Source organism: Halogranum gelatinilyticum (assembly GCF_900103715.1).
Taxonomy (GTDB): domain Archaea; phylum Halobacteriota; class Halobacteria; order Halobacteriales; family Haloferacaceae; genus Halogranum; species Halogranum gelatinilyticum.
In genome coordinates this window covers 1-57,671 of record NZ_FNHL01000005.1, presented here as the reverse complement: position 1 = coordinate 57,671, position 57,671 = coordinate 1, and the positions used below count along the sequence as shown (strand labels likewise).

Annotated in this window: 48 protein-coding genes and 1 pseudogene (1 of these 49 running past the window's edge); 12 read left to right on the top strand and 37 right to left on the bottom strand. The window is 56.1% G+C overall.

The window, feature by feature from the left end:
- The 3 genes from BLR57_RS15900 to BLR57_RS15890 form a co-directional block, all read right to left on the bottom strand.
- On the bottom strand, positions 1-1,515 hold the 5' portion of the coding sequence (locus BLR57_RS15900; RefSeq protein WP_089699188.1) for a DUF1156 domain-containing protein. Its footprint begins 1,113 nt before the window's first position; 1,515 of the gene's 2,628 nt are visible here — the first part of the coding sequence; it begins with the start codon at positions 1,513-1,515; its stop codon lies beyond the left edge, outside the window.
- Positions 1,516-1,554: 39 nt separating this feature from the next.
- A complete protein-coding gene (locus tag BLR57_RS15895; protein WP_170830671.1) occupies positions 1,555-4,788 on the bottom strand; it encodes a DUF499 domain-containing protein in 3,234 nt (1,077 codons plus the stop codon).
- A gap of 201 nt (positions 4,789-4,989) precedes the next feature.
- On the bottom strand, positions 4,990-7,644 hold the full coding sequence (locus BLR57_RS15890; RefSeq protein ID WP_089699186.1) for a DUF1156 domain-containing protein: 2,655 nt from the start codon (positions 7,642-7,644) through the stop codon (positions 4,990-4,992).
- 418 nt (positions 7,645-8,062) lie between these two features.
- On the opposite strand from BLR57_RS15890, the gene BLR57_RS15885 reads away from it, so the two are divergent.
- Positions 8,063-8,980, top strand: coding sequence for a hypothetical protein (locus BLR57_RS15885; protein ID WP_089699184.1), 918 nt, complete (start codon positions 8,063-8,065; stop codon positions 8,978-8,980).
- A gap of 15 nt (positions 8,981-8,995) precedes the next feature.
- Here BLR57_RS15885 and BLR57_RS15880 read toward each other — a convergent pair whose 3' ends face one another.
- The 4 genes from BLR57_RS15880 to BLR57_RS19500 are packed head-to-tail and all read right to left on the bottom strand — an operon-like array spanning position 8,996 to position 17,442.
- Positions 8,996-11,857, bottom strand: coding sequence for a UvrD-helicase domain-containing protein (locus BLR57_RS15880; protein WP_089699182.1), 2,862 nt, complete (start codon positions 11,855-11,857; stop codon positions 8,996-8,998).
- On the bottom strand, positions 11,854-14,442 hold the full coding sequence (locus BLR57_RS15875; protein WP_170830670.1) for a PD-(D/E)XK nuclease family protein: 2,589 nt from the start codon (positions 14,440-14,442) through the stop codon (positions 11,854-11,856). Before BLR57_RS15875 ends, BLR57_RS15880 begins: the two co-directional genes overlap by 4 nt.
- A gap of 51 nt (positions 14,443-14,493) precedes the next feature.
- A complete protein-coding gene (locus BLR57_RS19770) occupies positions 14,494-16,326 on the bottom strand; it encodes an AI-2E family transporter (protein WP_244510059.1) in 1,833 nt (610 codons plus the stop codon).
- A 9-nt stretch (positions 16,327-16,335) separates the two neighbouring features.
- Positions 16,336-17,442, bottom strand: a complete 1,107-nt coding sequence (locus tag BLR57_RS19500) for a hypothetical protein (protein ID WP_170830669.1) — start codon at positions 17,440-17,442, stop codon at positions 16,336-16,338.
- A gap of 230 nt (positions 17,443-17,672) precedes the next feature.
- Between BLR57_RS19500 and BLR57_RS15860 the strand changes: the two genes are divergently transcribed.
- The 3 genes from BLR57_RS15860 to BLR57_RS15850 all read left to right on the top strand — a co-directional run bounded on the left by BLR57_RS15860 (position 17,673) and on the right by BLR57_RS15850 (position 20,790).
- Positions 17,673-18,980 carry a tyrosine-type recombinase/integrase gene (locus BLR57_RS15860; RefSeq protein ID WP_089699178.1) on the top strand — a complete coding sequence of 436 codons (1,308 nt, stop codon included), beginning with the start codon at positions 17,673-17,675 and terminating at the stop codon, positions 18,978-18,980.
- Positions 18,981-19,423: 443 nt separating this feature from the next.
- Positions 19,424-20,335, top strand: coding sequence for a ParA family protein (locus BLR57_RS15855; protein ID WP_089699176.1), 912 nt, complete (start codon positions 19,424-19,426; stop codon positions 20,333-20,335).
- 14 nt (positions 20,336-20,349) lie between these two features.
- Positions 20,350-20,790, top strand: coding sequence for a DUF8160 family protein (locus BLR57_RS15850; protein WP_170830682.1), 441 nt, complete (start codon positions 20,350-20,352; stop codon positions 20,788-20,790).
- Positions 20,791-20,855: 65 nt separating this feature from the next.
- On the opposite strand, the gene BLR57_RS15845 is transcribed toward BLR57_RS15850, so the two are convergent.
- From BLR57_RS15845 to BLR57_RS15815, 7 genes are all read right to left on the bottom strand, one after another.
- Positions 20,856-26,828: a sacsin N-terminal ATP-binding-like domain-containing protein gene (locus BLR57_RS15845; protein ID WP_089699173.1), complete on the bottom strand. Its 5,973-nt coding sequence runs from the start codon at positions 26,826-26,828 to the stop codon at positions 20,856-20,858.
- A gap of 114 nt (positions 26,829-26,942) precedes the next feature.
- On the bottom strand, positions 26,943-28,181 hold the full coding sequence (locus tag BLR57_RS15840) for an orc1/cdc6 family replication initiation protein (RefSeq protein WP_089699170.1): 1,239 nt from the start codon (positions 28,179-28,181) through the stop codon (positions 26,943-26,945).
- Positions 28,182-29,074: 893 nt separating this feature from the next.
- Positions 29,075-29,398 (bottom strand): DUF6788 family protein, encoded by a 324-nt coding sequence (locus tag BLR57_RS15835; protein WP_089699168.1) that lies wholly within the window; start codon positions 29,396-29,398, stop codon positions 29,075-29,077.
- A gap of 64 nt (positions 29,399-29,462) precedes the next feature.
- Positions 29,463-30,008 (bottom strand): hypothetical protein, encoded by a 546-nt coding sequence (locus BLR57_RS19990; protein ID WP_089699166.1) that lies wholly within the window; start codon positions 30,006-30,008, stop codon positions 29,463-29,465.
- 136 nt (positions 30,009-30,144) lie between these two features.
- Positions 30,145-31,071, bottom strand: coding sequence for a M78 family metallopeptidase domain-containing protein (locus BLR57_RS15825; protein ID WP_089699164.1), 927 nt, complete (start codon positions 31,069-31,071; stop codon positions 30,145-30,147).
- A gap of 86 nt (positions 31,072-31,157) precedes the next feature.
- Positions 31,158-31,505: a DUF8013 domain-containing protein gene (locus BLR57_RS15820; protein ID WP_089699161.1), complete on the bottom strand. Its 348-nt coding sequence runs from the start codon at positions 31,503-31,505 to the stop codon at positions 31,158-31,160.
- 72 nt (positions 31,506-31,577) lie between these two features.
- Positions 31,578-32,579 (bottom strand): DUF6610 family protein, encoded by a 1,002-nt coding sequence (locus tag BLR57_RS15815; RefSeq protein WP_089699447.1) that lies wholly within the window; start codon positions 32,577-32,579, stop codon positions 31,578-31,580.
- Between the two features lie 442 nt (positions 32,580-33,021).
- Here BLR57_RS15815 and BLR57_RS15810 point away from each other — a divergent pair, with 442 nt between their 5' ends.
- A complete protein-coding gene (locus BLR57_RS15810; RefSeq protein ID WP_089699159.1) occupies positions 33,022-33,666 on the top strand; it encodes a helix-turn-helix domain-containing protein in 645 nt (214 codons plus the stop codon).
- A gap of 78 nt (positions 33,667-33,744) precedes the next feature.
- Complete coding sequence (locus tag BLR57_RS15805) at positions 33,745-35,205, top strand: response regulator (RefSeq protein ID WP_089699156.1); 1,461 nt, start codon at positions 33,745-33,747, stop codon at positions 35,203-35,205.
- A 39-nt stretch (positions 35,206-35,244) separates the two neighbouring features.
- On the opposite strand, the pseudogene BLR57_RS15800 reads toward BLR57_RS15805, so the two are convergent.
- A pseudogene (locus BLR57_RS15800) lies at positions 35,245-36,101 on the bottom strand (IS5 family transposase).
- 228 nt (positions 36,102-36,329) lie between these two features.
- Here BLR57_RS15800 and BLR57_RS15795 point away from each other — a divergent pair.
- On the top strand, positions 36,330-36,734 hold the full coding sequence (locus tag BLR57_RS15795; protein ID WP_342026232.1) for a HalOD1 output domain-containing protein: 405 nt from the start codon (positions 36,330-36,332) through the stop codon (positions 36,732-36,734).
- A gap of 307 nt (positions 36,735-37,041) precedes the next feature.
- Here the strand turns inward: BLR57_RS15795 and BLR57_RS15790 are convergent, their stop codons facing one another.
- The 12 genes from BLR57_RS15790 to BLR57_RS15735 all read right to left on the bottom strand — a co-directional run bounded on the left by BLR57_RS15790 (position 37,042) and on the right by BLR57_RS15735 (position 43,424).
- Positions 37,042-37,596 carry a hypothetical protein gene (locus BLR57_RS15790; RefSeq protein WP_244510057.1) on the bottom strand — a complete coding sequence of 185 codons (555 nt, stop codon included), beginning with the start codon at positions 37,594-37,596 and terminating at the stop codon, positions 37,042-37,044.
- Positions 37,565-38,830: an RNA-guided endonuclease InsQ/TnpB family protein gene (locus BLR57_RS15785; RefSeq protein WP_089699152.1), complete on the bottom strand. Its 1,266-nt coding sequence runs from the start codon at positions 38,828-38,830 to the stop codon at positions 37,565-37,567. Before BLR57_RS15785 ends, BLR57_RS15790 begins: the two co-directional genes overlap by 32 nt.
- A gap of 289 nt (positions 38,831-39,119) precedes the next feature.
- Positions 39,120-39,281: a hypothetical protein gene (locus BLR57_RS19495; protein WP_170830667.1), complete on the bottom strand. Its 162-nt coding sequence runs from the start codon at positions 39,279-39,281 to the stop codon at positions 39,120-39,122.
- The gene (locus BLR57_RS15775) at positions 39,278-39,964 is read right to left on the bottom strand and encodes a DUF6166 domain-containing protein (RefSeq protein ID WP_089699150.1); all 687 of its coding nucleotides are present in this window, start codon (positions 39,962-39,964) and stop codon (positions 39,278-39,280) included. The genes BLR57_RS19495 and BLR57_RS15775 overlap by 4 nt, the downstream gene beginning before the upstream one ends.
- A gap of 71 nt (positions 39,965-40,035) precedes the next feature.
- Positions 40,036-40,254: a DUF8129 domain-containing protein gene (locus BLR57_RS19760; RefSeq protein ID WP_089699148.1), complete on the bottom strand. Its 219-nt coding sequence runs from the start codon at positions 40,252-40,254 to the stop codon at positions 40,036-40,038.
- A 49-nt stretch (positions 40,255-40,303) separates the two neighbouring features.
- On the bottom strand, positions 40,304-40,582 hold the full coding sequence (locus tag BLR57_RS15765; RefSeq protein WP_089699146.1) for a DUF7389 domain-containing protein: 279 nt from the start codon (positions 40,580-40,582) through the stop codon (positions 40,304-40,306).
- A 17-nt stretch (positions 40,583-40,599) separates the two neighbouring features.
- The gene (locus BLR57_RS15760) at positions 40,600-41,004 is read right to left on the bottom strand and encodes a DUF6166 domain-containing protein (RefSeq protein ID WP_089699144.1); all 405 of its coding nucleotides are present in this window, start codon (positions 41,002-41,004) and stop codon (positions 40,600-40,602) included.
- A gap of 77 nt (positions 41,005-41,081) precedes the next feature.
- Entirely contained in the window at positions 41,082-41,477 is a 396-nt protein-coding gene (locus BLR57_RS15755) for a DUF7567 family protein (RefSeq protein ID WP_089699142.1), read from the bottom strand.
- 75 nt (positions 41,478-41,552) lie between these two features.
- On the bottom strand, positions 41,553-41,918 hold the full coding sequence (locus BLR57_RS15750; RefSeq protein WP_089699139.1) for a DUF7568 family protein: 366 nt from the start codon (positions 41,916-41,918) through the stop codon (positions 41,553-41,555).
- A 3-nt stretch (positions 41,919-41,921) separates the two neighbouring features.
- A complete protein-coding gene (locus tag BLR57_RS15745; protein ID WP_089699137.1) occupies positions 41,922-42,413 on the bottom strand; it encodes a DUF7995 family protein in 492 nt (163 codons plus the stop codon).
- 105 nt (positions 42,414-42,518) lie between these two features.
- A complete protein-coding gene (locus BLR57_RS15740; protein ID WP_089699135.1) occupies positions 42,519-42,959 on the bottom strand; it encodes a DUF8025 family protein in 441 nt (146 codons plus the stop codon).
- An 84-nt stretch (positions 42,960-43,043) separates the two neighbouring features.
- On the bottom strand, positions 43,044-43,424 hold the full coding sequence (locus BLR57_RS15735; protein ID WP_089699133.1) for a hypothetical protein: 381 nt from the start codon (positions 43,422-43,424) through the stop codon (positions 43,044-43,046).
- Between the two features lie 269 nt (positions 43,425-43,693).
- On the opposite strand from BLR57_RS15735, the gene BLR57_RS15730 reads away from it, so the two are divergent.
- On the top strand, positions 43,694-45,322 hold the full coding sequence (locus BLR57_RS15730; RefSeq protein WP_139173376.1) for an LA2681 family HEPN domain-containing protein: 1,629 nt from the start codon (positions 43,694-43,696) through the stop codon (positions 45,320-45,322).
- A 150-nt stretch (positions 45,323-45,472) separates the two neighbouring features.
- On the opposite strand, the gene BLR57_RS19755 is transcribed toward BLR57_RS15730, so the two are convergent.
- The 5 genes from BLR57_RS19755 to BLR57_RS15705 form a co-directional block, all read right to left on the bottom strand.
- Complete coding sequence (locus BLR57_RS19755) at positions 45,473-45,661, bottom strand: DUF8012 family protein (protein ID WP_089699129.1); 189 nt, start codon at positions 45,659-45,661, stop codon at positions 45,473-45,475.
- A gap of 141 nt (positions 45,662-45,802) precedes the next feature.
- Complete coding sequence (locus BLR57_RS19750) at positions 45,803-46,687, bottom strand: biosurfactant protein 1 (RefSeq protein WP_244510077.1); 885 nt, start codon at positions 46,685-46,687, stop codon at positions 45,803-45,805.
- Positions 46,688-46,781: 94 nt separating this feature from the next.
- Entirely contained in the window at positions 46,782-47,708 is a 927-nt protein-coding gene (locus tag BLR57_RS15715) for a transcription initiation factor IIB (RefSeq protein WP_089699125.1), read from the bottom strand.
- Positions 47,709-47,862: 154 nt separating this feature from the next.
- Positions 47,863-49,281: an argonaute/piwi family protein gene (locus tag BLR57_RS15710; RefSeq protein WP_089699122.1), complete on the bottom strand. Its 1,419-nt coding sequence runs from the start codon at positions 49,279-49,281 to the stop codon at positions 47,863-47,865.
- Positions 49,278-50,666, bottom strand: coding sequence for a hypothetical protein (locus BLR57_RS15705; RefSeq protein WP_089699120.1), 1,389 nt, complete (start codon positions 50,664-50,666; stop codon positions 49,278-49,280). The genes BLR57_RS15710 and BLR57_RS15705 overlap by 4 nt, the downstream gene beginning before the upstream one ends.
- 165 nt (positions 50,667-50,831) lie before the next feature.
- On the opposite strand from BLR57_RS15705, the gene BLR57_RS15700 reads away from it, so the two are divergent.
- Complete coding sequence (locus BLR57_RS15700; protein WP_089699118.1) at positions 50,832-51,701, top strand: hypothetical protein; 870 nt, start codon at positions 50,832-50,834, stop codon at positions 51,699-51,701.
- Between the two features lie 12 nt (positions 51,702-51,713).
- Positions 51,714-52,490 (top strand): hypothetical protein, encoded by a 777-nt coding sequence (locus tag BLR57_RS15695; RefSeq protein WP_089699115.1) that lies wholly within the window; start codon positions 51,714-51,716, stop codon positions 52,488-52,490.
- Positions 52,491-52,644: 154 nt separating this feature from the next.
- Here the strand turns inward: BLR57_RS15695 and BLR57_RS15690 are convergent, their stop codons facing one another.
- On the bottom strand, positions 52,645-53,541 hold the full coding sequence (locus BLR57_RS15690; RefSeq protein ID WP_089699113.1) for a DNA-binding protein: 897 nt from the start codon (positions 53,539-53,541) through the stop codon (positions 52,645-52,647).
- Between the two features lie 636 nt (positions 53,542-54,177).
- Here BLR57_RS15690 and BLR57_RS15680 point away from each other — a divergent pair.
- Both BLR57_RS15680 and BLR57_RS15675 read left to right on the top strand, forming a co-directional pair.
- Positions 54,178-55,101, top strand: a complete 924-nt coding sequence (locus BLR57_RS15680; RefSeq protein ID WP_089699111.1) for an ArsR family transcriptional regulator — start codon at positions 54,178-54,180, stop codon at positions 55,099-55,101.
- Positions 55,098-55,910, top strand: coding sequence for a DUF6036 family nucleotidyltransferase (locus BLR57_RS15675; RefSeq protein ID WP_089699109.1), 813 nt, complete (start codon positions 55,098-55,100; stop codon positions 55,908-55,910). Before BLR57_RS15680 ends, BLR57_RS15675 begins: the two co-directional genes overlap by 4 nt.
- Before the next feature lie 72 nt (positions 55,911-55,982).
- On the opposite strand, the gene BLR57_RS15670 is transcribed toward BLR57_RS15675, so the two are convergent.
- The 4 genes from BLR57_RS15670 to BLR57_RS19645 all read right to left on the bottom strand — a co-directional run.
- Positions 55,983-56,312 carry a DUF7558 family protein gene (locus tag BLR57_RS15670; RefSeq protein WP_089699107.1) on the bottom strand — a complete coding sequence of 110 codons (330 nt, stop codon included), beginning with the start codon at positions 56,310-56,312 and terminating at the stop codon, positions 55,983-55,985.
- Positions 56,312-56,602, bottom strand: a complete 291-nt coding sequence (locus BLR57_RS15665; RefSeq protein WP_089699105.1) for a DUF8069 family protein — start codon at positions 56,600-56,602, stop codon at positions 56,312-56,314. Before BLR57_RS15665 ends, BLR57_RS15670 begins: the two co-directional genes overlap by 1 nt.
- Positions 56,603-56,676: 74 nt before the next feature.
- Entirely contained in the window at positions 56,677-57,222 is a 546-nt protein-coding gene (locus tag BLR57_RS15660) for a hypothetical protein (protein ID WP_089699103.1), read from the bottom strand.
- Positions 57,223-57,289: 67 nt separating this feature from the next.
- Positions 57,290-57,671 (bottom strand): toxin-antitoxin system TumE family protein (locus tag BLR57_RS19645; protein WP_244510056.1); only part of this gene is annotated, 382 nt, incomplete at its 5' end.

Below are 57,671 nucleotides of genomic sequence, written 5' to 3'. Positions count from 1 at the left end.
GAGCTCCCCGTCTTCCAGATACCGTTCCGTTGGGTAGTGAGCGAACTCGACGGCGTCGACAATCTTCTCCCATGTGTTCTGGAATGTCCCACGTCCAGCCCTCGTACCCCAGACGTTGTTTTCAGCGTATTCGACAAGTGGCGTGTACGAATTCTGTCTGAAGATGCCCTCGATCTTTGTTCCAGATATACTGTAGAGAGCGAAGTTGTTCTGGAACATGAGTGAATCACTGAACGCAAGGAGCAGATACTCCTTGATCTGCTGATTTTCGATTGTATCTATTGCTGAGAGAAGGGTGGAGAGGCAGTAGAGTTGACGTGGGTTGAACATATCCTGCCACGTTTTGTAGCCGTGGCTGAACACGTCGTTGCCGTTGATCCGAGAAGCAGCTGTAATGGCTCCTTCAGGGATATCACCATCAGGTGCATACTCACCTAGCGTCTCAGAAGCCTCCCACTGGTCCTTCGCGTGGGTGAACTGGGCCAAGTCCTCGTCAGTGGCCGCTTTGTAGCCCTTGACGGTCGACCGTTCTTTCCCTTCGTCGTCGCAGCTCGTACAGTAGTATTCGATAGCGTAGAGGTCTTCAGAGTAAGACTGACCGTCAGCGATAGCATCAACGATGGAGTATTTGAGTCCACAGGAGGGACAGCCGTAGTTACCCCCACGTGACACCGGCCCGTTTGCTGGGATATACTCATGCCCACACTCCGTACAGGTCGACTCAGACCGGTAATCATCGGTCAAAAAGACCGACTCGCATTCGGGGCAGTAGACGTTGTACTTGTCGTCGTTTTCGTATCGTCCGTTCGCAACTCGATAGTCTTTGAACAGAGGGATCGTCTCACCACAAGACGTGCAGTCTAACTTCCGTACCCAGAGCGCGTACATGATATCAGCGACATGGGCGTCGTCGTGAGGGCACGCTGTTTGATAGTGCGATTTGAGCTCCTCTGCTACTTCATCCCGCACATCCTCGAAGGCCTGTTGAAGCTCATCAGGGTCTATCTCGTGGGCCTCCATTTCCTTCTTCGTTATGAACCACGCGACAGGGTTCAGGTCGACGCCAGTGACGTCTGCACCGAACCGAATCGCTTCCATGAGGCTTGTTCCGCCACCCATGAACGGGTCGAGGACGGTCTTGTCGCTCACGCCGACGTCCTTCGGATACAGACTCCAGAGAGCGTCGGGATTTTGTAGACTGACGGCATCGACGAGCTGCGAGAGATCAGCTTCGGTAGAGGATTTCTCAGTACCCTCCGCGAAATCAGAGAGATTCATCTCCTCTTTTCCGGGCTCTCGGACGTCGACTGAAGACGGGTCGTCGACTAATGTGTAGAGCGAAATCGCTCTGAAGACGCTCCCAAGCTGTCTAGCCCACCATTTGTGCATCGTGGAAAGAGGGCGGTAGTAGAGTTTAGCCCGCCCTTCGCGGTCAGCAAGGTCATTCACTTGCTCGATGGGGAAGCCACGCTCGATGGGGAGCTCTTCCCGCGAATCCACGTCTGGGTCAGGCATGGTGGGTGGTGGCTTCGTCTTGATATTTGAACGTGTGCGTCATTCGAACTGGATGGTGATGTCGATGCCAGTAGCGGCCTCCGGGATGTTCTCAAGGATGTCGGCGACGACCTCGTGGGACTGACCGAGTTCGAGCTGAAGGTCTGCGTGTGCCAGCTGGAATTCCGCGATGCCTTGCAGTCCACCTGGTGCAGCACCGTCGCCGTTCGTGTTGAACGAGAGGGAACCGTAGGAGACAGACCCGGACTCGTGGGAGTCATTCCATTCCTTCCGCATCTCTGCCGGACTATCGCCCTGATACTCGAAGGTCCAGCCTTCCTCCGGTGGGATGCGGAACCCAGCACCCGGGAACCAGTCTGCAGGGTCTTCTGAGCCGGTGGCACCAACAACGTAGTGAGGGTCACTCTTCCCGAGGTTGGCGAGCAGGAAGTGCTTGACTGCAGCCTCGGACTCGCTCGGTGCGCAGTTGGTCTGGATCGACTGAACCTTGAACGTCTCCTCCTCGTCGAGGCCACGGATATGGTCCAAGATTTGTTCGCCGACGTCGTCGGCAACCATCGGTGCGACGACGACAGACGTTGGCTCACGGTCACCGAGGGTACTGACGTAGTCGCCACCGGTCTTGATCTTGTAGCCATCCGAGAGGAGCGAGCTAACAGCGCTCCGGAACGCGGAATCGGTATCGTCCTTCGGGAGATAGACCTCTGGGTCGTTACGGATTGCCGTCAGAACCTGGCTGGTGTTGGCTTCCCCCGCAGCCTCAATCGCTTCCTCGATCCGAGATCGAACCTCGTTCGGTCCAATCGTCTCGGCGTCTGAGACATCGCGGAGTGTGGCGTCGGAGCGGACTTTGTCGAGGATTTCACTGCCACTGACGAGGACGTAGTGATCTGCGTTCGCGAGTCGTCCAGCCGCCATCTTAACGGCGTCCTCGGGGCTCTGGTCGTAGATCCACACGTCCGTTCGCTGTCGAAGCTCGAGTTCGAACGTGCCGAGATCGACTTCCTTCGTACCCGCACCGAACTGACTGCGGAGTTCGGATTCGACCTCGTCAGTAGACCACTTCTCGACGTCGCTCTCAAGAACGAGCACCGTATCCTGTGTGAGGCCGCGGAGTTCGTCTTTGAAACCGCTCCCATCGTGTGCGAGAACAGGCTTACCCTCTAATCCGTTCTCGACCGCCTGAACGATGTCCGTGACGCTTCCCGGAATCGGGTACGTCGGACTCATCAGGAACTGCTCGTAGATGTCGTCGATGGTCGTCTCGGATCGGGTTTTGAGGCGGTCTTGAACGATATCCCAGACGTGACGCTGCAGGTCGAACGGGTCTGCTTTGACTGCACCAGCGATGTTGCTGGCGTTCAGGACTGGCTCGGTTGCGACCCGATTCTCTAGCGAAATTTCGGCGGCGTAGTCGAACTCGTTGAGGAGGTCGTCGCCGTCGATGAGTTCACCATACGCGCTCTCCAGTCGCTTGAGGAGTTCGCCCTCGTACTCTTCGTGAAGATCTTCGATGTCGTCTCGAATCTCTTCGGAGAGGTTCTCGTCTGCTTTCCGGAGGTCTGCACCGATGACCTCCTTCGCCTTCCCGAGGAACTTCTCTTGTTGGGACGTCGGCGAGATGGATTTGCCGTTCTTCGGCTGAACGAAGGCAAGCGTGTTGCGCCACTGACGGCCAGCTGGCTGGTTCTTGATAATCTCTGCAACGCTCTCCTCATCCCACGGGCCGTTCTTCACGACCACCTTGATATTCTGGCTGTCTGGGACGCTCTCGAGCGTTCCATCGGTGTTGAATCCGACTGCATAGGCCCCCGAGCCGAACAGTTTCTCGACGGTGTCGCCGATGAGATCCATCGCCTCGTCGTCCTCGACATCACGTGCCGCGTTCTTGACGAGCGAGCGCGGGTTTTCGTCCTCGCGGATGACGTAGCGGTCGTCGGAGCGCCAGAGGTGGTAGACCTCTCCCTGCAGCCGTTCGAGATCGACGATGATGTCGTTGATGCGGTCGCCAGCGTGGTACGTGCCGATGACGATGTCCGAGGTCGTTGCTCCCTCAGCGAGTCCGGGGGTCAGCGAGTAGATGAGAACCGTGCTGAGGATGGGTCGTCCATACGGGATGTCGGCGTCAGCGAGTCGGTCGGTGATGTCGTCGAAACAGCAATTCGCTCGTGAGTGCTCGACGTTGATGCGCGTGAGTTCGTCGTTGTAGTCCACCGCATCGACTTCGCCGTGGGTGATGAGGTCGGTCTCCTGGAACCGGTCGACGAGAACGCGGGCGAAGAGATAGAGCATCCCGCGAGTCGCGCCGGATTCGGTTTCAGCGAAGAACCGCGTCTTCATCGAGTCGATGAGCACGGGGTGGAACGGGTACGTCTCGTACATCTCGTCGCGAAGCCCGCTCGGGAGGTCGACGTAGTCCGTATCCGCGTACGCCTCGATATACTGGTCAACGAGCGCCCGCATACCCGAGCGGTCGTCGATGGAGTCGACGAGACGGTGGCGGAGGACCTCCTTGATGTCGACCTGGTTGGACATGTTGACCTGCACGCGGTCGTTCTCGCGGGCGAGGATGTCGTGAACGCCCGAGCCCTCACGAAGCACAGAGACGAACGCGAACAACTCCGTGTTCGGACGGGACGTCGTCTCGAAGAGCGCCTGGAGGAAGCCACGGTTCGCCTCCTTGCGTCGTCCAGTGAGCGAGCCGAACCAGTCCTCGAGTTCGTCCATGAAGAACGCGACGGTGCGGTCGCCAACGGCGTCCTGAATGACGTCGATCGTCGGGTAGCCACCGTCCTCGTCGTACTCCTCTTCGTTCGGTTCGTAGTCCAGGCGCTCGAAGAGCGGTTCCCAGAGGTACTCGTACTGCTGCTTCTGGAGGGAGACGACGACAGGGAGTGCGTCTTCAGGGAGCACATCGTCGAGTCCTTCGATGCGGTCACTGGCCCAGTCACCGACGATGTCCGGCGACTTGAAGCAGTGATACATCGCCACCATCTGGTGGGACTTCCCGGTCCCGTACGGACCGTACATTTCGTGGAGACGGATGTTGTCCTCGCCCTGGAGGGTATCCCGGAGGCGCTTCATCGAATCCTCCAGTCCGCCCGTCAGCAGCGTGCGGTCGAAGAACCGCCGTGCGTCGGATTCGAGCGTCTCCGCGTCGCTTTCGACGTCGTACAGGCGAATCTGGCCCTTGATGAGGCCATCGCCCTCGGTGAGTTCCGGACTGAGTGTCAGAACATCATCGATGGATTTGCGAGTTCCTTCCGCGCTCATGTATGATTGACACGATGGGTGACTCTCTTATCAAAGTGCGTATTCAAAATCGGATTTGCCGGGACTAATACATTCAATCAAGTATTTGTCGTCCCTATTGAGTTATTAAAGACATAGTAATGTTATTATTCCTGGAGAGGGTGGCCTATCAGCTTTGTCTGGAAGTTTGAGGACACAAAAAAGGAACTCTTAGTTAGTCAGCTACTCGTCAGAGATTTCCGCGAGAGTGGTATCGACGCCTAACATCTTCAGGTATGTTTCATCACCTGTAACTGCGGCAAGATCCTCACAAAGCTCCTGAAGCTTGTCCATATCCCACTTGCTGAGGAATTCTTCACGGGATCGGTCATGCTCATACCGATAGCGGAGGAAGTGAGCTTTATCGAGGTTCGTGAGGTCGCCGTTACCTTCTTCTACACGACTCTGAACGTAGGCCTGGCGTTTCTCATCGTTCCAATCAGAAAGTACGAAATCACCGCTTTCCATTCGGAACAGCCTCATTTCCTTCATCCTCTCTTCGGATGCATCGGAGCGCTTGAGATGCTTGTTTAAGTCGCTATACGAGGGCTTCCTCTCTTCCAGGAGATCGAGATATACATCTTGCTCACCCCGTTCGCCCTCCTGAATGATTCCGTAAATTTCCTGAACAACCTCTTTTGCGCTCATGATTTCGCCAGCTCGACGAACCTCACCATGATGCTTCGAGTATTCCTGATAACATTTCCCCATCTCAATGACACCAATATCACCACTAGTGAGTTCTCGGGTTTCTTCAAGCGTCTCGCGTGCTACTTGTGCGGTCTTTACAATTCGCCGGCGAAGCTGATTCCACGAGATCGGAGTGCGACTATCAGTCGGTCTTGCGACAATTACGATGTCAAATGAGACAGCTTCCCCCCCGATAAACTTGTGTAGGTCAGAGTTGATCGGATAAGTTGCCGTTACCTCGAAATCGTTTTCACAGAGCGATTTTAGAAGCTCTCCCCAGGACTCACCATCACTGTGGTGGTAGGTGAATGCGAGGGTCCCGTCTTTTTTCAGTGTCCGATTTATGACTGCGAGGGCCTGTCCCATCTCATGTTCGAAGTCTTCAGCAGTCTTCCCCAAGAACGGGTTTGTTACGATGGATTCTACACGCGGTGTTTTATCGCGATCAAATCCTGCGTATTCGCCTTCGAGTAATATCTTCTGCCAGACGTAGAAATAATCTGCCACCTCGGAGTAGATGATATTATCGTAGTATGGTGGGTCAGTAATTACTGCGTCATACTCATTTTCAGAAGTTATAGATCTCATGTCGTCTTGGTAGACTTCTGAATTGAGGCCAATAGGTTGAGCAAATTGCTCTGTTTCAACGGTGTCACCGTTATCTACATATCGATCAGTAGGACTATTGGCATACTCTATCCCCTTCTTCACGAGTTCGAACGTCTTCTGGAAGCTTCCCATCCCATACTTCGTGCCCCAAAGGTTCGCCTCACAGGGTTGCTGGGGCGGATCAAATGAATTCGTTTTGAACAGATGCTGAATTTTGTTTGTACTCGCCTGGTATCCAGTAAATGAATTATTGAAATTGAGAGATTCACTAAAAGCCAGTAACAGGTATTCACGGATGTTTTGGTTATCCACATTTTCAATCGATTTTAGAAGGGTAGATAGCGACAGAAGTTGCCGTTCATTGAACATATCAGTCCATTTCCCATATCCGTGGTCAAAGACAGGATTCCGTTCAGAAGTCATATGGCCCGGTGGAATATCTTCATCAGGCACATATTTGTGCAAGTCAGTTCGCGTATTCCACTTTTGTTTTGCTTCCTCGAAAAGTTGCAGATCAGCTGCTTCTACGGATTTATAGCCTTTGTAGGAACTCTTCTTTTCGCCTGAGTTGTCACAAGATGGGCAATAATACTCTACAGCGTAGAGTTTTAAGTTGGGCTTTCCAAGTTCAGCGATTGCGTCCGTAACAGATTCTTTCTGTCCACATTCAGGGCAGTTATAGTATCCTCCTCGAGAGACACTTCCATCCTTCGGGACAAATGTGTGTTTACACTGGTCACACACACTATCATCCTGCCAGTCATCGACTAGCGTAAGTTCATCACAACCAGGACAGAGAACGTTGTATTTTCCTTTGTTTTCATAGCGGCCAGCAGCAACTCGGTAATCCTTAAACAGTGGAATAGTGTGACCACAGGAGACGCAATCAAGTTCTTTCACCCAAAAGTTGTACATTACATCCGCGTCATGGTCCCCATTGGGACACGGGGTTCTGTAGTATTTTAGGATTTCTTCCGAAACATCAGATTTTATCCGATTGAATTCCTCCACCAGTTGACTTACGCTTGTTTGACCAGCTTCAAGCTCCTTCTTCGTAACAAACCATGCGACTGGATTTAGGTCAACACCAACCGAGTCAACTCCAAACCTCGAAGCCTCGACGAGTGATGTGCCCCCACCCATAAATGGGTCGAGAATTTTCTTGTCCTTGATACGAACGTCCTTTGGATAGAAGTCCCAGAGAGTCTCCGGATCTTCCATTGAAACCTTGCTAATTGCCTCTACCAGCCCGTCCTCACTCACACCATTCTGTCCTAGAGTCTGATTATCTCCAGGTTCATAGACCTCAACATCATCCGTAGTCGTATTATCATCTAATAGTGAGTACAGAGTAATGGCCCGAAATAGACTACCCGGTCTTCGTGCCCACCACTTGTGCATTGTATATACTGGGCGATAGTGCTGCCGGGCCCGCCCTTCATTCGCAGCAATCTCGTTTACCCGCTCAATCGGAAAACCACGCTCGATAGGGAGTTCCGAACGCCCCTCTGATTCCTCAGAATGTTCCTGCTTAGACATTAGTCGACCTTACCGAGTCTTTCCGCAGGAGCCATATAAAAATACGCAACCACTGGTAGAACGCTTCACGCAGAGAGGTTCCGCTCGTGAGTCGGTACCCCGACCAAGTTGCTCCGTCAGTCTTGGAGCGTGGCGACAGTTCGTCCCGCCTCCTCAGCCTCTTTGCTGCGCGACATCCCGCACATCGCCAGCGCCTCGTCGACCGCCTCATCGAGGCTCATGGGTCAAGCTAATCATAACCCTTCTGTCGTATAACCACTTGCATGGATCCCGCAAAGTCACAAACCCACGATTCACCGAAACGGGATCAAGGAACGGACTTCCCCCGTTGACTAATGCACTGCATCGACACGAGACTCAGTTCGAGATACTCCAGAGATGGCAGAAGTTGTAAGATACTGGTGCTGAGATGAAGAGTATGAATCTCCCTCTGGATCCGACCCAAAACGACGCCTCTCCCCAAGAACTCATCAGGAGCCTTCCCTCACAAGCGGCTCGTCGACGCGTCCTGCAGGCAGCAGACATCTCGATGGACGTGGATAATCGAGGCTTCGCCGACGCTCTGAACGAACTCTCACAGATCCAGCTGCGACGAGCCGCATCACAGCTCCAATTCGCGGGAGCCCGCACGGTCTACTACTATCTCGTAGACGGATTACACCAGGTGTCGCCAGAGGGCGCGACGGGGCGAGTCGGTGACGTCGGGTCGCCCGGCGTCTACGGGTCAGAGGTCCAGACAGTCACGAGCGAGCACGATCGAATCTTCGTCGTCTGCAACGTCCCCGATACGGGATCACAGGCACAGCTGACGCTCACGAAGGAGGATCGACCGACGACCGTCGCGACGTTCAAACCGAGAACGCAACTCCTCGCCATCCGTGCCCCAGACGGGGGAACCGCAGATGCGACCGTCCAGGCGTTCAAGAGTTACTTCGAGCTGGATGGCGCAACACGAGTCTCGTTCTTGGATAACGGATTCAGAGGCCGGTTCGAAGACGCCTGCGTCGATGGCTATTCGACCCTCCGACTCCGGAATACGAACGCCTACGATAACACCCGAGAAATCGAGGTTCGCTCAAAAGAACCCGAGTCGGGGAGTATCTCGGACGTCCGCGTCGACTCAATCGTCGAGGACTTGCTTCGACGCGGAGACACAGAGCTTGATGCAGCCACCGGCCTCGTATCTCTCCCGACCGACGTTCGTTCGATAGAAACAGGCGAACCACTACATCCTCGAGTGACGATTGGATTCGCTGATGGGTCCGTCACCTTCGAACAATTTGTCCCCGAACAGATTTTGATCGCGTTCGACGACGCCGTTCGAGAGGCTATTTAGAGAGTACAGCGAGATCTATTCGGCAGCGCTGGTTTCCAAACCTTGTTCTTCAGCTATTAACTCGACGAGGTCCGCTCTCGTGAGTGGATCAATGTCAACGCGATCCCCTTGGGCAGTATAGAAGATACCTGCAGTCACGTCTCGGTCAGGGAACCACTCATCCAACACGTGATAATACACGCTGAGTTGCTTCCGATACTCATCCTCGGCGTGTCGCCCAAGGTCGGTCTTGAAGTCGATGATCTCGACGGCATCAGGACGAATGTGAACGAGGTCGACGATTCCTGAGATGGTGACCTGATCGCCGTCGACAGTGAGCGGGAGATACGCGTCCTCCTCAACTCGCAACTCTCCATCGAGAGAGTCCAGGAACGACTTGATGTGACGCTCGTCGTCGTTCGACGGTTCGACTTCTCCTTCCAGCACGTACCGCTCAGCGAACTCGTGGGTCTGCGTTCCGAACGCTGTCCCCCTCCCGTCGTCGACGTCCTCGAACACATCGTCGCGCATGAGCGTGTGTGGCGAGTGTCCGACCGGACCGTCCGGCGTCGGCACAGCAATCTGCAAGTGCGCCTGCGTCGTCTCGGTGATGTCGGCTTCCTGAACGTCGGGTTCCAGTTCCTCAAGGTCGACCGGGAGTTCTTCGATGAACGTGTTCGGGCTCTCGCCTGCAGCGAACACGAGGTGGCTCTCAGCCCGCGTCATCGCGACGTAGAGCAAGCGTCGCTCTTCATCGTACCCACGCGGCAGGCACTTCCGAAGGACGTCGCTCCGCCAGTTGTCGTGAATGTGCGGATACCCGTGGTCGTCCGCGTAGACCTTCCGCTGACGGAGTCCGATCGGATCGTCGAACGTGATCGCGTTACTGTTCCCGCCCGACGGTGGGAAGCGATGGGAGTTCATGTTCGCGAGCACGACGATGGGGTGTTCGAGTCCCTTTGCCGCGTGGATAGTCTGGACCGTCACCGAGTTCGTGCCGGCGCTCGCGTGAACTTCGTGAGTGCTTCCGTCCTCGATGCCCCGTTCGATGAACCTGATGAGGTCACCTCGTGTCAACGTCGTCGCGCTGTGGACAGACTGTATCGTCGTCAGCAGCACGTCGGCATACGCCCCGTTGTAGTCGTACTGGGAGAACACGCGCTGGGCAACCCCACCGACCGTCTCCAGCGACGCAAGCTCCGACTTGAACGTCTGCATGTTGGCGGGGTATTCCTCACTCTCAAGGACGTGTTTGACCTCGTCGAGCGTGTAGCCCGCTTCCTCGAGGACGACGGCCCAGCCCCTATCCGCGACGGATTCGAGAATCCGCAGCCACGCAAGCAGAAGCTTCGCCGGGTCGGACCGGAACAACTCGATGCCACCCTCGTACGCCATCGGTAAGCCGTACTCTTCGGCAACCGAGAGGAGTTCCCGACCGAAGTCACGAGTCCGGGTGAGGACGGCGATGTCACCGTACTCCGGGAGACGGAGTTCGTCGTCCTCTTCGATCTGATACGCGTCGTTCCCGACGATCTCCTGTATCTTGGTCAGGACGGCCTCGTGTTCGTCTTCGTGTTGAATCGCCTCAATGCGGGAGTTCTCGTGCGGGGCGTTCGAGGAGAGCGCCACGATGCGGTCTCGGACGGCTGCCTCGTCGACGTCGTCCTTGCTCGCAGCGGGCGTGATCAGGCTGTGCTCGGAGAAGTCGAGGATGGCCTGTGTTGACCGGTAGTTCTCGACGAGTTCGATATCGATGATCGGGCGTGTCGCCCACGAGACTCGCTCGTGGTCCTCGTTGAGTTCGTCGACGAATCGATCCAAGCGAGACTCGAATTCGGTGATGTTCTCGACGGCAGCGTACTGGAAGGAGTAGATGCTCTGTTTCCAGTCGCCGACGACACAGACGTTGTTCGTGTCCGCGAGCAGGAGGGCGAGTTTGAACTGGATCTCGCTCGAGTCCTGGAACTCGTCGATCATCACGTACTCGAAGGCAACGTCGTCGCGGAGTCGGTGGTCGTCACAGAGCAGGACGAACGCGAACAGTTGGAGGAAGCTGAAGTTGAGGTAGTTCCGACTGAGGGCGAACTGCAGGTACTCGTGATAGACGTCGTGGACGAAGTTCTTGAGGCCCTCTCGCTGTTCCTCAAACGCCAGTCGTGCGACGGCAGCGGGAACTTGCTTCTCACCCCATCCGCCACGGATCTCGTCTTCCTCGGGCGCGTCTGCGAGGTAGCATTTGTCGTTCCCGTAGCCCCCGAGTTTCGAGCGGAGCTTGGACTGCTTGTTCCCGTCGTTCCGGGGCTGATTCAGTTCGTCGAAGATCTCACGGAACGCCGCGAAGTCGCCATCCAAATGCCGCTCGCCGTTTCGATACCAGCCATCAGCGGTCGGGAAGACACCCTTTGCTGCGAGCTGATTGATCAACCCGAGGAGTTCGACCGGCTCCTCGACGGCGCGGAAGAAGTCGTCGTACTCGGGGTGGTCGTCGCTGAATCGACGGATGAACTCGCGGAACTGGGTCTTCTCGACGTTCTCGTCTTCGAGGACGCGTGTGGACCCCGTAATCCGGTCGTCGATGCCGAGGAGTGTCGGTGCCTCGAAGCCATGTTCCATGAGGATGTCGTGGCAGAGACTGTGGAACGTCTGAATCGGCGCGTCAGCGAGTTCCCGCATTCCGTAGTCACAGTTGGCGACGATCCGCTCTCGCATCTCCGTCGCCGCGTTGTTGGTGAAAGTCACGAGGAGGACGTCCTCGGGCTCGACGTCGTCCTGGTCGACGATCTCTGCGTATCGACGGGTAACGGTGAACGTCTTCCCCGTCCCCGCGCCGGCGTCTACGACGTGAATGCCCTGTGTACTGTCGATGAGGTCCTGCTGTTGGTCGTTCGGAGCGGTCATCGCGAACCACCCTCCAGGATGCAGTCTCGGTTATCCACGTAGCGATAGTTCGGGTCGCCGCCGAGTCCCTGAACCGGGAAGCGCTCGTCCCCGGCACGGCGGTCGTTCAACTCCGAAAGACGATCTCGGACGAACTGCTCGAATGCGTCCACGTCGCCAGTGAAGTAGTTCTGGTTGCGAATACGGAGCAAGTGTCTCAGGGCCTGCTTGCAGCCGTTTTTCACGTACTTGTAGTCGCCAACATCAGCAATCAGTCGCTCAGTGAGCGCTCTGCCGAACTCGGATTCGATGAGTTCGTCGCTATCGCTTGTGTCCGGGAACGCGTACGCATCTAACACCGCTTGGTACACCTCGTATGTCGACTTCGAGAAAGTCTTGTTGCAGTCGTTCGCGGCATCTTCCTGCAGTTCGGTGAAGACAGCCGGACTCGCGATATACTCCTCGTAGCTGTGAGGGTAGTAGGTGACCGTCGTGAGGCAGTCCTCGAGAGACCCATCCCCAGTCACCACATCGTCGAGCGTTTCGAGGAAGTGGAAGAACGTGAATCGAAGTTCCTCATCCGGGCGCTCAGTGCGCTGGTGAGCGAGATACAGCAATGCCTGGAAATTCGGTTTGTCGCTCGGTGGGTCGAGCGCCGAGTGCTTGACGACGGAGTATGCCGACTTCTTTGCGCCGCTCTTGTAGTCGAGGAGTCGGGCAGGGCTGTGAACGAGGTCGATCTTTCCCTTCAACCCGAGGTTAGTGTTCTCGAACCGGCGTTCAGTGTGCGACGCGTCGATAGGGCGGTCGTAATACTCAGCGAAGAAGTTCTCTCCCCAGCCACTATCAGGCGTCGCCAGACCATCACCCTGAGGCGGGTTTGCATCGAGGAACTCGACGATGGTCTGGAGCCCGACGCGGTATTTCGTGAGTCGGACCTCCCGGTCGACGCCGCGGAGGAACGGGTCAACCTCGTCGAGAATGACTGCTGCGACCTCGTCGAGCGTGTCCGTCGTGATGACGTCCGGATGTGAGACGTAGAACTCTGCGAAGTCGTGGAACAGGTTCCCTTCCCTAAAGTGCTCTTTGTCCGGGTTGTCGACGACTCGGCTGAAGAAGTAATCGCGGGGGGAGTTGACGTAGGTGTTCAGGCTCGACTGGCTCAGTGCGGTGACCTCCTCAGGAAGGACGTCGAGTGGTTCTCTTTCGAACCCGTCCTGCGTTGGTCGAAATGCTCGTGAGTGTTGCAGTGAGTCCAAGTCACTGAATCGGTCGAACTCTTCCTCGAACAGCTCTTCGAAGTACAGACACGGGGTGACCGGCGTCCCACCGGCGGTGTCCTGCACGAGGTAGTACTGGTCGACTCCGTTCTGGAGCAGGAGTTGGAACTGTCGGATGTTCCGCTCGAACTCTTGATCCCGGTTGACCCACGGTCGACGAGGCGACGAATGCGTCCACCCTTCGTCGAGGCCGAGATAGAACACCACGGCGCGGTCGACGTGCGCGGCCGATTTCGCATCGGCCAGCAGGACACCTTCGTTTTCGCGGTCCACAGGGACTTCGTAGGACTGTAGATAGAATTCGAGCCGGTCGACTGCCGATTCGGTGACGGGGTCGTCGAGGATACCGAGGGTCGCGAGTTCCTCTCTGAATGCGTCGATGGTGGTGTCTGTGACGTCCTCGTATACGTCGATGGCTTCCTCGAACGTGCTGGTGCGAATCTCGTCACGGAACTCGAGGAGCCAGTCCACTTCCGGGCGGTCGAGGTCGAAGAGACGCTTCTCGTCGTGTTCGATATCGATTGACATCCCGAGCTGGGTGAGGAGTGGTCGAACGTCGCCAACCCGCGTATCTCGGCCAGCGTGCGCACTTCGAAGCAGCTGCAGGAATGCTCGGTGACGTGCATCGTCGGTGAACCCTGGACCACCGTAGTATGGAATATCTGCGGCTTCCAGCGCCGACTCAATGAGTGAGGAATATTGACTGGCTGCATCGAGGACGACAGCCACGTCTCCGGCGTTTTCGGGGGTGACCGTGTCGAGGACAACGTCGACGATTGCGGCCGGCGAATAGAGAATTCGGAACGGTGGATGGTCGAACGACTCTTCGGTGAACGGGTCGACCGTCTCGTAGTCTGGAGGAAGGATCGAGCGTTCGAGTTCGGTGAGCTGCTTGAGTCCGACGACGGCGACCGACGTGTCGGCGTCGATGCTGTACTCGGTGAGGCGCTTGGACGTCGTGTCCATATCGGCGATGCAGTCGACAGCGGTGTGCGTTGCCGTCGTCGCGAACTGTTCGTAGTCGAGAACAGCCTCAGCCGTCCCTTGGTACTCCCAGCATTGGAGGATGTTCCCGACCGCATAGGACGTCTCCTTCCAGTTGAGATCCGTCGTCTCGATGATTTCGAGAAACGCGAGTCGATCCTCAGCCTGTTCTCGGCGTCGAGCCGCCAGGCGCCGTGGGGTAATCGCGAACGGCCCGAAGTGGGGTTGGTCGAGACGCCGGTTCAGGGCGCTTGCCATCGGCGCGTCCGGCACGAGCACAAGGTCGAAATCCTTGCATTCCTCGTAGAGAGAATCAATAGACTTCGCTCGTGTAATTGACACGGACTATCGGACTCAGGTGAGTTTCAAAAATGTGTCGTCGGTGCAGCCTAATCAGAAATTCAGGATCATTCCGATAAACAGCGGAAGGAGAGGATAAACGAATGAAAGGCCGATGATGACGAGAGTGACTATCGCCGCTGCTCTGCTAAAATACTCGTAGCCGCTGTGGCCGAACGGTCCATCAGTGGGAGCGAAAGAAAGGATTGCGAGCACGACACCAGAGACCGCTAACGCAAGTGACTGCGGTTGTCCGAACGAAAATGCGAACCCAGACCAGATTGCCAATCCACACCAGACGGTGAGTAGAGCGTAGAAGACTCTTCGAAGCTGGGTTTGTGCCCGCTGCCGCTGCGTTTCAGCTAACCCCACGTATGCTGATTTCCGCTCTTCCAGATCACCAAACCGGAATAGATCCTTGTTGAACCGGCGGATGTGCTTCTCGTAGAATTCGTAGTCGTTCTTCACCTCTGTGATTGTGTCGTTCAGGTCCTCAATTCTCCCCTGAATGAGAGGGAGGTAGAACCCAACAATCACAATAAGAACAAAAATCGAAAACGGGGGCACCAGATCTCGGTCGCTCCATCGAAGTACCAAGAAGATGTTCGCGACGATTGCACCAAGGAGTGTGAACGTCAATCGTTGGATATCTTGAGAAGTTTCATTGGCTGCCGACGAAAGCCTCTCAGTCAATCCAGCCATCAAAGTCTGCGTGTCTTCAAGTACATCACTTAGAGCTTCGAAATTTTCTTCGACAGCAGATACCTGGAGATCCTGGTAACTCGATTTAACGTCCTCAATGACCTCTGGGAGCATCTCGATGCCACGCTCCGTACCTCGACAGTGTTCGGTTATCGCCAACTGCCAGAGATCCCGAAATGCGTCTTTTTTCTCTTCAGCTTCAAACGATTGATGAAGGTCTCTAATCGCGCAGATTCCATTCCTGCCCCACTCTGCACATTGCTCGGACAAGTCAATCCGGGGGTTGAATTCAGGTTCACTAGAGAATAGGAACTGCATCGTCTGACCGTCGCGGTCAACAGCTGCGGAGAGAACTCCTAAGAGAGAGTATGCATAGAGAGGAGAGACTTGTTCATTGTCGCAGGTTTCCCAGAGGCCCTCAACTACCGAAGGGTGGATTGGTGAAAGGTCTCCACGCCAGTGAGTGAATTTTCGGGAAGCAGACATCGAGTCAAAGTATTGGTCGGCAGCCTCCTCGACTTCCTCCTTTGGGAGTGTTTCAACGCTACTCGCAGTCCACATTGGAACGGGGAAGATCTCATCTGGAGCATTCTGAAGAAAGAGAAACACAGGGAAGGATTCGTATTCGAAGAGCTCAGCTGCAACCTCATGTGGGCTGTGACTTCCGATCCATTCGAAGAAATCTGATGGCGTCCACCAGAGGAGAGGGTTCAAATCAAAATCAGAAGTTAACTCATCGCCGAGAAGGTCGGAGGCAATCGTCCGCTTTTGAAGGCCTATCTCGATAGTGACGCGGGTACTCGCATCGTTGAGTTTTGATGCAAATTCATAAATCAAGCCAGCAGCGTTCCGAATCTCATCTGGATAGTACCGGTCGAACCCATCACGATAATAATCGACATCGACGGCAGGGTCCAGATCGCGGTCAGCGAGCGCCTGTAGACCTTCGTCGTTTACGCTGAGTTCTCTCCCAGACAATTCGAACAATCGCTGATCATCAGCTATCAAGCGAAAGCCGCTAAAATACGCAGGAAACGAATCCCAAGCCTCGAATAGATTTTTGAATGTGTCCTCGGACAGAGAGCTGGCCTCAGTATCGATCGAGAGATTAGAGAGGGCTTCATCATTGACTGATCCGGTACTCGAAACTGCGACTATCCTTTGAATGAACTCACGAGGCGTCATTTGAATAGGCTAGAACAGGTCTCGGATGTCAGGAACATTAGACAGGTCGTCGACCAACGAGCGCTTTCCATTCCCACTTCCGACTGTGAGTTCCGGCTGTAGATCAGAAAGTAGCAGATAAAACTGATCACCGTCTCGTGCGAGTTGGACGTTATCACTGTCACGCAATTCGCTTATTGACACACGAATCGATTTCCCTGCAATTCGAACACTAACGTCCCCCTGATCGACGTTTACCTCTGTTCCGTCCTCATCATCCAGCGTGATTGGACCCCCATCAGTGAAGTCCTGATACGTGGAGAAAGCTGCCGAGGTTTCACTTTCGCTGGCACGTTGCTTGATTGCGGATTCAACTAGTTCGTCCGGGTGCGGCGCTGCTTTGAGATTCAGGAAGCCGTACCAATACTTGGCGTAGTGTTGTGCTCCTCCTTCCTGATACAGCTGTGCACTATCTTCGTCGATTACCTCCTCAAATTTGTCGTACTTGGGATAGACGACGCTCTTGTCGGTCTCTTCTTGAATAACGCGCTCGTTCTCGGTGAAGACTGCTTCTGTATCTTCGTGGTCGAGGTCGATTTCGTGAGCGCCTTCCAGATAGGGAGTTTTCAGAATCGCTGCGAATGTTTCGTCGTACTCGCTAAATTGAGTGTAGATGAGAAGGTCAGAGACAGAGCGTGCTTCATTAAGATAGAGCTGAGAAAGAGACTCTCCAGCGCTTTCGATATCACTCCCGTCCCGAACTTTTTCCAGTAATTCCACAGTCGTACGGCCCTCCCCCTCAAGATTTACCGATGCACTGCGAGCGGCATCGGTGAAGATGTGATTTCGGGCGTTCTTCGTGTCGTCACTATTGTAACGTCGCCCTAGCGTGTCCCGCAGCATACTTGCGACAATACGCTCGGCTTCTGCACCAGCATCAGTGACTAAATCGTCCCCGTCAAGTGTACCAACAAGATCTGGGGTCGGATTTTCGATTTCCTCACCCATTTCGCAACTGAATACGGCAACAGACTCGACATCCACCATATTTTGTAATCCAATAATTGCCGTGGTCAAATGTCTATCGGAGAGAATGACATATTGTAATCTCAATCTCAATCCTCCCGAGAAGTCCATATCGCAACATACAGTTTATTCGCTTGGCGCATTTTCCCGTGGGTTTAGTCGTGGGTTTAGCAGACTCTCCCGGTCAGCCGAACCCACAAACTGATAAGGAATCCGACTAAAACGCTGAGTAACCCGAATATGCCACTCTTAGAATCGCCATACCGCAGCGCGATTGGGCTTCTAGCCAATTTCTGCAGAAACCCAGTTGCAACCGTTCGAAGCCTGCAGAGAACACTATCATGAGTCGGTCTGATGTCGAACAGGAGGGCGAGACCGACGCTGAGCAGGTGCCATCATTCGAGAGTGTCCGATGGACCTCGTGTTCGCTCGAGGACTTCACGGAGCTGTACTGGGACGAGATCGCCCCCTGCCTCGAAGCAGAGGATATCGACCCGTCGAGAGAGAAACCCACCCATCAATGGTTTCGAGATCACGATGCCCGGTCATTCCTCGCGGCTCTCCGTCGCCATCACGGCCGTTCGTTCGGTGAGTTCTGGGCCGAGGACCTCGGGCTTGGTGACGGTGAAGAAGGCTACTCATGGGCAACAACGGACGATGCGACAATCGACGCCCTCGAACAGTTCCTCAACCGACGGAAATCACGATACAGTCTTGCGACGTCGTCCGTCGACGCCCTCCGAACGCGACTGAATCTCTACGTCCGTGCTTACCGAGAGGCAAACGGTACAGACGACCTCCTCACACCGATTCAACGAGACCAAGAGAATCCAGCCTACGAAGCCGTTGACGCGGTCTATGCGGCATTCGACTGGTTGAACGAGGGAACAGAACGAGAGTACAGTGCCCAGACGCTCCAGCGTGTGCGGCGCGTCGTCGACGCGTGGTATCAGCATCTGGTCGGTCGGCGGGTTGCCTCGATGAACCCTGCAAGCGGCCTCTACGACGAATTCAAGTGGGAAGTCGAAGATTCCCCGACACCGTCCCTTTCGGCAAGTCATATCCGGGAGCTGATGCAGGCGGCGGACACGACGCGAGAACAACTGCTCATCGTGGCGTTAGCTGGCTGGGGACTACGAGCGAGTGAGGTCGCAGCACTCCACGTCTCGCAGTTCCACCGTGATGTTCCCGAAGACGACGTCCCCTTCATCACGTTCGGTAGCCGTAAGAACGGGCCCGGTGAGGTGTCTCTCCTCTACGGGATGGACGTGTTCGACTCCCGGATCGACGAACTAGCGGAAGACGAGGAGTGGACTGGATACCTGTTCCCGTCCTCACAAGGAGAAACGCCGTACGTGACCCGGGATACGATTCGTAATTGGTTCCAGAAGCTTGCATCGAAAGCAGGTCTCCCGGAGCGAATCGCTGGAGAGCGACCGAGTCCGCAGCTCTGTCGTCGGTTCTGGTACGACACCTATACCGCAGTACTCGAAGGTGTACTTGAAGGCGTCGACGAAATCGCTGCAGAGCAGGGGAGTAGCGATCCTCGGGTGGTGATGCAGAATTACCTCTCTGACTCGCGTTCCCGTCGAGTCCGGCGCGAGTTCATGCGAGAACAACTGGACGAAGCCTTCGGAGAGAGAACGTAGCATCATCTACCACCCTTTCCGTGGTCACTCCTTGATTGACAATTGATCCTTTGAATCATTGAATCACAGAATCAAGGAAGTAGTGAGTACTGGAAGTCGTGAGTCAGAGATTGCATGATTCAGAGAGTCAACGGCGACACAAAGATATGGGAGTCAAGAAATCAAAGAGTAATGGAATCATTGAATCAGTGAATCAGTGAGAGTCTGAGAACTTGAATTGCGGATTCAGGGACCGTAACCCGCGCAATAAATCAATGAATCAAAGAAATCTGGATGTTGTGAATCATTGAATACAAGAATCAATGATTCAGTGATAGAGAACAGAGAACGAGGAATTGCACTCTACAGCTATTCTGTCGCCCGTATTCGGCAGAACCAGGTTAAGAGAGATACGACTGAGTGTCTGACATGGATTTATGAGTCATTGATTCAATGATCGAACTATGACCGAGACACCTCGTGGATGGGGCGTCACACCATCGACCGGTATCCCGACGATTGCCTTCGGGAACCAGAAAGGCGGGACTGGAAAGACAACGGCAACGATCAACAGCGCAGCGGCGCTGGCAACTCGCGGCCACGATGTTCTTGCAATCGATATGGACCCACAGGCCGACATGACGAAAGGCCTCGGTCTGGGGCCTGGCGACGACAACGATCCTTCCAGCCCGAAGAACGAACTCCCCAATACACTTGTTACCGATGACGCGAACCTGCTCGACGTACTCGTCGACAATCCGCGCACGCACGATACGAGTCTTTCAGAGATCGTGATCGAGGCCGACGAATACGACCATCTGAACTTCGACCTGATTCCCAGTCACAAGGACATGGGCCTTGCTCGAGATTGGATGGATGATGCGAACGCTCGCCTCTCGCTGAAACTCGCTCTCGAAGAGATGGTCGACGACGGCTACAACTACGATTTCATCGTAATCGACTGCCCACCAGACCTCTCCGTACTGACCGACGCGGCGTTCATTGCGGCCCAGAACGTCTTCCTGGCTGCACAGACCCAAGCAACGTCGCGGGACGCACTTGATGACCTGTGGGACCAGCTGGAGTCCATCGAAGACAACCAGCAGATTGAGATTGCGATCGTCGGACTCCTGGCGAATATGTACCGGGACGACGGTCAGTCGAAAAAATTCCTCAACGCCTTCGACGAGTCTTTCGCGTCGATGGCACCGATTTTCAAGCTCCCAATGCGAGTGGCGATTCAGCGCGCGTGGGACAACGGACGAGATATTTTCGAGTGGGAGGATCCGAACGATCAACAAGTAGAGCGTGACCTCTTCCTGGAAGTTGCACGGACGATGGAACGAGCGTTCGACAAGACGCAGGTGGAGGCGTAAGTATGCCCCGAGGAATGGACGAGCGATTCGAGGATCCTTCAGACGAAGGGAAAGACGAAGACGCTAGCGCCGAGGACGGAGGTTCGGAGACGTCGTCAGAACCAGAAGCGGAGGGTGGCGATACTACAGCGGCCACTGAACAACGGTCAAACAACCAAGAAACCGCAGCCACGACGAGCGACGAATCGTCGACGAGTGGAGCAGAAGAAACAGACGATGAGCCGCTGAATATCCGCGAGGATTGGGATTCAGCCACGATATACGTCGAACCGGAGCAGAGTGAGGACATCGAAATCACATTTACTCGCCTGAAGAAGCAGCTGAAACGCGAGGACGTTACGCTGGAGAAGAACAAACACTTCTACCGCGGCGTCTTCGAGGTGGCCTTTGGCGAGTACCGAGAAGAAACGAAAGAGAAGATTCGCGAGCTCGCAAAGCAAGACGCTGATCAGTGAATCAGTGATTCACTGAATTCAGGGGCATGACTGCTTCCTCTACCAAACTGCTTGTTAGAGGCTATTCACTGGTCTACACTCATATTCATATATCCGCCTTTTACAACCTCCTCAAAGGGATTCCCTCGAACCAGAGACTCGGCATCCGAAACATCTTCGAGAACGATTTCGGAGACAAATTTTGTTTCCGACGCCCAGTTGGACGTTCCAGGAGCAGGAACATAGACAAGACGAATCACATACGGGCGGTCGTTTCGGAGGAATGCCTTACACCGGCGGTATTCGTTGGTTGTTAGCCGGAAGTGGAATGGCGGGGAACGTCCACCAACGGCCTTCACTTCGACAGGAACGAACTGGTCAATGTCGAACTCTCGGCGAGGACCTGACAAGGGCCCAAAGGGGTCGATTATGTCGAAACCAGGACCCTGCTCGAGTGTGACGTTACAGAGCCTGACAAGCGGGTGATCTCGGAGCCGTCCATCACCCAGGTGGTCGCGCCAATTGACAATGGAGTCACGAGTCAACCCGCCTCCCGCCAGCAGCGGCAGTAGTTCCTGGTTCCAAACTCGCTCGAGATGCCAATCGTGGTCCCCGTTCTGCTGATCGTCGTAAAGCGCACGGAACTTTGAGCGAACCATTCGAATCATTCCGACCGGTTGGTCGTCAAGCCACGACGCAGTATCATCCAGAATTGCGACAAGAGTCGCAGCCTCACCTTGCTGGCCCCGACCGCGATACTGCGTACTACCACCACCACCGCCACTACCAGTCGTCCGTGTCGAGGCGGTTTGCACGTCGAACCCGGAGTCAAGAAGGCTCTCAGTTGAGAATTGCTGTCCACTCATTGCAGCCGACTGGAGGTCAGCAAGTGCGCCATCCTGATGATCAGCAGCAGAGACAGTAGCCTCATCTTCTGGTAGCTCTCCCTTGAGGATATACCGTCGAAGCATTGCCTCCAGATTCGCTGTTTCGCTCGCGATTGCTCCCGAGAGTTTCTCAAGGAATGGGTTGACGATCTGCGACTGGAACCGTTCATCGGGGGAATAGTAGAATAATAGCTCGCCGTCTGCACCTTCGTTCTGTAATCGGTCTGGGAGCCGATCAGTCCACTTAACGCTTGACTCCGTCGACAAGGTGCGAAGCCGTGACCGCCACACATCGATGTCGTGGAGATCTGTCGTCTCCGTCCGATCCCAAACGTTCATGACAGCGAGTACACGGACGTAAGCGGACGGAACAGACTGTGGGAAACACGATGTCGCATCAAGCGCTCTCGCGTTCTTTGCTAGCCAGTCAATTAACACTGATTCGTGCCCACTTTCAGACTCCAAGATTATTTCTCGCCACGGACGCCGGTCCTCACCAAAGAGACGATTGAGAACAAATCCGATCTCGGAAGGAAGGTTCTCCCGGACGTCGCGAACAAATATTGCTTGGGGAGACGTTCTATCTAAGGTAGTGGCTTCGTCGCTGCACATGGCCCGCTTGAAGTCTTGTACTGCGGTGTCGTTCTCGCTCTCGACTGCTTCAATAACGTCATCGACTGTCGGAGCGACCGCGCCATCGAAGCGTTCAACCAAGGAGGTAATGGCCTCAAGCTGTTGACGGAGGTCTCGACGCCGTCTCGTTCCCAGAACTCGTGCGACGTCGTCGACAGGAAAGGTTCGACGTTGCCATCTCTTCGTGAGTTCTGCTGGTGAGACGTCGTCGTCGAGTGCCTCCCGAAACGTTGCGATTGTCGTCGGTTGTTCGGCTAGCAGCGAGACAGCGTTCGCGAGCCCGGCGAGGGTGAGTCCGTCGTCGAAGGCTGCTGAATTGAACACGAAGGCTTCTTCACCGTTTCGAGGTGCGTAGAGCCCCGATTTCGGGGCGTCAAAATCATCGTCGATGGCTTCGGGGAACTGTTCAGCCACTCGAAGCTCCGCGATTGCGGCGTCTAAATCATCTGCAAATTCGCGGATTCGATCCTCACTCCGCTGTTCGAGTGATGCAACGAGGAGCACCATCCGATCACGGAGTGCCGAACGGAATTCGGCGACTGACTCGTCCGTGAATGTCAGCTCGTCCGCATCGAATATTGGTTTCGACGCGTCGACTCGCGCAATCCCGAGAGCGTTGGTGAGCCGGGTAAACGGCCCTGACGCAGTTCGGGGTAGGAGCCAGTGTCCGCCCTGTTCGACGGCACGGCGTTCCCACGGCTTCGGTGACTGATCCTCGTAGTAGCGACCCTTGTCGGCGTTCTTTGCCAGCCACTCTAGCGACGCGACTTGCCACTCACCGCTACGCTTAATCGGGAGGTGGGACAGGAACGGCAAGTCGACATCTTCTGCTGCTGGGTCCTCTGCAGGCAGCTGGCGCAGAATTGGTTCCAGGAGCGCCGTGTAAGCTGCGTTCCAATCATTATCCCGGTCGTCGGGGATATCGAGAGCGACCGGTTCCTCGTTTGGGCCGTCGACAGCGAGGACTTCGAGGAGCCGGTGAAGATGCCATGCAGCTTCAGTTGCATCGAACGAACCGACTGGTTTCACTCCCAGCTTTCGGAGCAGTTCTTCAGAGAGATCGAGGTCATCCGGATCAATGTGCGGGAAGAGTCGAGAGGCTCTAGCCCCACGCGACCCTGTCTTTACGACTGTGTAGGCAAATCGGGCAGCGTCATCTCCCCAGGGGTCTTGAAGTTCTGGATTCGTTGTTACGGTCGCGTCCCAGACTGCCAGTTGGCGAAGCTGCCAGTTCAGGAGCGTCGGGATAGACTTCGACCATCCGTAGCCGTCACGCTGATGACCATGCGAGCAGGTCCATCCCGTCTCAAGAATCGACTTGGTGAACTTGCCTTCGTACCGGTGGAGGAGTTCGAGGAGATTCTCTTCGCCGAGCCGCTGAACTGCGTCGAGGTCGTCGAACCAGATCCACGTTGCGAGGAAGACGTCTCTGAGGACGCCATCTGTCTTGACGTTACATTTGTTGGAGTGCTCGGCAGTTGTTTGTGGATGTCTTCCCGGCGCCGTGATCCACTGTTGATAGACGTTTCCTGCATCTTCTAAGGAACGCTGGAGTGCGTCAGCACTCTCCGGGACGCCGTCACCCGCCAGAAAGTCGCCTGAAGACCACTCGACGGGATCCCAGGATGCGCCGCCTCGAGTTCGTGGATGCCCGGACCCATACATCCACACCGTCCGGATATCGGGAAGCACCGAGACACCGAACAACGAGAGTGTTTTCGCGATTCGCTCGTGAGCGTCGTCAGTCTCAAGCGCACCGGCAATCGGAACCCACGCCTCTTCAGTCGGCGCTGGCCATGTCGCACTTGCATTCCCATCGAATGTGTCCCAGTCTTCAGTCGCATCCTCTCCGTGGGCTAGCGCCCGGATACGCTGCCAATCGTCGCCGAGTATCGTTTCTCGGATAGAATGGGTGCCTCCCTCTCGCGGGAGGGTGAGTCGATTATTTCGGAGATTCAGGCGTCGGCGAAGGTTTTGCCGCTGGTCACCTTCTGACCGTGCAACCGCGGATTTCACGTATTCAGTCGGAACAAACGACCCCTCGTCTGTCTGAAGGTCCGTCGACTCGCTCCCGAGTTTGTTGATCTGCTTCGCGAGGAAGTAGAAGTCCAGCGCCTTCACACGCGTCGAGTCGTCCATCGCGAATGTATCCAGGAGTTCGCGGAAGTAGCTCGGCGTGCCATCGTAGACACGAACTCCCCACGGTCGACCAGCGAGGTCAAGAACGCGACGGGCCCGTTCGTTCTGTTCGACTGCTCGATCCAAGAAGTAGACTCGGAAACTCGACTTCTCACGCGGTACTTCAGGCGGTTGGGTGTCTCGTTCCGGTGAGTTGACGTCCCAGATGACTGACCGTGTGCGGCTCGTCCCACGCTCGTTCGGATTTGGCCCCGATCGTGCCTCGATGGGAACGAGGAGGGTACTATCCGCCGCATCACTCTCAGAGTGTGTTTCTTCGGCGTCGTCACCGACTACTCCGTTCTCGCTGGTGCGACGGCAGGGCAGGAGGTATACGCCCTCGAGATGCGAGGAGAGCATATCGAGCGTCGCTGACAGCTCGTCGTCGTTCGAGCCAGAGCGGAGTATCGTCTCGATAGTACCGATAAATAGTGCCCGAGCAGTACCGGAGTCACAGACGAGATGTGACGTATCCTGACCGACCATTTGACTGTCGAGGTGGCTGCCAAGGATCGCGCCCCATGAGCGGGCAATCTCGGTTGAGAACTGTTCCGTATCGTCAACCCGGAGGAGTGCCTCGATTCTCTCCTCCCATGTGGCCGGGACGGAATGACAGCCTTCGAGTGTTTTCTTCGTCGGGAAATGACGGTCGACGACAGCGTCGGAAACTGATTCATCAAGCGAGTCAGTCACATCGAACAGTGCGAGGAAGCCATCGCGCACGGTGCCGTCCCAGTGCAGAAGCGACTCACCGGGTACAACAGGTGTCGAGATCCCGTCTTCATCGCTAACTGTGGGAACGCACGGCCGCTCACGGAGTTCCTCATAGACTGCAGCACGGAACCACGTGAGCAAGCTCGCCTGTGAACTCGGGTCGTCCGGGTAGCTCTTCGGTGGTGGCGGGAGGAGGATCCACGGATAGCGGTCGCCAAAGTTGCTCCTTCCTGCTGCCTCGGCAACTCGAGCAACGAGCTCCACTCCTCGTTCGAGGACTGCCTGATTCTCATCGAGGCTGTTGAGACTGAGATCCTTCCGATTTGTCTCGACCGTGAAGTGCCCATGGAGACAGAACGGAAGCGAAACGTCCCGTGTATTCTCGATCGGATAGTACAGGTATAGCGGATATTCCTGTGGTCGCTCTCGTTCAGTTCTCGTCTGCGGAACGAGCAACTGCGTGGATGCGTCGGCGTCAGCAAACCCGAACTGGTCAAACTGCTCGTCCGCGAACGATGTGTCCGTTCCCTCGACAGCCACCGTAACTGTCTCATGACGCACTGTCTCGCTATCGAGTGGCCCAGGGGTACGGTTGACGTCCCATCGCTCCCGGCTTGGTTGCTCCGTGCCGTCGACGCGTTCGAGCAGCAATGACTCGATCCCGCCAAACTGGATGAGCGTTTCGGCTGTCAGCGTTTCACTCGTCGCGCGTTCACCGTCAGCCTCCTTCGAGAGATACGACCACAGCCGTTCGGCCCGACCATCGCTACCTCTGTCGGACGATTCAGGTAGTGGAATATCGAACTCCTCGAGGAGGTCTCGCCACTCCGTGTCCTCGTACTCAACGAAAACAGCCGTGCGGAAGGGGTCACCGTACCATTCGTCGACATCGCCAGTGAGGAGCGCCGATGCCCGGTCAGCAACGGGATCGTCTGCCCCAGAAGCGGTCGTCAGGGGAACCGGAAAATCGAATAGCGGGAGCTTGCCAATGTCTTCCCGAGTGTCTTGGGTCAGCTCCTCGGTTCGCTGATCAGCATCCGAAGCTGTGGTGAGTGACTGGATCGCTTCGTTCGAGACGGCGCCACGAAGCTCGAACCCAGATGTGTCGTATCCTAACGACGAGAGCAACGCAGCAGTGACGTACGACCGACTGAGCCTGGTACGAAGCGTTTCGTTTGTAGCACTTTCGTGGCGCGTCCAGATCTCGAATGCATCCCCTGTTGCGAGTATCGACTTCAGTCCAACTCCCTTGTGTCCAATTTCTTGGTCACTATTCCCCTTCGACGATTCACCGATCATCGTGACGGCGTCCTCGACGTCTGGATCGAACAAATCAAATGGACGTCCGGTGTTCGCGACGAGCACGCCTTCGTCGTACACTCCCACGTAAACGCGACCACCGTCCGTATCACTAGGAATTGCATCGCGGGCGTTCTGGAGGAGTTCAAGAATCTCTCGCCCTTCGTGGCCACCGGCGATTGCTCGCTCTGCGTTCCCACTTTTCACTTTATCACGAAGGAGTTCTGAAATCGTACTTGAGGACGACGTCGCAGAAAAGTCGTCGAGAAAATGGTCCCATCGGTCGGTCCACCGTTGGAAGAGTTCCTCTTCAGAAAGGTGGGTGGCGACCGTCGACTGACTTGCCATGCTATCGACAGATGAGGAGTTCGTTGATAAATGCCGGGGACGGTTCTCCAAGAACTACTCGAGTTATCGAAGGAGTCGGTCGACACTATTGAGCAGAAAGACGCTTTCGTGAAGCTACATCGCCGCGAACTCTTCACCAGAGTCGGGAAGGTACTCGATGATACTCCGGTGGGCACCGAATTCGCTGATAATTGTCTGTAGCGCGTCGACGACGGTCGCGATGTCGCGGTTGAGTTCGTGCTCGCGGTACGTTCCGCCGTCCTGACCACGGTGTTCCATATGCGAGAGCGTGAGATTGAGAATCTCGAAGTCGGACAGGAAGCTACGCATCCTGCGAGCCGTACGTGGGTCTCGACCCTGGAACTCACAGAGTTCTTTGTAGCGCTGGTAGACGATCCGCGACCGGGAAGGAGTAGAATCCTCGGCAGCGAGCGTGGTCAGCGCGTAGAGCGTGAGTTGCTCGTGTTCGGTGAGGTCGCGCATGATATCCATGCTCTGCTGTGCCTCGAGCTTCTCCTGGGCGCGTTCGACGTGGTCGGTCGTAACCGAATCCGCGTTCTCGGTGCGTGCCAGATCACCCGCCTTCCGAAGAAGTGTAATCGCTCGTCGGGCGTCACCACCATCTTGGCGACCGAGGGCTGCACACAGCGGAATCACGCCCTCTTCGAGTGCGCTCTGGTGGAACGCGATTTCTGCCCGCTGTTCGAGGACCTTCTGGAGCTCTTCCGTACCGTACGGGGGGAACGAAATCTCGGTTTCACACAGCGACGACTGAACCTTCGCATCGAGCTGCTCTCGGAACGTCGAGTCGTTACTGATCCCGATGAGGCCGAGCTGGATGTTGTCGATGTACCCGTTGTTGTCGGCACGGGTAATCTGGTAGAGGAATGTGTCGTCCGTGATGTGGTCGATCTCGTCGAGAACGATGATCACGGTCCCCGAGAGCTTGTTGAGTTCATCCCAGAGAAGACGATAGACCTTGGATTGGGGGTGGCCGGTTTCAGCGATGTGGTGTTCGGGCTCTCGGAGATTGTTCACCAGACTAATCGCCGCCTGGTAGCTCGTGCTGAGACCGTCGCAGTTGAGGGAGATGACAGAGAGGTCGACTTCGAAATGCTCCGCCGAATCCAAGAGCTCGTTCAGTAGGAAGTTCGTTACAGCGGTCTTGCCGACGCCGGTCTTGCCGTAGATGAAGATGTTGTCGGGGTACTCACCGTTGATGATCGGCTGCAGGGCCGCTTCGTACTCCTCGATCTCGTTGTCCCGCCCGACGATGTCGTCTGGAACGTACTCGACTTTGAGTGTATTCCGCCGTTTGTACAGCGTATCGTCCGGCTGAAATCGGGGAGTCATATTGTCCTCGACTGATTCAGGCTAGAATCATAACTGTTTCGACCACCGTTTCCGCTATTTCCAGTATAACCGCCATGGGGCGTGGGTTCCACTATTCGATATCGACCCCGCCATTTCCAGTCTATTGGAAGAATGTCGTGTTGGCTGTCACGAGGAGAGAACACAGAAGACCCGACTCTCGATGAACAACCCACCCCACTATTTCCAGTAAACACAGCAGATCGCGGATGACCGACCCACCCCGTCGTTTCCAGTAATTCGCGGTAACTTCAGGTAGCGAGTCACGAGTGAGACAGACCACAGGGTTCCAGTATTTCCAGTAAACGTTTCTTTATATACTCGATAGGCCCCACTGTTTCCAGTATATTCGGTCAGAACACGAACCGGTAGACTGCGGAGGGTAACAGCTGACGAGAATGACGGAACACCCCCTCCCCACTATTTCCAGTAAAGCACCACGAAAGAGAGCCACCTAGTGAGAAGCAACTCTAAACTAGAGAAAAGTTTATATCAATGGCGTTTGAGTTAGTCCGTAGGAGGGCTAGAGGACGGTTGCTGTTGCAGTTTACTCTAGTGAAAGAAAGCGACTCGAGAGTTCGGGAGACCTTCGTCACTAGCTTTACTGGAAATAGTGGGGGGAGAGTGGGTGGCTAGAGCCATTAACTCTCATCATGTAAGTGTATTAGTGGAAATGATGGGGTCTGACACTCGTCAGACATTCTGGGTCGGCTAACCAACGTGGTGGGGAATGCTGTTCGCTCGTTGGTTAATGGCCAACCGTGAGTTGTACCAACGTCTACTCGTGTTCGACGAGCTGATGAGACGAGATTGCCAGCCACCACACCACTATTTCCAGTAAAATACCGTCCCTCCGTCTCACCGACAAACGTGGATTAGTTATCCGAATCAACCGGCCCTTTGTATTTGGAACGTATCTTTTCGCCCTCTCTCCATTGCCAGTAGTAGTACCGGTTGTCGTTGATCTCTTTCACCGTGATCGTTGCCTTCGAGGGGACGTCGTCCGGAAGGTCCTCTGGCCGCTCCTCGACCTGGTTGCTCTCTTCGTTTTCCGCTAGCCGTGCTTCTCGCTCATGGTATTCCGCGAGCTCTTCGGCGAACCGAGCGACTTGTCGGAGTACCTCTGGAGGTTGATCATCGAGCTTCGAAACGATGTCAGCTGGAACTTCGTGAGGTGGGTCTGGTGGTGAATAGGACATGGGGCAGGCTCTGTTAACCAACGTTGTCGGCTGATCTCTTAGAATTGTTGGTTAAACAAATCGTCTATTGACTCGAGAGTTCCTCGATAACCGCTACTGTAGCAGCGAGTGTCTGTCGCCGGTCCTCTCGTTCTTCGATCTCCTGGTTCAACTGCCGAATCTCTGTTGAGAGTTGCTCAACTACATCCGTTGTCTCAGGGAGACGGCCATCGGGACGAGGGACGTTCCCACTCCGAATTTCGAGATCGGTCCGCCGTAGATGCTTGCACCCACCGCTCGGGTTCCGCTTCGAGAAATCTGGACACGTACACGTCTCACTCGCAACGTCGACCTCGTAGATGTTCCCTGACTCCGATTTCACCTCGTAGATTCCTCCCTTCTGTAGTAACGAGACATCCATCTCTTCGGTTCGAGCTCGCTTAGTGCGCGGCTCGAGTGTCTCTTGAGACGGGTCCTCGTCAATAGTGGGCTGTTGGCCAGCTTCAGTAGGTGTCGAAGCTGCAGGAGTGAGGTTCGATGCTACCACTCCACCATCGGGTGAATATACTCGCTCTTCGTGGTCTGTTTCGTCTCCGTTCTCTGTCTCGACGATGTCAGTGCGTTCGATCATGATCTCAGTTGAATCGACGTGGCGAGTTCGAGCACGCCGTCGCCCTTCGACGGCGTGAAAAACCGGCTTTCAACGCACCAGGGTCTTCACTCGATTAGTTTCGACTGTGAGTGCTGTTCGGAGGTTAGCCGAAGCGTCACTCCCCGAGTGATCGAATAATCTCCTGAGCGGTGGAACTGATTCGACCGAGACGCTCTTGAATCGCCTCCGGATCATCGCCCTGCCATGCAGCGAGATAGAACGCTGAGCCACTCGTGTCGAGTCCGAAATACCGACCGACTATGTACGCGACAGCTTCTGCTTCGACCTCGCGTTTTGCCCGTTCGGGTTCATCTTCGATATCGAAGTGGAGCAGCGCATGGGCGTACTCGTGAATCAGCGTGACCGCGAGATCTGCCTGGTTCGACCGAGCCCTCGCCTCGACGACTGGCTGAAAGTCGTGTAGGCTCCGATACTTACAGACCCCTTTCGCGTCGCCATGCTCCCAGTCATCGGCATCGACAATGTGAACCGTCACACCGAGTTCATCAGCTGCATCTTTGAGCGCTGGCATCAGGTCGTTGGCGTCGCCCGTCGCAGCTGTCTCCAGTTCGGGAAGCGGTTCTCCTTCCGTCTGTGACACGTCGAAGACTGGTGCTGGTTTGAACCCGACGAGGCCTTTCGACCAGTCATCCGGCGACGTTTCGTCGTACTCACAACCGATGTTCTCGTGGTAGCTGGGCGAATTCTCACACTCGGGACATCGCTTGGTGATGATTGGTGCCCAGATCCAGATGGCCTGTTCGCCTTCCTGGACGTGCCGATCGAAGTCGTTCCGCCATGTGTTGTAGCCTGCGACCTTCGTTGCCTCGGGATACTGGAGCTTGATGAGGAGCGTGTTTCGGTGCGAATAGTCGTGGAACCGACTCTGGACCTCCAGCCACTCTTGGAACTCCTCACTTGCTTGTGCATCGTCGACGTGGTCGACGAGGTCGTCGATCCACGCTTCGATGGTACTGTGCATCTCGTCGTGCCGGGTGTCGGTCTCCTCGAACGAGACCGACGAATCACTACTCGTAGCCATGATTTTCAGGACTCGAATTACCGCAACTGCATCGATTCAGAACGCGCCGCACCCTTCAGGGCGCAAAAAACAACTCCCTTTGAGAGTTACCGGAGTTCGTGTGGTTCGTCCGCGAAACCGACTGCAACGAGGTATTTGAGATACTCGTCGAACATCTCTACGTCGCTCGGTGTGTCTGTCGCGAGGTGTCGCGCCCACTCGATGGCCCACCCGAATGCGGGATCGGACCCACCTTTGCCGTGGATGTACCACCAGCGAGCTGCTTTGAGAACGACGAGTGGGTTCGTCGGCGGCTGTTCACTCGCCAGTCCGCGAGTGATGGATTCGATCTCCGCAGGAACATCACCTGGATCGATTTCCCCGGACCGTGTGTTCGAAATATCGATTGGAATCTCATCGACCGAGACATCGTTCGCATGCTGTCGTTGACTCACTTGATTCACCTCTGGATGAAGACTCTCGATGGAGCCTTCGCCCTCTCAGGGGCTCGAAAAACACTCTCCGAGTCACGCCGGTGGGAAGTAGACGCTCTGCTCGCCGGCTATTTCCTCGAGATTGTTCCGATGGCGATGCGAGAAGTAGCAGTCGTAGCTGCAGTATCCACAGATCTCTCCCGTATCATACTCGGCAACAAAGGGACCACGAGGGGTTCTCCAGACATTTGTCCCGCATCCAGTACAGGCAGCACCGTCGAGATTACTCGGTGATGGCCCCTCGTACCCTACATCCAGACCGGCATCTTGCGGTGTCGAATCTGGCCAGACGCCGTGTCCCTGCCAGAACTCTCGGAGTCGACCAAGGCTGTGACGAACGGTCTTCCGAACCGTGACGTGGTCAGCGTCCCGGCCGCTGTCGTCCCATCCGGCAGCTGTCCAGAACTCTCCGAACTGCGCGCCACGATGGAGTCCGTTCCAGTCAACACCGACGATATCTGCGGGTGGGTGATTCGTGAGCGTCGGTCGGGTCAACTCCTGAATGACGTCAAGCTGTTTCGGCGGGCTCCCCCCGAGGATGTGGACGCGTCGGCCACGCCAGTCGGTCGGTTCGGAGAATTCGTGGGCCAGCCGATCAGCGTAGCCCCTGGAGTAACCGAGTACGATGTCGTCAGGGATCATCTCGATCACCTCCCTGCACTTGGGTACGATGACGAGCTCTGCATCGGGGTAACTCGCTTGGATTTCGCGAGCGGCAGCAACGTAGTCATCGACATCGTCGGGTTCGTACGCGTCACCAATGACGCCGACTCGCGGCTCGTGTTCGAAAAACCGGTCGACGTATCGAGTCAGGTCGGGATTTCGAAAGTCGTTATCGAGCATCCCGACGGGAATCTCTAACCCCTGAAATTGGGATTGCTGATAACTACAGTCTTCACGATAGCCGGGCAGGAAGCCGAGTGTGAAAGCGTCGAGAGCGAACGGAACCCGATGGAGGAACGCCACGTAGTCAGTTTGCTTTGCAGCGTCAATCTCACGTGCGGTGCTACTGCTGGAACTGATATCGAGCGACATGAGTAGGACCCGGAACGGCCACTTCTGGCCGCCCCGCACCCCCTTCCGGGGAATATATAACTGGGTTACTAGAAGCTGTTAACCAACACAAGCGGTAGAGATGGGGTTTCTGTTGGTTAACAACCTGAACGAAGCCAAAGCTAGACTGCCCTTCACCGATTACTCGCTGGAGGGGTGTCGTCGGCGTACCTACTCCGGATTCGGCACCCAGGGATGGGTCTCCCAGCGTGCGAAGCTGCTCTTCTATAAGCAGAAGTTCTCATACAATCGATTGACGTGCTTCACTGTGGTTGATAAATGGGCCGTGCTGAATACAGCGCGCGTATCGGTCACAGGAAAACATCGACGACGAACTGGTTCGAAATCACCGGCATTCAGTTGCTACGACGATCAACCTCAATTGAAGAACGCACTCTTATCGACGCAGTACCTACCTGATTGCATGGCTACCGTCGCCGAATTCACACTCCCATCTAACGAGTTCCCCTTAGGTACCGTCTTCACTGAGTTACCAGACGTGGTCGTGCAACTCGAACGGGTTATTCCGGTTAAAAACGGTGTGGTGCCCTACTTCTGGGTCCGCGGTACGGAGTCCGATTCGATCGTCGATCAGTTCTCTGAGCACCCGGGCGTCCGAGACATCCGCGCTATCGATCACGTCGAAGCGGAGTACCTGTTGCGGTGTGAGTGGACCTCGGGGTACGACAGCGTACTCGACGCCTTGATCGTGCCTGAAATCGTCCTCTTATCAGCGATCGGGACAGCAGAAGAGTGGACGTTCGAACTTCGCGCCGAAAGCCGAGAGGCCATCGCGGCGTTTCGAGACTACTGTCACGACCACGGCGTCCTGGTCACCTTGACGGAAATCCACGCACTCCGCCCGTTGGATGCGAAGCTGGACCTGACTGATGGCCAACGTGAAGCCCTGAGGCTGGCGTATGACCGCGGGTACTTCAATTCACCGCGAGACACGACGCTGGCAGAGATGGCTGTTGAACTCGATGTTTCACAGCAAGCCCTCGGTGCCCGCCTGCGACGAGGGAATCGCCGACTCATCGAACAAGCGCTCACCGAGTCGCGCTCTTGACTTCCTCGCGTGCTCCTTAAATACCATATTGTGTATGAAACGGCCAGAGTCACCCGGTCTGGACGACAATAGTCGGTGATGGCCGACAATGACTCTCCTCCCTCCAACAAGAAGAGAATGTCATCGCACCCGACAATCTCTGAATCGTCCTCAGTCTGTGTCCTGTGCGTAGACGATGAACCAGGATTAGCAGAGCTGGTGGGTACCTTTCTTGAACAGGCACATGGCAGCATCACCGGCGTGCCAGAAGAACGAGTGACTGAGGCGCTCGCGTACTTCGAAGAGCATGACGTCGATGCAATCGTGAGCGATTTCGATATGCCGAACCTGACCGGGCTTGACTTTCTCGAAGAGATTCGCGAGCAGGACCCGTCGGTTCCTTTCATCCTCAATACAGGGAAAGGGAGCGAGGAGATTGCGAGCGAGGCAATCTCGATGGGCGTCACGGAGTACATGCAGAAAGAAAGCGGAACGGACCAATACGCCGTGCTCGCAAATCGTGTTCTCAACGCCGTGGAACAGTACCGCACCGAACAGGACCTACAGGACGAACGCGCCCGTTTCCAGGCCGTCTTCAAGGAGGCGTCGGACGCGATGATTATTGCCGACGACGACGGCACGTACGTGGACGTCAATTCCGCCGCCTGTGACCTGTTCGATCGCTCGGAGGATGACCTCCTCGGGAAGACCGCGGCGGATTTCACCGATGATGACTTCAACTTCGACACCGCGTGGGATTCGTTTAAAGAGGAAAGGACCGAGCGAGGGGTCTTTCCCGTTGAACGCCCGGACGGTACAGTAGTCGTCGCCGAATACGCGGCGAGTGCAAATATAATGGACGGGAAGCACCTCTCAGTGCTCCGTGATATTACGGAGCGGCGGGAGTTCGATCGGAAGCTGTCGATCCAGAAGGAACGGTTGAACGAGTTCGCGGGCGTGCTATCCCATGACCTACAAAATCCGGTTCAGGTAGCCCAAGGGCATGTCGGTCACCTCCGGAACGGCGTTGACGATGGTGACCGAGAGCGACATCTCGACGCAATCTCTGATGCCGTTACCCGAATCGACCACGTAATCAAGGATGTGCTCGCTATCTCTCGGGAGAACAGTGATTCACGCGAGACTACTGAGGTCGAACTCTCAGCCATCGCAGCGGACATTTGGCAGCGCGTGAACCCTCGTGGAACGGATCCCGAGATCGAACCGGGACTCGTCGTCACGGCAGACGAAGGTCGCCTCGAGCGCCTGTTGACGAACCTCTTTCGGAACTCGATCGAACATGGCCGGCAGGCTGTAACGGTCAGTGTCGGACGACTCACCGAGGATGCCGGATTTTTCGTCGAAGACGATGGGCCCGGAATCCCGGTAGATACACGAAAGGCAGTCTTCGACTGGCAACACTCGACGAAAGACGGCGGCACTGGTATCGGATTGAAAAGCGTTGAACAAGCCGCTGAATCCGAAGGGTGGTCGGTGTCGATTGCCGAGGGGACTCACGGCGGTGCGCGATTCGAATTTCAAACCGACTCTCCTGTATAAGTGGCCGATGGACCCCCTCCATTCATCGGCACATTCTCCTTAGCACTTCTGACGACCACACTCATTCTGTGAAACAACGAGGCTTTGTTCCACGTTGTGAACGACACACTTGACGACGAGTTCACGGAACTGCTTCCACCAGCGGCGTGACCGCACGAACCCCCCAAACTTTCGTTTGATTGTCGCGTTGACCGTCTCGTTCATGTTTCTGCGATGGTAGAGGTCGCTGTCCAGTCGTGCATTCCACGCCTTGTGACGTGGGGTAAACTCCCGATGCTTGATGACCGGGCGAATATCGTGTTCGTGAGCAAGCCATCGGAGCGTCTGGTCGTCGTACCCCCTGTCACCAGACAACACCACGATGGACGCCACATTCCGTTTCACCATCTGTGGCGCGATCTGTCATCGTGTTTTCGTGTCGTCGTCACATGAGAGTCTAGAACGGCGTTGATCGCCGTATCCACCAATAGCGTCGTCTTCAACTGCTGGATGGTTATGTTCGCTCGCTTCGTGTAGTGAGATGAGGCGTGCGCCCGTTCAAACCCAGACGCATCGATGCCAGTGACACCGTTCAGCAGCAAGTTTCTAAGGGAAACGTTAAGCAGAACCCGCCAGACAGCCATCTCCAAGCGGTCGAATGCCTTACAGAGTGTCGAAGGTGCGGGAATCGAATCGAGATTGAGGGCGTCACGAATCCGAGGCATCTCGATGAGTTCATCAACCCGGTCGCGGTACGTGGTCGTCTTCTTCACCTTGAGATAGAGCAGGACAACGTGTTGCCGGAGCGTGAACCACTTCCGCGAATAGCGTGTCGAAAACCGTTTGACAGCACGGCGAGCCAACACCATAGCCTGTTCAACGAATCGAAGAAGCCGTGACTTCGGGAGAGCATCCATCTCCCTCTAGCTACTCACTTGTTGTGTTTGTCAGCAAGGGTTTCAACAAGGCCGATGAACTCGATGTTTCACAGCAAACCCTCGGTGCCCGCCTGCGACGAGGGAATCGCCGACTCATCGAACAAGCACTCACCGAGTTCGCGCTCTTGATTTCCTCGCGTGCCATTTAAATACTCTGTTGTGTATGAAACGGCCAGAGTCACCCGGTCTGGACGACAATAGTCGGTGATGACCAGCGATAACTCTCCGCCCTCCAACAAGATGAGAATGTCCTCGCACCCAGACCGAACACTCGCTCCCTCACGGAGTCTCTGTGAATTTGAGTCGATAGAATACCACGCGGAGGAAGATATCTGTCAGGCTCAATTCAGCACTACCGATGAAGTCGCGAGTATGGCTGTCGTAAGCGCCGTCGCAGCAGCCTCAGATACGGACTCGCTCGACATGGACCCACTGTACGAAAGCGTAGACATAGAGGCTCTCGATTCACTCGTCACCCCTCGTAGAGCCGTTGTCGGCGATTTACATCTCACCTTCGAGTATCAGGGGTACGAAGTCACCGCAAGTAGCTGTGGCAGTATCAAGGTCAAGCCCCTGCATGCCAGCACGTCTTCAGCAGCTGAAGACGACTAGCAACAGAGTGCGTGGGTACTGGTAATCTTGGTCCCGAATACCCGTTCCTGTGCCCATTGTGGGGCGGAGCGGATTGGTCGTTAGAAAAACAGTGAGGTAAAGAGCCGTCCGGAATGTACCAGTATCAATTATGGCGTTCTCAGTGCGGAGTGAGCGATGAATCCTCTATATTCAGCACGCCGATTTCAACAGATAGGAAATCTGCAATGACGAGGAGTATGCAAGACTTCTGCGAATTCCTATAACGCGAACGAGCTGGATTCCTCGGCCGCACTCGTCGCGAAGTGATCGATAGTCGCTTTCTGAGTCATGCTGACCACTGCTCAACTGTCGTTTGTGTGCTATCGTGACCACTGGATACCTCACACACGAATCGCCATTTCGGCGTCTCACGAATCGGCTTGTCCGGTCGATTCCCTGCTTGGCCTGTCCCCGTCTTTCCCGTACAGCGCCAACCCTTGGCCCGGAGTGCTTTCACCATTGATCCAGAGTAATCCGCTCGAACGAACGTCAGGAGGAGTCGAATCCCGCGTCGACGTGCTTCACGCCGAATGAACTGATCCATCGACCGTGCAAGCGCTGCCGATGCGAGGTTTGGGAAGTCGACACCGATACAGATGCGGGCTGCCTCGACGATCTCGTCGCCTTCGTACTGGGTTTCATCGAGATTCAATGACCGGATGAGCGGGTGTCGCCACGTAATCGCGCCCATGAGCTGTCCTTGGTAGCTCAGACCGTTATGAACCAGGTTCGTGAGTGGGACATCGTCCATGTAGGAATGATGGGCCTCGTGAACTGCCTGGGGGTCAAGCCCCGAGGCTTCCCGTGGGTTAGTCGGACACTCCCACTCGACCATCGGCATGATAGCCTCGAACGGTCGGGTGGGTCACGGTCGGCTGGTTCACACAGCCCGATACCTGCCGTCGCAGTTTCCGAATATTCGGCAACGTCTTGAGAGCAGGTACATTTCGATTCAACGACTCCAACCCCTTCTTCGCAATATTTACTGCCGCGTTCCGGTCAGCGTGGTCTTGCCGACCACACGCTTTGCACTTGAACCGCTTCTTCCGGCGATTCGACCGAGCCGTATGCTCACACCCCGTAAAAGAACAGGTCTGACTGGTGTAAGCAGGGTCAATATCATCGCTTGGAATCCCCTCGAACGCCGCTTTGTACGCGACGAACGAGCGGAGTTTGTGAAACGGCAACGAGTGCAACCGACGATTCATCCGAGTGCCATAGTTAATCGACTCTCGCATATGCTTGAGGTCTTCAAACACAACGAGTGGCGACTCGAATTGCTGAACCCACTCCACGATTCGCCGGGAGACTTGGTGGAGTTGGTCGTGAACGTATCGCTCCTCTTTGTTCTCAAACACGCGGTCGAACGCTGTCTGCCCTACGTTCTGCATCCGTTTCCGCATCGTGAAGTACCGATGACGCTCTTGCTTGATTTCCGGGTAGTCGATAACCACTGAATCAACGAAGTCGTCTTCACGAAGGGCGGCAAGCGCCACACAATCCTCGTTGATATCCACGCCCACAATGGTTCGAGCGTCCTGTTTGTCGCAGACTGTCGCTTTGAGGTGGGTAACGTTGACGTGCAGTTCGTGGTTGCCGTTGCGAACCATCGCTTCTGCTGTTCCAACACGCCACTTGTCGCTTCCGAGGGCTTGTTCGAGAAGTTCGAAATTGTCGGGCGAACCACGGAGCGTGCCCTTGACCGGATTGTACGGTTTGGCACTAATTCGGTAGTGTATCCCGCCGTCTTCGAGTGTGAGACTGTAGCCTTCGGTGAAGTTCATTCGCAACGGGTATGGGCCAGTTTTCTCGTGACTGGGCATGTTGTAGTCGTCTCGGTCGTAGGATTGCTGAAGTGCCTCTAACGACTTTGCGACGACTCGTTGCGTCGTATTCTTCACGAGGTCTGCCTCGTCTTCGAGACGGGGTGAGATGTCGTTCCAGTCCATTCCGTTTGTCGCTAACTGAATGGTCTGGTTGTACACCCATCGTGCTTCGTGATACGCCTCAGAGAGAAGTCGCCCGTCATCGGGTTGGAGTTGGAAGACGAGTGTCTTCGTAAGCGACTTCTCCATACGCTATTCGACGTACTCGGATGTTGTAATGGTATGGGTTATCATTGATAGGTTGGGTATTCTCGGCTTCACCCCCGAGGTCAATCCTCGGGGCACTCGCCTTGCTTATCTGTAGATTGCGCCAGCGACGTGTTGGGGAATCGTCTCGATTTTGACTCGCTCGGCGAATTGTAGTCCAAGCGGCGCCGTGACCGGTTCGCCGTCGCGATGGATCGGACAGTCACACCCGCCCGACGCCCGTGTGAACTGAAACCCAGTCCGTCAGTCCCATCATCGTGGTGGACGCTGGTCATGAATCGTCGCGCCCCGCCGAGACGTCTGTGCTCTCGGTTCTCTGACGTTCCTGCTTGTCGTTGTACCGCTCGAGTTCGTGGCCGATGCGCTCCAGTGCCTCGACGGCGCGTTCGATGAGCTGGTAGGTGGCTCGGGAGAGGTGGAGGGTCTCTATCACGCATCCACCTCCGGCTCGACGAGGTCGTTGCTCTCGGCAACGAGTTCCCGCACGGCAGGAGCAGGATTCTCCTCAATCGGAACGGTACGTATGTCGAGCGGAGCGGGATACGCACGGTCGCCCTGCGCACAGAGCAGGAGCAGCCACTCCTCGGTCCCTTCACCAAGGACGACGTAGTGGTCGATGTCTCGCCGCTGGAAGACTGTCCGTTCTGACCGACTCACGGCACTCCAGTTTACTGGAAGTGACGGGGTTGGCGTTCCACCATCCGGCGTGAGTGCTTCGTGCTTGGTTACGCCCGCGAGTGCGGCTTCGATGTCGTCGCCGGTGAGATGCCAGCAATTGGCTGGTCCACTGCACTCCAGCTGGCTCACCACGTCATCGCGGAACTGGATGTAGTGCTGGGAGGCGACGGCTTCGTCGTCGGTGTAATCGAGGAGGAGTCCACAGGCGAGCTGTGCCGAACCGCTGCCAGTGTCGCCCCACTCGAATCCCGGCCTACTCTGTCGTACGAGATCGAGGCTTCGGTCGGGGGCGAGTCGCTCGTGTTCGGTGAGGTTGAGTACGACTGGTCTGTCGTCGACGCGCATCCCCACATACTCGACGTGGTCTCTGTTCGTCGGGCAAGGGTCGCTCGCAGTCTGTACGTCTGTTCTGGGATCGTCCGTAGAATTCGTCTTCATGTGTCGAACGCGGGAGGTCGAACACCCCGCACCCCTACCGGGGGTGAAAAACAGCCTCCACGAGCAGTGATTCAGTCTTTTGAACGGATTTCGTCGGCCTGTTGCTTGAGCTGGCGAAGAATCCGAACACGCTGCTGATTCGCGTTCTCGTACGCGACACACGCTCGCAGCGTCTCCATATCGTGAATCGTCACGATTCCCGCATTGATGAGTCGCGAGTTTGGTGGTTCGAGTCGCTGTGCTGGCGACAGTCCGTTCGAATCTCGTTCTTGCTCTTCTGAGTTGCTCACTGATGATCGACTCCGCTTTTTCAGAGGCGAAATAGACCGCACCTGCTCGCTACTCGTCGTCTTCCCCCGGTTGGATCTGGCGGGCGTCTTCGGCGAGGTCGTGGATGTATCCCCGAAGGGATTCCATGTCCTCTCGGGCATCCTCAAGCGTCTTGCCTTTCGCTTTCGCGATCACCTCGTCCTGATCTCTGGTGCCGGTTCCCCGTTTGAGCTTCACAGTGAGGGAGACCCCGACATCGCTTCGCTCGACGTACTCAGTTGGTTCCTGTCGCTCACTGTTATCGGTCGATTCTGCGTTCGTACGGGACTGCTGGGTGGATTCTGGCATGGATTGTTCTCTGACTGTTAGTTGACGGACGGTGCGACTGGTTCGTCGACTGTCTCACGAAGGGCCGCATCTATCTCGTGTCCTGTGAGTCGCCAGCGCTGTTTGGGACCACTACACTCCAATCGGCTCACTACTTCGTCCTTGAACGCCATGTACTCCGCCAGTGCGACGTCCTCGTCGTCAGTGTAATCGAGCAGGAGGGCGAGCGCGAGTTGCGCTGGGCCACTCCCCCTGTACCCCCATTCGAAGCCCGAGGGACTGTGGTTCGCCAGCTCGAGACTCCGATCTGGGGTCAGCGGTTCGCGACCAGGATACTTTTCGACGATTGCGCGGCCTCGCTGTCGGTAGCCGACGTAGACGACGTCGGTCTCATCCGAAGTGTGTGACGCTCCAGATGGCTGTGAATCACTTGTCCAACTCATAGTTCTGTTCGCGGGGTGCTCGTTCGAACACCCCGCACCCCTCAGGGGGTGAAAAACTCCCCAACGAACGCCTCTCCTTAGGCCAAGTGAGACACCTCAGCAGCTTCTTCGATGTCGTTGAATTCACCGCGCTCGACCGGCTCCCAGTCGTCGCTGGGTTCCGGACTCCACCAGTCGACCTCGTAGGCACCTGGTGCGCCGAAAATTTTCACCCTCGCCGACCCGTCAGGCAGGTCGCGACGAAGTTTTTCGTCGACGTGGAGATTCCAGGTCGTGGCAGTATCGAAGCAGGCGAGCACGGCCTCCTCGTAGCCACGATCCTCTTGCGACTCTTGGAGTTCCACCTGTGTGTTGCAGTTCTTGCAGAACACGCCCTCGAAGGGGATGTAGCTGAACACCTCGTGCCCGCAGACGGGACACCAGAGGAACTCGAACAGTGCTTCGCTGTGACGGTCGATGACGTCCAGACTCATCTGTAGATCTGGTCCGTTTGACTCGGGCCACCCCTCCTGCCCCAGAAAAACGCTACCGCTGGACGTCTTGTGACCTTAGCGTTCAGCGCCGTAGACTACCTTCGAGCGAGCTTCGTAGCCACAATCGGGACAGTCGAACCAGCGCTGTACCTTCGCCCCGTCAGATGCCTTCTCACCGACGAGAACGTCGTCGTTCGGGCACTCAGGGCAGGTCAGCTCAGGGAGTGGTCTGTCTCGGAGAGCGTCCCGAAAGGCTGTCACCTGCTTCGTCTCGAAGCCACGTGACCAGACCGGATAGCCGTCGACGAGGATTGCTGCCCGCCACTTGTACCGGTAGGAGTCCGGTGCACGGTGGAGAACGGCTCGGGCTCCAGTATCGGTGTTTCGATACGCAAGCGACGGTGAGCGACTCTCCCGTGTCCAGTTTGTGATCCGGGACATCGGTTAGAAGTGGACGTCGGCGGGGACGATCCAGAGGTCTTCACTCTCTTCGAGGATTCGATCCAGTTGTTCGCGATGCCGGATGCCGGTCGCGTGCTGGTCGTACAGGAACACCGACGGCCCGTCGTACGCACCGACTTGGTGGAACGCGTGCCGAGCGAGGTCCTCATCGCGCATGATTTCCTCGTCGGAGAGTTCGTCGATGGCTTCCTTTACGCGTTCGAGATTGCGCTCGAACTCTTCTTTCGTCGCTTCCCATCCTTGGTCGAGTAGGTCCTGCCCATCGTTTGAGTCGACGGGGGCTGCAGCCGGTAAATCGCCCCACCGCGCTTTGCCTGCGACCGTCGTGTTCTCCTCGTCGAAGGTCACGTAGTAGTCGAACACGGCGGGGGAATGCGGGCCTGCGCCCACCAGTCGGTCGAACACTGCTTTGCCGGTGGCCACTGCGTCATCTCGCGTCGATGCCTCTACCAGAGCGTAAATGACCATATGCATCGGTTTTCACCTTCGTCTGCCGACGCACGCGACTGCACACTGCCTCGCTACGTGATGCGCCGGCACCCATCGCCGGCGCTCAAAAAATAGTACTGACGATGCTGGCTAGACGTTCTCGATCTCCGACTGGCAGTCCTCCTCCTCGACGGTGATCGTCAGGTCTCCACTCTCGTAATCGGCCTCGAACTCAACTGAGAACGTATCCGAGTTGTAGGCGGCGTGGTACGCACGATGTCGCTTGAGCGACCCGGTCGCCTTGAAGTGGAAGAAGGCAGCAGCTGTGTACGGTTTGCTTGCTGTTTCGATTTGCGCTTCGACTGATGCTGGGAGTGCGATGTGCGGCGTGTCACTGTCGATTCCGGCGGCGAAGGCTCGAGCTTCGTCGACGCTTGCTTGCGAATGTGCTGGCGTCTCACCGGTCAACACATTCACCGGTATTTCCGTCTCGTCTGTGAATAGTACGTCTTCGAAGGTGTGAGTGCCAAGAACCGCGTCGGGGCTCAGCTCACACTCCTCAAACGGATCGTTCGATGGTTGTTCAGACATTGAATCACGAAGCCCTGAATGGGCTCAGTCATTCTGGCCCAGACAAACAGGACCCTCGCATCTCGCGGGGAGACTGATTTTCAGCTACTCCTCTATCGATTTGAGAGTGCTGAGGTCCGCGTGGAGGACCTCGCCGTCGCGAACCACGTATCGCTTTGCCAGTACCGGGAACCGGCATTTCGTGTACCCCGCGGTCTGGATGTCGAGTTCTTCACCGGATTCGAGATAGTTGGCCAGCTTTCGGAGGAACTCGTGAGTGACGAGACCACCATCGTAGTCTGGAAGTCCATCCTCACGAGTTTCGTAGATCTCGAAGGCGTCGTAGCCCCAGATGATGAGCTCTCCTTCTTCGTCTACTTCCCAATTCAGGGTCCCGAAGCAATGTGCTTCGCAGAGCTGGCGGACTGCCTGTGCATCGGTTACGGTCGCGCCGGTCGACGTCGTCGCTGCTTGGAGTGTTGCCATTGTTAGTCCTCGAGGGCACTTTCCTACCCCCGCACCCCTCTAGGGGCGGAACAAAACTGACCCCGAGGCTCTGTTTAAATAGTCATCCGGTGACGGCTCGTTGAGGCCATGCTGATTAGAGCGCGCTAATCGTTCAGGTCCACTCCTGCGATCGACTTCTCCTACGAACGTTTCTATCTTCAGGAACACGGCATCGCTTATTATGACGATATCCGCAGTATTCTTCATGTGGACCGAATCGCATCCCGTAGCTGGAACCACTAGAACCTATGACTGACAATCCGCTTGGCGATAACCCGAATGAAACCCTCCTCGAACTGAACGAACAAATAGTGACAGACCCTGATGGAGTCTACAAGAAACTCTTTTCAATCAACTCTATTGACGACTTCGCCGACGCACCTGCACTCAATATAATTGGACTTCTCGTAGATGCATCAGGGGACACAGGCAAAAAAGACGGGATCAACCACGCAATAGACCTCGCTGAAGAACTACTGGATCGCGACTTACCACCAGGACACAGGTCCCGCATCCACTACGATCTTGGTAACGCATTTTCCCATCTCAGACGACTCAACGCAGTTGATAGCGGATCATGGTGGTGGGAAAACGACGACTTGGAACAAGAGATCTACCACTTCAGAATGGCCCTCGACCCAGACGGAATCGCGGAAATTAGAGATATCGAGGCCTGTAAAACCTACACGAACCTTGGAAACGCTCTCTCCGAGGTTGGCCGTGTAGTTGAGGCTATCCGCTGCTGGAATCACGCGCTAGAAATTGATCCCGCCTTCGCACAGGCAAAAGGTCAGAAAGGCATCGGTTTCCACAGCTATGCCCGAGCACACTACGACAACGGACATACAGCCACCTTTCTCCGCGCTGCGTATGAGCAATTAGACGAGGCAGTAGCAGCTGACGGCCTCTTCCCCCCGATGAAGGAGTACTTTGAGGGCGTTCAGCAGCACATCGCCGACCAGTTCAAACCCGGCGTCCTCGACGAAGAAATGGAGTTTGAGGAGTACTCATTGGGTGATTCTGACGAGGAAAAGAAGTACCGTCAGTGGTGTTTAGAACAAACCCTGTTTCTGAATCCACTCAATGATCTCGGAGCGAACTCCATCGCTGCACAAGACATCCTGCATCTCGGGTCAGTCTCCGGCGAAGAGAGCAGCAAAATCGTCTCATGCGTCGGATTCTACAATCAAATGAAACAGGAGTATGTATCGGCACGATACCTCCTCTATGAGGGTCTCTACAACGATGAACCCCACTTCTCAGATAAGGATGTCCGCTTAGAGAACACGCTCGACTACCCTGTCTACTCGTTCAACGCAGAGAAAGTCCGGATTGCCATGCGGATGGCCTACTCGCTCTTTGACAAAATCGCCTCCTTCATTCAGTACTACTTCGACCTCTCTCACATTCCCTCGCACAAACTCAACTTCGGGAACGTCTGGTACAAATCCCAGGGGCGGAACAAGCTAGCACCTGCATTCGATGGGCATGAGAACTGGGCACTTCGAGGATTGTTCTGGTTGAGTAAGGACCTCGAGTTCTTCAGTGAGATGTACGTCGAATCCTCAATGGATCCCGGAGCAAAGGAACTCAGAGATACTCGGAACGAACTTGAGCACGGTTACTTGAAACTCCACGAACCGATGTGGGTCGGTCCTGATGCCGAATCGAGGCTTCGGGACGACCTAGCTATTTCACTATACCGGAGTGACTTCGAGGAATTATCTCTTAAGAGCCTGCGGAAGGCTCGCTCAGCTCTCATCTACCTGTCCTTAGCGATCCAGTGGGAGGAACAAGCGAAGAATGAAAATCTCGATGATGATGAGATTCTGGCACCGGTGCGTCTCGGTCACTGGGAGGATGAATGGAAACGGTGAGCTGTGACTAAGATAATCCGTCTGCAGGATGACGATAGCGTGCTGAATAGACGCTCTACATTCAGCACGCCACTCCTATCGATATGTGGGGATTTCAACAGAGCCGACTGGAAGAGAAGCTGAACCGACGCTGTTCGACCGATCCTTTCTTCAGGATTCGGCCTTGGTGTTCGATTTCTCCGAAGGGCCTGGTCGAGTGAGTAGTCCCACCTGCTCCAGACGCGTCGTGGCCTCAACGATTCGCTCTCGGTCGGGAGCGTCCAGTTGCTCGATATCGATGCTGTTGAGGTTGCTGAGCGCGCGGTGCAGTCGGTATCCTGGTGTGTCTCGTGGGTCCATGATGTACGCCTCCGCCTACTTCTGGCGCAGAAAAACGAAGCAGGTACGCTGATGTCTCCCGCTGAAGTCCTGCACCAGACTTAACCAACAGACTTCGTGCAGTCATCCTATGTTGGTTAAGGCGTTGTTCAATCGATTATCCTACTCGGGGTCTGGTCCGTGACGAGGCGACTGACACACCTGGCACTCCCACATTGGCTGGCCAGACCACTCGTCAGCTGGGAGCGACTCGAACTCCTGGAACTGATGCTCGGTCGTTCGACCACACTTGCGACAGTCAAGACGTGTTTTCGAGGGGATGTTGGGCCGACGATCCTCTGAGTGCTCGTCGTCGACGGAACGCTGAAGTGCAATCGCTGGCACTAACCAGACGTCGCTCTCGGCTTTCTCAAGTAAGCCTGTAAGCCGACTTTCCTCACTAACGTCGTGCCCTCCCTCGTCGTAGAGGAACGTCGTGTGCGCCCCCTCACACGACGACTGCGTCGACTCTGTCTGTTCCGTGCGCTTACGAGCGGTTGTGAGTAGCTGTTCACCGCTTTCAGAGGTGACTCGAACTGCTTCGGGGAGCGAGGGCCACTTGTCGGTCAGCTGTGCGGCAGGCTTTGTATCGAGGTCGTAGAGCAGCTGGCAGTCGTCAACTACTGGATCCCTATCAGCCTTCGTGAGGAGTGTGGCTGCAGCAGCACCTTTCGCGACGGCGGCGTAGAACGTCGACGCTTCGACGAGCAGATGGACGACGTGGAGTAGTGTCCACTCAGTATCCGGGGTGCGACTATCGTCGGTGGTTCCATCGAGATGATTCGAGAGGCAGAACCGACACTTGGTACGGTTCGCAGGAATCGACGCACCACAGGAGGAACATTCGCTCCGTGTCGATCTCGTTCGATCTGGATACGAATCCGGCCTTTCTCTTCGCTGTCCCTCTGATCGCCCAGCGTTCCCTCGTCCAGAAAGCTCGTCGTCGGGAACGCGAGTCGCTTCACCAAGTGGTCGTAGTTCCTCAAAATCAGACTGACGTCCATTCATAGAGTCGTCTGGCAGCACCTTCCCTCGTCTCTGTATTTAAATCTCAGCCACCAACGCCGAACTCGAATCGGCACAGAACTCGCAGACAGCGTCTTCAGACCGCCAATTCGTTCAGCGTGTCTCGATGCGACCGGATGGTCGTTGCAGTGACGCTCGCCACCTCCGCCACTTCCGCCTGCGTCAGCCACCGTCCCTCTTCGCGACCCGCCTTGTACAAACAGGCCGCTGCGAATCCTGACGGTTTGACACCCGACGCGGCTCCTGACGATTCTGACTGTTCAGCCAACCTCCGAGCCCGCTGTCGGATGTACGTTGGAACATCGAGTTCTGACGCGAGACGGGGGATGTATTCACTCGGGCGAACCGGCTGAGTCGGGAGCCCAAGTTCTGTATTCAGCGTCTTGTACGCATTCGCGACTCTCGATTGTTCGACGCGTGCTGCGTCGACGACGTCGTCGAGTAACCGCGTGTGGCCGTTACAGCGACAGGCCCCGTGGACGCTTGCTGCCGCAATTGCCTCGATTGATCGGCCTCGAAGCAGGTCTTCGTTCTGAGCGCTCCGGAACAGCTGACACGCCTGGTCACGGACCGAATCTGTAAGCTCGAGGGCGCTGGCGATTCTTCGTACTTCACCCAGCCCGTGTGCGAGGTTTCGCTCGGCTTTCGACTGGAACCGACCACGATTCTGTTCCCGGCGCATTCGGGACAGTCGCTGGCGCTTTTGCCCAGAGAGTTCGTTTCCGTTCGCATCTTTCCTGCGACCGATCTCCGTCGACAGTCCCCGGTCGTGACGTGCTGCAGTCAGTGGAGCGCCCGTTCGCTTTCGCTGGTCCTGATCATGAGTTCTCCATTCCGGACCGCGGTCGATTCGTTGTTCGTCAATAACGAGTCCACAGTCCTCACAGATGGTTTCGACTGAGTTGGTAGTGACTCGGCCACTGCACTCGGGACATTGGTTTGCGTTCGATTCCGTTTGGACGTCTTCGTCGAAGCTCGTTTCGTAGATATCTCTCGTCGCCATGTGTCTCACCGGAGTACGGGGAACTCGCCTCAACACCGAGCCCCTCACCCATCGAGGGGCATATAAAAATCAACGCCTTGGAAGTATCCAACTCTGATCTGATGAACTGAGACTACTGAATATGGGTTGACTCGGCTTCTATCAGCCCGACAGCCTACATATAGTGGTAGTAATGGATGTCTAGACGAGTATTTTGAGCTTCGGCCTCAGCAAGGATGTTCCCTACGGCATCTGAGATCCCAATCGTGACTGGGAGCTTTGTGCAGAAGTCCGACGTGTTCCAATCCAACTTCGTGAATGCTAGCATTTCCCGACACAGCTTTTGCGGTGATGAATCACTGACCTCTGGATCTGGTTTGACCACGATTGGCTCCGGGATATTCGAAGCCGGGTACGTCGATAACGCGGGGATGTATCCCTTCGTGTACAGGTAATGTTCTTCGTGGTTAGGGGCGGAGAGCATAGTTCCTCGAAGTGCCGGATAGATCCCGGAACTCAAAGCCCGAACCGGATGTCGCTCTCGCACCGTGACGAAGTCCATCAACTCGATACTCCCCGCACCTTTGATGAAACCCTCACGCTCGTCTTCCCAGAATTCTGACCGCTTGTGAAGTACCAACCGTCGTGGTTCTGTCTTTTTGTGACTACGATAATGCCTAAGAATTTTTTTGACTAGCTGTTCGGCGTCTTCCTCTGCGAGATGGTTGTTGCCTGGCCCGTGTTTTTCTCCTTCGACGGGATCGCCTCGAAGGATGAAGTTCTCCCCTGTCTCCAGGAATACTTGAGCCATCGCAGTCCGAGTTCGAGATTTGTCACCGCCTCGTTCCTTGTAGAAGGAAATCCCAGCAAAGCACGTCCCATCCTCCAACTCGGTTAGCTTCCAAGGATGGCCTCGTTGCGCCTTGTAGAGTGTTCCGACCGCGATGTTCCATGCGATTTCGGATTTGTCTTGGACGTCCTCACCGCGGAGGGTCTTCGGCTGCATCAGCTGCGTCGGCAACCCTACTTCCATCCCTAGTAGCTTGATCCGGTTGTGGAAGTCGCTGGTCTCTGACTGCATCCGGGCATGGTCCTGGTGGGATGGAGTGCAGGCGTCCCACATCGCTTCGGGAATCGCGATGAACACGACGTCAGGTGGCGTCTCCTTGGCGTACAGGACTTCGAGGTTGATCTTGATGATCTCGACGGCCTCTTCCAACCGATCTTTCCGGCTGCGGATCTGTTTCAAATCCCGTATCTCGCCTCGGGTAATCGTCTGCCGCCACCGCTTCTGCGTGTTGAACGTGAAGTTCAGCGGTGACCGCTCACCGAGGCCAGGGAACGGTGGTTTCCACCGCTTCGACTTGTCTTCGTCCGCGGTGATCGCCAGCTCCATGTCGCTAAACAGTTTCTCAAGGCCGCCGAGAGACCGACCAGACCCGATGTACCCGATGTTGATAACCTGGTGCTCGGATTTGCCGGACGGTGTTCTCGGCCCGTATTTCATCAGCCCAACTCGGGGATCGATGGCTTCCTCGCTGTCGGCAAACATCAAGCCGGGTTCGTCGAGGACCTCAGCGGTGAAACCGGTCATTGGAACTCCCCCAGCCACTTGTTCTGCATACTGCCGTCCCGTTCGTCGGTGTCTCTGGGTGGCCTTTTGTTGACTTCGAGCATCACGGGTTCTGTCCCGATGTCCAGATCGTCCTGTTTGGTGTCGCCGTAGTCCAGGATTTTCCACCAGTGATTGATCCGGCTCCGTGTTTTCCTGTTGTTCCCGTGTCGGCTGGGACTGAACCTGTCGTGCAATGGCTTGGCTTGTTCTCCGGTGATCCGGTTCTCTTTCCCGTTGGTGGTAAATAGGATCGCTGGCTTCAGGGTCAGGAAGTACTGCCCCGAGTATTCGAGGATGCCAATACGGAGTGAGTGGTGCCGGAAGAATGGAGAGTCTCCGTCACCGAAGTATCGGGTGACCTGTCTGCCCTCTTCCTTCCGTACTTCCTCGTCAGGGTCTTCATGCGGGAAGTAGAGGTGGTAGTCGCTACGGTAGTTTATCGCGATGCAGCCACGGTCTTCACCCTTGGAGAGAACAACGGCCCGGATCAGTCGTTTCCCGATATCGGCGTTCCTCTGGTCGGCCTCTACCCACGACCGGAACCCGGTCTCCTCGACCGTATCCGGGTTGATGAACTGTTTGACCGCTTTCGGCATATCCTCTGGCGGCAACAAGCTGTACACCTTGTTCGACTTGAACCACGTCGGCACCGTGAAGGGCCTGAGCTTGAATGCGACCTCCTGGGTCGCTCCCTCCACCTGGTCTCCGATATACAGCGTTTCAGGGTACTCTGTTATTTCGACGAGGTTGGTGGTCAGCTCTGTCCTGCCGGTGATTGGTTCGGCCTCGCGCTGGAAGAAGTCCGGTTTGAACCGGTCGTCTTTCTCGAACTCCTCGATCTTCATCAAGAGCGAGTCGTAGTCGGCTTGGTAGACGTGAGTGTCACTCAGAAACTCCTCGAAGTCGTCCATCGGATAGCTCTTGATCTTCCTTCGGTGGTCGTCCGAGAGTTTGTCGTTCTCGCACACCCGATCGTAGAACTCTTGGATTGCTTCGTCGGTCTGCTTGGTGACATCGAAGATTTTCCGCCACTCGTTGAAGTTCTCGAGGTTCCGCCCGAAGATGGCCACGTCGAACCGTTTCTCAGGAGGCCGGTCCATGTAGTGGAGGAAGTACTTCCCCATCTCCTCCAGAAATTTCTTCCCGTGTCGGCGCTGGTCCGTCCACTTGAGTTCGACCCAGACCTCCCGGTCCCCTCTGATCTCTGGGAGTTCATATTTCTGATCGACAAGGCCGCCATGGGTAGGCGATGTTTCGGTGATGTAGTACCCCATCGCCTCCATGTACTCTTGGACCTTGTCACCGTAGATCTCCGAATTTTTCGCGAGGGCTTCGCGTTCGCCTAGGAGGTTGGTGAGCGCCACGTTATGTTGAACCTCGCAATACAGTTCCTAAATCATTTCGTCGTAATGAACAATCAATACTCGAACCAAGAACAGAATGCCTAGCTGTGCTTCTGAAGCTTCACGATTCAGATTCACCTTTTTCAATACAGTAATTAGATGGGCTGTTGATATCTTAGAATAAGTATGACCTCTACACTGAGCGTAGGGGAGGTAACGGCCCTTCTCTTGGATGAAAGATTCTACTCAAACCCACTACGCCCGAAAACCTTCTACAAGCTGCTCTACTTTGCTGACAAGGAACTTGAGGATGTAGGGTTGGACACCGATATCCAGCATTTCTGGTACAAATTCGGAACGATGGCGAAGACTGGTGGATCCCCAGTTACAATCGACTGGAGCGACGATGCCCGAGAAGTTCGGTGCAGCCTTTCAGCTTCCCAGGTCTCTCTTCCTCCTGAGGAAGAAACAAAGGCCCGTCTCGCACTCTCCCGAGCACTCAATCGGCTATATGAACAAAACACGGAGGGATTGACTGATGAAATGTACGAGGACGCGCCTTACGACGTCCAGCGCCACTACCGAAAACTCGACAAACAACTCAGTGACGCTATCGACAACAAACCTGATTATTCTGAGGTAGACTCCAGCCAGGAAGCAGTCGTGGATACAGTCTTCGATATTATCGATACCTTCCCAGTTGATGACTACCCTTGGATTGAGCAGGATCTCGATCTCTGGTACTCGGTTCTAAGCGCTGAACTTGACGCAGAAGAATACAGGCCCCAAAAGGCCCTGAAAGTCTCTGACCTGTTCTGGACCATCTTTTGCATCGACTTGGCCCAACGCGAAAACACGGGCCTGACTCCGGAAGAAATCGCTGAAGAACTTGACACTCAAGATCTCGAAGGCCGACAAGACGACATCCGGAAAGAGCTCCAACTTATCGAACGAGAACGCTCCCGCCTACACACAGATTTGGACGAAAACGATGTAGTATCGGAGGCCGCTAACGGAGTTGCAATCGCCCTTCTCGGACTCTCCACCGCCCCTTAACTACAATTCCCTATGACTCGGTACTTCGTAGACACCAACTGCTTGCTCGGACTCACTTTCCTAAACGACCGGTGGTACCCCGAAGCCAAACGCCTGTTCGACACCGACAACACGATCTATACCGGGAAGAACGCAGTCTACGAATACTGTTCAAGTACCGAGCACAACAGTCGACGAAACGCTGACATCCGACTCGAACGGGACGAAGGGCTGTATGGGGAGAAGCGGGCAAAGCTCCGATTGAAGCTGCGACAGTTCGGGAAGAAGCTGCAGACCTATCGTGACGACGAGCTCGACATTGAGACGGTGATGGACGAGTACGTCGACCGCTTCGACATGAAGGAGTCCGAGGAGAAGGAAGTACGGCCACGGCTCCAGAAGTATTTTGAATGGCACTTCGAGAAGGAAGGGGAGATTTCCCGGCGGACAGCTCGTGAGGCCGCTCGAAAGCTGAAAGATGTCCTGATGGAGAGGTCGATCAAAAATAAGGATCAGATTGAGGCTCGCGTATATCTGGAGCCGGTGCGCGACCGGGAGTATCCGGACGTCGAGAGACGGCTGAAGGAGTGGCCAGTCCGAATGAAGAACAACGCCGATATCGCGCTATTGTGCGATGCGGTATTCCTGAAGGAGGAAATCGGCATCAGTCACTTCGTCACCGGCGACTTCACGGATCTCTACTCGAACCAGCAGTGGATTCACGAGAACCTCGGATTTAGCGTGCTGTACTTGCTGGAGACGTTCGCAGGTGAAGAAACATCCACAGCCTCACTCGATTTGGACAATTAGAGCAGTACATCGGGCTGAGTTCTTCGCCACGAAATTAGAGCTGATTCTATAGGTCGTGGCTGCGCGCGCAGCGAAGCGAGCACGGAGCGGAGGGTGGGGAGGTGGGGTCTGGGTCGGTCCGGCACGTAGCAAAAAAGAAGGGTGCGACGACTGGCTATTCCCACCACCGTCCGCGCTCTGGGAACATCACGGTGCTCCAGCCGGTCAGAGCCACCGAGACGCGCCCATTGTACCAGTTCTTCGCCGCTCCGTGAATGCGAACCGTCTCACCCTCATCGATCCAGGGTTGGTCACTTGCGACCCAACTCGTGAACTTCGTTCGCCCGCTTTCGTCCTCGATGAGTCCGACTTGCTGAATTGCCGCGGAGTCGCTCTCCCACAGCTGCGTCACAGTACCTTCGATGCTCACCTCTTTGCGATTGACGTCCTCGAGCTTTCCGATGGGAACCACCTGCCCCGGCGCCGTCTGCAACTCCTCGAACACCCCGACGACCGCGCTCATCAGGTCTTTCCCACCGACGACAGCTTCACCCAGCCGCCGACCAATCGCTGCTCGTGACCAGCCATCCAGCTTCTTCGCCAGCCGCATCGACTGCTTGTTCACCGCCGCCAACTGCTCCTGCGTGAGTTCTGCACGAGGATCACCTCGTTCCGGGTCAGCCATCGGGTTCACGCTCGCCGCCCGCTTCTGGAACTCTGCACGCCGCTCAGCGCTCCGCTTCGCCGCGATGTCTCGCGTCCGCTTCTCCCGACCTTCCTGCGTCCCCAGCTCTGCCTGGGCACTGATGCGCTCCAGTTCAGCTTCCCGCGCCCGAATGCGCTCTTCCTGTTCGAGGGTCGCACCGTAGATCCGCTCGTCGCTGGTGTCGACCATCCCGTCCGGGTGGTTCGCATCGACCTTTGCCTGCACCTCCATCTGCACCGTCGCCTGGAACTCCGGCGTCTCATCGACGACCTCGAAGCCGTCTTCGTCGACCGCCGCTTCGTCCGCTTTTTCGAATGCCTGTTCATCGACCGAAACCTCATTACCAAAGACGTTCTTACTTGACATTGGATCTCACTGATCCGAAGGCGCTCACGCGCCCGACACCGCGATGCCCTTACATCGCGGTTCTTCGACGACACCGACCGACAGAACCATCTGCGCGCTCTCGCTCGCGCCTTCGCGAGCGCCCCCTGGGGCGCGAGCGAGAGCGCGCCATAGGGAGGCCACCCAACCAGCACCGCGCGCCGACCCGCCCGGAGCGAGCGTCCAGCGGAGTAAGCGTGGGGGGTGAGCAGCCACGCCGCGCAACCCCCCGCGGTTACCCGCTGGCGTCGAGACCAGATTCACTTTAGCCCGGAACGGGCGCGGGCGGTGCGGAGAGCGCCCGCATGCCCGGAATGGTCGGTCGCGAGCGACGCGGAGGGCGGCAGCGGCGAGCGGGGCGGGCCGTAGAGAAACACCGTTCAACCACTCTCGACGCTCAGTAACCCAGCCGCCATCCTGGCGGACTCAGAAAGGGCGAGGCCGTCTCGGTCGTCCCCCGGCCCCGCAAGCACCGCAGGCACGAGGAGCGCAGCGGTGGTCGCGGGATGCCGAGCGGCCGAGGGCTTTCATCCGTTATGCCTACATCCTCGACAGAGTCAGCTCTGCGTTGCAAAATACCGAAGCGATTTATATATTGGTTCGCTAGTATGCAACAGGATGCTCACAGAAGGTGAGGTTCGCGCCCTTACAGCCCTCCACGGTGAGCAGACGGTCTCTGAACTCGCGACGAATCTCGATCGGAGTCTCAGCTACACCTCAGAACTCGTCGAGCGACTCGAAACGACTGGCCTCGTCGAGACACGTCGACAGGGGAAAACAAAGCAGATTCGACTGTCGGACGCAAAGGCCCTCGAGTTACTTACGGATCTCACACAGGAGTATCCACACATCGACTGGCCGGAGCTGTTGTCAGGGGCTGCCCTCTGTGTGTGCTACTACCTCGACATCCCACGGACCGCGACCGAACTCGCACGCCGCGCCGACGTCCACCGAAGTACCGTCCACCGTGCGCTAGCCCCGCTTCAGCATCGCGGAATCGTCTACCAAACTGACGACGGGGCGTACGCACTGAATGATGGCTTCGAACCGCTGAGCGTATTCGCTCGTGAGCTTGCCCATCACGTCCACCGCCAGACTGTCGAAGCACAGACCGACACGTACTCGATTCTGTGGGAATCGCTTGACGAGTTCCTTGTACAGACGACGACTGAGATCGCCGACGAACACTTCATTCCGACAGGTCCAGACCAGTTCCAGCGATACGGTCTCCCGCTGTTGGCACGTGATCGTCGGTACTACCTTTATTCGGAGGCGACGAACGAGCTCTCGCCGGAGACATTGTGCTGCCACATGCTCGTAATCGATTCGGGCGCACGGACGCAGTCATACTGTCTCCTCCTGCTCAGTCACGTCGACATCGACCGCGACGAACTCCGAGCCCAAGCCACCAAGTACGGCGTCGACGACGTCGTCGACGACCTCTACACGTATCTCGACACCAGCGGTGCCCAGCGGACGTCGCGACTCCCCGAGTGGGAGGACTTCCAGGAACTGGCTGAGGAGTACGAGGTGGCGCTATGAGGGCGAGGTTTGATAGTTCATACATCCGGTCGGAACTCGAGCGCATCGGCCAGCAGCTGGACAACCCACTTACTGTCTTCTTGATTGGCGGTGGGTCGATGGCCTTTCGCGGACTCAAGGAGACGACCAAAGATATCGACCTCATCGTCTCCTCCGGCGACGATCTGAGTCAGCTACAAGCGGTGCTCCTCGAGTTGGGGTACGATATCGTCCGGGAACCGGACGAAGAGTACGAAGAACTCGGTGCCCAGCGTATCCTCGAGAACGATGACGGGTGTCGTATCGACATCTTCAACCAGCAGGTGATTGGCAAGCTGATTCTGTCTCCAGGCATTCGTGAGCGGAGCGAACGCTATCTCGACCCGGGAAATCTCGTGGTCGAACTCGTGAGTCCAGAAGACATCTTCCTGTTCAAAGCGGTTGCCGGTCGGGTGGACGATATCGAGGATATGTTCTCGTTGATGCAGACCGGCCTCGAGTTCGACGTCGTCGAAGCGGAACTTGAGACGCAGGTCGAACTCTTGGACCAAGAGCTGTTCGTGACGTACATCAACGAAGCGCTGACTGACCTCACCGACCAACACAACGTGACGACACCGTTGCACGACCCCGTGGCGGAGATCACCGAGCGCGTCTACGAGGAGTTGGAGGTGCTGCACGCGCTTGACGAACCGAAGTCGGTGGCTGACCTGCAACAGGAGCTTGATTGGTCTGCAGCGGACGTACAGGAGATTGTGAGGCGGCTGGAAGCGAAAGACGCCGTCGCGGTAACCGATGGGCGCGTCGAACGTCGCTCAATGACGATCTGATCTTGGTGAAGAGGGAGCCGTGCCTACGCTGTGAGCAAGTTTCCACCCTTTCTGACCACCTCCGACTCCGACTCAAGACTCACTAACGAGATGTTCCTCGAGGTCGCGTGTCCAGTACGTCGCCAGTCCGCCTGGGCTACACTGCTCGCACAGCTGTAACGGGCCTTCGAGATGCCCAAGTTCGACGCGGAACCGCGTGAGCGCTGCAAGTGCGTCGACGACGAGCCCGCACCCGTCGCAGGCATGATGATCGCAGTGGTTGGGATCCGACTCCGTCTGGATAGCGCAGTCGACACAGATCGGGTGGGTGACCCGCTCATTTGTTCCCCAGGTATGCGCCTCGCCAGTCTCGGTGCCGGGTGGGGCGTCGCAGAAGGCACAGCCAACGAGCGTCTGCTGCATCACTCGGCTTCCTCGTCGGCACCGCGGGCGGCCGTCCAGCCACGGTGGAAGACGACTAGCTGCGTCGTCGAGTCGAAGGCGGTGCCGCTCGGTTCGTGAACCAGAACGCGGTCCTCGGGAACCGTAGTGATGACGTCCGCGTCAATGAGCTCGCTGACCAGGTACTGGGCCGTTTCGTCGTCGACGTCCGCCGTGTCGATGCCGGCGACATCGCGGTCCTGGGCGAGCAGTGCTTTCTCGAGCTGTTCGTAGTCGGCGCTTGTGTCGTCGTGAATATCGGGATCAGCCATGGTGAATCACGTTGCACACGCTGTCACGCGCTGCACGCCTCGCGGCGCAGACAAACAGGTCAGGTCGTACGGCGTCAGTCCGGTCGCGGATCTCGATAGCCGATGACGGCGACGTCGTCGATGAACAGGACGCCCTTCATGAAGTCGAGCTTGGTCAGGCTGTGCTGGTAGAGGTTGTCGGATCCTCGGTAGTTCACCGGCACGACCAAGCATCCGAACTCGATCTTCGGCCGGCCGCCCTTCTTGGTGCGGTAGCCTTTCTGGAATTTGAGCAGGTCGTCGCTGATGTTCTTCCGCTCACTCTTCTCGACCTCGATGGCAATACGCTCGTCAGCGTTGTACAGATCGACGCTGTAGTTGAAGTCCAGATGCGACCAGAGTTTGCAGTTTGGGTTGTAGCCGCCGGCGGCGTCCCCCTCGTACTCGTACTGGGGTAGTGCGTCAGCAATTGAAGCGTCAAATGCCCCGATCTCTTTGTGCTTTGCCGTATCCTCGAAGACACTCGTTGAAACAGCTTCGACGGCAGACCGGATCGCTTCCAATGTGTCGTCCGGAAACGTCTCCGAAGAGGTCTGTGAGCGCCGGTCGCTTAGGCGGGTGACGTGCTCAACGACGACCATTCTACCTACTCATTCACAATGGGGTGACAAAATCGTTCGCGATACAGGCTCACCTTTGGGACATCCCTTACTCACTCCACAGGGCCGCTATCCGGTCTTCAATTTCGTCGAGGACGAGCCGAAGCACGTCGCGATGGTCAGTCGGCCACGAAGCGTCGTCGCCGGGGGTGGGGGCAGCCGGTGGAGGGTGGAAATGGTCTCGGGTATTGTGGGGGTTGGGGTGACGATCCCACCGACATTCCCAGGAGCGGTCTGACTGAACCTCCCGGTAGTGAATTTTGAAGTCGTCGTTCGTGTACCAGCGAACAGCCAGCGTCGCCTCCTCGACGGAGTCTGGATAGTACGATGGTGTGAGTGTCACACGAAGTTCGAGATGGCCGCCCGCGTCGGTGATGAGTGCTGTTGCGACCTGACCCGTTGCTCGAAGACGTGTTTGCAGGAACTCGAGT

What these genes read in the sequence shown, in the direction of transcription:
- BLR57_RS15895 (WP_170830671.1), bottom strand. Translation starts at nt 4,788, where the DNA reads ATGAGCGCGGAAGGAACTCGCAAATCCATCGATGATGTTCTGACACTC.
- BLR57_RS15890 (WP_089699186.1), bottom strand. Translation starts at nt 7,644, where the DNA reads ATGTCTAAGCAGGAACATTCTGAGGAATCAGAGGGGCGTTCGGAACTC.
- BLR57_RS15885 (WP_089699184.1), top strand. Translation starts at nt 8,063, where the DNA reads ATGAATCTCCCTCTGGATCCGACCCAAAACGACGCCTCTCCCCAAGAA.
- BLR57_RS15880 (WP_089699182.1), bottom strand. Translation starts at nt 11,857, where the DNA reads ATGACCGCTCCGAACGACCAACAGCAGGACCTCATCGACAGTACACAG.
- BLR57_RS19770 (WP_244510059.1), bottom strand. Translation starts at nt 16,326, where the DNA reads ATGACGCCTCGTGAGTTCATTCAAAGGATAGTCGCAGTTTCGAGTACC.
- BLR57_RS19500 (WP_170830669.1), bottom strand. Translation starts at nt 17,442, where the DNA reads ATGGACTTCTCGGGAGGATTGAGATTGAGATTACAATATGTCATTCTC.
- BLR57_RS15860 (WP_089699178.1), top strand. Translation starts at nt 17,673, where the DNA reads ATGAGTCGGTCTGATGTCGAACAGGAGGGCGAGACCGACGCTGAGCAG.
- BLR57_RS15855 (WP_089699176.1), top strand. Translation starts at nt 19,424, where the DNA reads ATGACCGAGACACCTCGTGGATGGGGCGTCACACCATCGACCGGTATC.
- BLR57_RS15850 (WP_170830682.1), top strand. Translation starts at nt 20,350, where the DNA reads ATGGACGAGCGATTCGAGGATCCTTCAGACGAAGGGAAAGACGAAGAC.
- BLR57_RS15845 (WP_089699173.1), bottom strand. Translation starts at nt 26,828, where the DNA reads ATGGCAAGTCAGTCGACGGTCGCCACCCACCTTTCTGAAGAGGAACTC.
- BLR57_RS15840 (WP_089699170.1), bottom strand. Translation starts at nt 28,181, where the DNA reads ATGACTCCCCGATTTCAGCCGGACGATACGCTGTACAAACGGCGGAAT.
- BLR57_RS15835 (WP_089699168.1), bottom strand. Translation starts at nt 29,398, where the DNA reads ATGTCCTATTCACCACCAGACCCACCTCACGAAGTTCCAGCTGACATC.
- BLR57_RS19990 (WP_089699166.1), bottom strand. Translation starts at nt 30,008, where the DNA reads ATGATCGAACGCACTGACATCGTCGAGACAGAGAACGGAGACGAAACA.
- BLR57_RS15825 (WP_089699164.1), bottom strand. Translation starts at nt 31,071, where the DNA reads ATGGCTACGAGTAGTGATTCGTCGGTCTCGTTCGAGGAGACCGACACC.
- BLR57_RS15815 (WP_089699447.1), bottom strand. Translation starts at nt 32,579, where the DNA reads ATGTCGCTCGATATCAGTTCCAGCAGTAGCACCGCACGTGAGATTGAC.
- BLR57_RS15810 (WP_089699159.1), top strand. Translation starts at nt 33,022, where the DNA reads ATGGCTACCGTCGCCGAATTCACACTCCCATCTAACGAGTTCCCCTTA.
- BLR57_RS15805 (WP_089699156.1), top strand. Translation starts at nt 33,745, where the DNA reads ATGGCCGACAATGACTCTCCTCCCTCCAACAAGAAGAGAATGTCATCG.
- BLR57_RS15795 (WP_342026232.1), top strand. Translation starts at nt 36,330, where the DNA reads ATGACCAGCGATAACTCTCCGCCCTCCAACAAGATGAGAATGTCCTCG.
- BLR57_RS15790 (WP_244510057.1), bottom strand. Translation starts at nt 37,596, where the DNA reads ATGCCGATGGTCGAGTGGGAGTGTCCGACTAACCCACGGGAAGCCTCG.
- BLR57_RS15785 (WP_089699152.1), bottom strand. Translation starts at nt 38,830, where the DNA reads ATGGAGAAGTCGCTTACGAAGACACTCGTCTTCCAACTCCAACCCGAT.
- BLR57_RS15775 (WP_089699150.1), bottom strand. Translation starts at nt 39,964, where the DNA reads ATGAAGACGAATTCTACGGACGATCCCAGAACAGACGTACAGACTGCG.
- BLR57_RS15765 (WP_089699146.1), bottom strand. Translation starts at nt 40,582, where the DNA reads ATGCCAGAATCCACCCAGCAGTCCCGTACGAACGCAGAATCGACCGAT.
- BLR57_RS15760 (WP_089699144.1), bottom strand. Translation starts at nt 41,004, where the DNA reads ATGAGTTGGACAAGTGATTCACAGCCATCTGGAGCGTCACACACTTCG.
- BLR57_RS15755 (WP_089699142.1), bottom strand. Translation starts at nt 41,477, where the DNA reads ATGAGTCTGGACGTCATCGACCGTCACAGCGAAGCACTGTTCGAGTTC.
- BLR57_RS15750 (WP_089699139.1), bottom strand. Translation starts at nt 41,918, where the DNA reads ATGTCCCGGATCACAAACTGGACACGGGAGAGTCGCTCACCGTCGCTT.
- BLR57_RS15745 (WP_089699137.1), bottom strand. Translation starts at nt 42,413, where the DNA reads ATGCATATGGTCATTTACGCTCTGGTAGAGGCATCGACGCGAGATGAC.
- BLR57_RS15740 (WP_089699135.1), bottom strand. Translation starts at nt 42,959, where the DNA reads ATGTCTGAACAACCATCGAACGATCCGTTTGAGGAGTGTGAGCTGAGC.
- BLR57_RS15735 (WP_089699133.1), bottom strand. Translation starts at nt 43,424, where the DNA reads ATGGCAACACTCCAAGCAGCGACGACGTCGACCGGCGCGACCGTAACC.
- BLR57_RS15730 (WP_139173376.1), top strand. Translation starts at nt 43,694, where the DNA reads ATGACTGACAATCCGCTTGGCGATAACCCGAATGAAACCCTCCTCGAA.
- BLR57_RS19755 (WP_089699129.1), bottom strand. Translation starts at nt 45,661, where the DNA reads ATGGACCCACGAGACACACCAGGATACCGACTGCACCGCGCGCTCAGC.
- BLR57_RS19750 (WP_244510077.1), bottom strand. Translation starts at nt 46,687, where the DNA reads ATGAATGGACGTCAGTCTGATTTTGAGGAACTACGACCACTTGGTGAA.
- BLR57_RS15715 (WP_089699125.1), bottom strand. Translation starts at nt 47,708, where the DNA reads ATGGCGACGAGAGATATCTACGAAACGAGCTTCGACGAAGACGTCCAA.
- BLR57_RS15710 (WP_089699122.1), bottom strand. Translation starts at nt 49,281, where the DNA reads ATGACCGGTTTCACCGCTGAGGTCCTCGACGAACCCGGCTTGATGTTT.
- BLR57_RS15700 (WP_089699118.1), top strand. Translation starts at nt 50,832, where the DNA reads ATGACCTCTACACTGAGCGTAGGGGAGGTAACGGCCCTTCTCTTGGAT.
- BLR57_RS15695 (WP_089699115.1), top strand. Translation starts at nt 51,714, where the DNA reads ATGACTCGGTACTTCGTAGACACCAACTGCTTGCTCGGACTCACTTTC.
- BLR57_RS15690 (WP_089699113.1), bottom strand. Translation starts at nt 53,541, where the DNA reads ATGTCAAGTAAGAACGTCTTTGGTAATGAGGTTTCGGTCGATGAACAG.
- BLR57_RS15680 (WP_089699111.1), top strand. Translation starts at nt 54,178, where the DNA reads ATGCTCACAGAAGGTGAGGTTCGCGCCCTTACAGCCCTCCACGGTGAG.
- BLR57_RS15675 (WP_089699109.1), top strand. Translation starts at nt 55,098, where the DNA reads ATGAGGGCGAGGTTTGATAGTTCATACATCCGGTCGGAACTCGAGCGC.
- BLR57_RS15670 (WP_089699107.1), bottom strand. Translation starts at nt 56,312, where the DNA reads ATGCAGCAGACGCTCGTTGGCTGTGCCTTCTGCGACGCCCCACCCGGC.
- BLR57_RS15665 (WP_089699105.1), bottom strand. Translation starts at nt 56,602, where the DNA reads ATGGCTGATCCCGATATTCACGACGACACAAGCGCCGACTACGAACAG.
- BLR57_RS15660 (WP_089699103.1), bottom strand. Translation starts at nt 57,222, where the DNA reads ATGGTCGTCGTTGAGCACGTCACCCGCCTAAGCGACCGGCGCTCACAG.